Source organism: Massilia sp. 01N417, assembly GCF_056399645.1.
Genome location: NZ_JBFTRS010000024.1, coordinates 55,485 through 100,154 on the forward strand (window position 1 = coordinate 55,485; position 44,670 = coordinate 100,154).

Here is a 44,670-nt window from a genome sequence, read left to right on the forward strand (position 1 = left end):
TGTTGCCGCTCGCGGTGGCCTGGTGGCGCACCCGCGGCAGCTGGCGCTTCGGCCCGGCCGACCTGGCCCTGACCCTGCTGCTGGCACCGCAATTCCTGTCCTTCTGGCCGTCCCCGGTGGACTGGCGGCTGGCCGCACGCAGCTGGCCCTGGCTGGTGATCATCATGGTGACAGCGATCGCCATGTTCTGGTTCCGCCCGGGTCTGTTTCAATTTGTAAAAGCCTGACCTTCGCAGGGCGGCGCAGACTTAAGCTCGGCTGAATATGCGTGCAGGCCGACTCTACGTCGTCCTGGTATCCTGTAGAATTGGTCGCACCAGAGAATCCGCCCGGAGAAACGAACAATGAAGAAGCAGATGTTGATGGTTGCGTTGGCGTTGGCCTTTTCCGCCCACGTCGTCACGGCGCAGCCGGAAAAGGTGCAGGCCAGCGCGGCCCAGACCAATGCGGTCCAGACCAACGCGGGCCCGCTGAAGCCGACCGCTGCCCAGACCCAGGCGGCCCTGTGGGCATCGCGCGTCCTGGCGCGCTACCACTACAAGGCGATGCCGCTGGACGACGTGATGTCGGCCAAGATTTACGACAACTACTTCAAGACCCTCGATAGCGAGAAGCTGTATTTCACCCAGGCCGACCTCGACCAGTTCGCGCCGGCCCGCACCAAGTTCGACGACGCCATCAACAACGAAGACCTGACCCTGCCGTTCCAGATCTTCAACGTCTACCAGCAGCGCTTCAGCGACCGCATGGCCTATGCGCGCGAGCTGGTCCAGAAGGGCAATTTCGATTTCACCGCCAACGAGACCCTGCAGATCGACCGCGAGAAGGCCCCGTGGGCGAAGAACGAGGACGAAGCCCGCGACCTGTGGCGCAAGCGCGTGAAGAACGACTGGCTGCGCCTGAAGCTGGCCGGCAAGGACGACAAGGGCATCCGCGAGACCCTCGACAAGCGCTACGAGGGCTACCAGAACCGCCTCAAGAAGCTGAACAACGAGGACGTGTTCCAGATGTTCATGAACGCCTACGCCACCGCGATCGAGCCGCACACCAACTACCTGGGCCCGCGCTCGGCCGAGAATTTCGACATCATGATGCGCCTGTCGCTGGACGGCATCGGCGCCGTGCTGCAGTCGCGCGACGACTACACCGTGATCCGCGAGGTCGTGCCCGGCGGCCCGGCCGACAAGTCCGGCAAGCTGAAGGTCGGCGACCGCATCGTCGGCGTGGCCCAGGGCAACGGTCCGTTCACCGACGTGATGGGCTGGCGCATCGACGACGTGGTCCAGCTGGTGCGCGGCGAGCGCAACTCCACCGTGCGCCTGGACGTGCTGCCGGCCGACGCCGGCCAGGACGGCAAGCACGTCACGATCCCGCTGGTGCGCCAGAAGATCAGCATGGAAGAGCAGTCGGCCAAGAAGCAGATCATCGAAGTGAAGGATAACGGCGTCAAGCGCCGCATCGGTGTGATCTCGCTGCCGACCTTCTACCAGGACTTCGAAGCCCGCCGCAAGGGCGACAAGGACTTCAAGAGCGCGACCCGCGACGTCCAGCGCATCCTCGGCGAACTCAAGAAAGAGAAGGTCGACAACGTCCTGATCGACCTGCGCAACAACGGCGGCGGCTCGCTGATCGAGGCGGTCGAACTGACCGGCCTGTTCATCGACAAGGGGCCGGTGGTGCAGCAGCGCACCGCCGAGGGCCGCATCGACGTCGAGAGCGACACCCAGGCCGGCCTGGCCTGGGACGGCCCGATGGGCGTGCTGATCAACCGTGGTTCGGCCTCGGCGTCCGAGATCTTCGCCGCCGCGATCCAGGATTACGGCCGCGGCATCGTGATCGGCGAGCCCAGCTTCGGCAAGGGCACGGTCCAGACCCTGATCAACCTCGACCGCTTCTCGCAGAACGACAAGCTGAAGTACGGCGAGCTGAAGATGACCATCGCCCAGTTCTTCCGCATCAACGGCGGCACCACCCAGCTGCGCGGCGTGACGCCGGACATCAAGCTGCCGGTGACCTCGGATGCGGAGAACTTCGGCGAGTCGTCCTACGACAATGCATTGCCCTGGGTGCAGATCAAGCCGGCAACCTACTTGCCCCTGGGTGACCTGAAGGAGCTGATTTCTCCGCTGCAGAAGCGCCATGACGCCCGTGTCGCCAGGGACAAGGATTTCCGCGATATCGAACAGGACATCGCCGAAGCCCTGAAGCTGCGCAAGGATAACGTGATCTCCTTGAACGAAGCCGTGCGCCGCAAGGAGCGCGAAAACCAGGAAGCCAAGGCCCGCCTGCGTGAATCGCGCCTGGCGGATGCCCAGGACCCGGGCAAGGCCGACGAGCCGGTGGCCGGTCCGGGCAGCAAGGAGCAGCGCGCCAAGGCGCCGAACCCGACCGCGCCGAAGAAGAGCAATGTGGCGCTGAAGGGTGCGCCGCGTGCCGACGACGGCCTGCAGGGCGACGAGCGCAGCCTGGCGGCGGAAATCGCCGCCGAGAAGGCCGCCAAGAACGCCAAGGACGTCTACCTGCAGGAAGCCGCCCACATCCTGGCCGACGAAGCCGGCATGCTGAGGGCGGATACGCGGATGGCCTCGCGCACCATGCCTTACATGTCAGGATTGAAACAGAATGGTAACTGAGATGTTATTGATAAGGTAATATCTGATTTTGCTGTCGGACTACTCTGACAAGGCCAAAAAAACAGGCTGTTCCCTAGGGAGCAGCCTTTTTTATGCGCTCCAATTGAAATTTGCCCTTCTTGCATTCGTGTTATGGTTACTCAGCAATTGTAGTAATCATAATTTTAACATTTGGTAAGGAGCGCAAAATGACAATACGTTATCTGATTGGAGCGGCTTTGATGGCCGGTGCCTGCGTGGCCCATGCAGACGTCATCCCGGCAGCGGGTGGAGCCGGCATCGTCAACGGCAGCAATGTTGCTGGCGCAATAGGTGACTCGAGCGTGATCGCAGGGGTCAACCGCGGCGCCGGCAGCGATGCCCTGGTCCAGGCCCTGTACCAGAAAGTCAGCGCCAGCGTCGGCAGCGACATGAAGGTATCCCTGCGTCAGGGCATCGACGGTGTCTATGTGACCGGCCTGAGCACTGCAAAGGCAGCCGCCCTGGCGGGCGACGGCATGTCGGTGGTCGCCACCCCGGACGGCTACAAGATCGTCGACAACTCGGGCGGCAACTCCGGTGCCGGCCACTCCACCGTTGGCGGCGGCGCCCAGTCCGGTAACAATGGCGGCAACAACAGCGGCATCACCAGCCCGAACACCGGTGCGCCGACCGAAACCGGCGCCAGCACCGGCACCGACAAGCTGACCGGCAACGGCAACACGCCGACCGAAGGCGGCCTCGGCAACACCGGCGGCCTCGACACCAGCGTCGGCTCGGGCGGTAACGGCGGCATCGGCGGCAACACCGACATCAGCATCGGCATCGGCAACGGCAACGGCAATGGCAGCGGCAACCTGGCCGACGCCACCGACCTGCCGGAACCGTCGTCCGTGGCACTGATGCTGGCCGGCCTGCTGGGCGTCGCCGGTCTCGGCCGTCGCCGCGCACGCTGATCCAGGAGCGCAGGCAACACCACTCAGCGGGCTGCGGCCCGCTTTTTTTCGGGCGCTGTTCGCGCTAAGTGTTGAACCTGCCGAGCGCCGCTCTCAAAAACGCGTCGGGGCTGGCAATGCGCTGCCCATCCAGCGCCCAGCGCCAGCCGAAGTAATGGCCCAGGTAGCGGCTCGCGACGCCGCGGAATGGCAGCAGCCAGGCGCGCATCCGGCTGTGATACGCGTTCACGTTCTGGATGTGCAGCGCACCGCGCCTTCGTTCGCCGGCGCTCGCGTTGATGGCCTCATGTGAGATCCCGAGCTCCCGCGCGAATGCCGGATAGGCGGCGTGGCTGTCGGTCACCAGCAGCACGTCGCGCTCCAGCCTTGGCCCCAGGTGTTCCACTAGCTGCCGCTTGCTGACGCTGCCCTTGCCGGTCACGGCATCGATGGTCTGGCCGCTGCGATCGCGCGCGACCAGGATGCACACCTGCTCGTTCGAGATCCCACGCTTTGTCGCCTTGCCGCCGCGCTTTCGTGGCGGACGGTCGAGGCTTCTGGAACCTTTGTGCGATTCGAGCACATACATCTCGTCGGCCTCGGCGATACCGCTCAAGCGCTGCGGGCGGTCGTCCTTGCTCAAGGCAAGGAAGCGGTGACGCCATCGAAAGCTGGTCGCACTGGCCACGCCGATCTCGCGCGCCGCGCGGCGCACGCTGCGGGAGTCGAGCATGCCGCCGAGGTAGTCGAGCCAATGCCCTTTGTAGCGCAGCCGGGCCAGCGGCGTCCCGCTGAGCAGGTTGAAGGTGCGGCGGCAACTGCGGCAGCGGTAGCGCTGCAGTCCATGGGCGTGACCGTGGCGATAGGGTTTGCTGGCCTGGCAGTGCGGGCAACAGAGCAGTGCGGCGGGCTGCTCGACGATCTCGAGTACGCGGTCGAGGCCGGCTGCCGATTGCAGCAGTTCGAGCAGGCGGGCGCGTTGCCGCCGGGTCAGGTTGGACAGGCGTTGCAGGAACTGTTCGAACTGCCGTGCTTGCATAAGGCCTCCGTCAACGGTTCAGGTCGACATTGGACCGCAGGCTTACGAAATAGATTCCACACTTGGCGCGAACAGCGCCCTTTTTTTCGTCCAAACGGCTGGGTAAATTCGGGTACAATCTTTGGAACGATCGTGCTTTTTTGGCATGCCGCAAAGAACAACGAGGAGACCCGATGGACCTGAATTACACGAGCGAAGACCTGGCCTTCCGCGACCAGGTACGCGCCTTCCTGGAGGCGGAGCTGCCGTCCGACCTGCAGCACAAGGTGCTCAACCACCTGCGGCTCGGCAAGGACGACTACGTCCGCTGGCACAAGATCCTGGCGCGCCAGGGCTGGGTGGCGCCGGGCTGGCCGAAGCAGTACGGCGGTCCCGGCTGGACGCCGGCGCAGCGCCACATCTTCGAGGAAGAATGCGCGCGCGCCGGCACGCCGCAGATCATGCCATTCGGCGTCAACATGGTGGCGCCGGTGATCATGGCCTTCGGCAGCCAGGCCCAGAAGGACACCTACCTGCCGCGCATCCTGTCCTGCGAGGACTGGTGGTGCCAGGGCTATTCGGAGCCGGGCGCCGGCTCCGACCTGGCGTCGCTGAAGACCAGCGCCGTGCGCGAGGGCGACGAGTACATCGTCAACGGCCAGAAGACCTGGACCACGCTGGCCCAGCACGCCGACATGATCTTCTGCCTGGTGCGCACCGATCCGGGCGTGCGCAAGCAGGAGGGCATCTCCTTCCTCCTGATCGACATGCACAGCCCCGGCATCACCGTGCGGCCCATCATCATGCTGGACGAGGATCACGAGGTGAACGAGGTCTTCTTCGACAACGTGCGGGTGCCGGCGGCCAACCTGGTCGGCCAGGAGAACCGCGGCTGGACCTATGCCAAATACCTGCTGGGCCACGAGCGCACCGGCATCGCCGCCGTCGGCCGCTCCAAGCGCGAGCTGGCGCGCCTCAAGCGCCTGGCCGGCCGCGAGCGGAAGAACGGCCGTCCGCTGATCGAGGATCCGCTGTTCGGCGCGAAGGTGGCCGGGCTGGAGATCGAGCTGATGGCGCTGGAGACCACCGTGCTGCGCGTGCTGGCGCAGGCCGACAAGGCGCCCGGCCCGGAAGCCTCGGTGCTGAAGGTGCGCGGCACCGAGATCCAGCAAGGCCTCACGGAACTGATGGTCGAAGCCGCCGGACCGATGGCCTTGCCCTTCGACGAAGCCTACCTGGAAGGCGAGCGCGAACACAGCGCTTTCGACGACGATTTCGCCGCGCCGCTGCTGTCCCACTACTTCAACTATCGCAAGACCTCGATCTATGGCGGGTCGAACGAGATTCAACGCAACATCATCTCCCAGATGATCCTGGGTTTGTAAGGAACCAAGCATGGACTTCGCATTCAAGGAAGAGCAGCTGCAACTGGCCGACGCCCTCAAGCGCTGGATCGCGCGCGACTACGGCTTCGAGGCGCGCCGCGCGATCGTGCACTCGTCCGCCGGCACCTCGGACCAGGCCTGGGCCACGATGGCCGAGCTGGGGCTCACCGCGCTGCCGGTGCCGGAAGAGCAGGGCGGCTTTGCCGGCGACGCCGTCGACATGTTCGTCGTGATGCAGGAGCTGGGCCGCGGGCTGGTGGTCGAACCCTATTTCGCCACCGTGCTGGGCGCCGAATTCCTGCGCCTGGGCGGCGGCCACGGCGCGCTGCTGGAACGGGTCGCGGCGGGCGAACTGAAGCTGGCCTGCGCGCTGGGCGAGCGCCAGTCGCGCCACGACATGCGCGACATCGCCACCCGCGCCGAGCGCGATGGCGATGGCTGGCGCCTCGGCGGCGAGAAGAAGGTGGTGCTGCACGGCGCCCAGGCCGGGATGCTGGTCGTGTCCGCGCGCTGCGGCGGCGGGCAGCGCGGCGAGGACGGCATCGCCCTGTTCGCGGTGCCGGCCGATGCCGACGGCGTGCGGCTCACCGAATACCGCATGCTGGACGGCCAGCGCGCCGCCGACGTCCGCCTGGACGGCGTGCGGGTCGATGCCGCAGCCGCGATCGGCCAGCCCGGCGCCGGCTGGCCGCTGCTCGAAGCGGCCCTCGACTACGGTGCCGGCCTGCTGTGCGCGGAAGCCGTGGGCGCGATGGACGCCCTGTTCGCCGCCACTCTCGAGTACCTGAAGACGCGCCAGCAGTTCGGGGTCCCGATCGGCAAGTTCCAGGCCCTGCAGCACCGCATGGCCGACATGTACATCCACCTCGAGCAGGCCCGTTCGATGGCGCTGCTGGCGGCCGTGCGCCTGCGCGGCGGCGAGCCGGCCGCGCGCCGGCAGGCGGTGTCGGCCGCCAAGTACCGGGTCGGCCAGGCGGCGCGCTTCGTCGGCCAGCAGGCGGTCCAGCTGCACGGCGGCATGGGCGTCACCGACGAACTGCCGGCCGCCCACTACTTCAAGCGCCTGAGCACGATCGAGCTGACGCTGGGCGATTCCGACCACCACCTGGCGCGCTTCATGGCGCAGCCGGGTTTCACCGGCCTGGCCGCGGCAGCGGAGGCGGCATGAGCATCGACTGGTATTTCGAGGATTTCTTCCCGGGCCAGGATATCGACCTCGGCACCCGCAGCGTGACGGAAGAGGAGATCATCGCCTTCGCCTCGGCCTACGATCCCCAGCCCTTCCACGTCGACAAGGACGCCGCGGCGCATTCCATCTACGGCGGCGTGATCGCGAGCGGCTGGCATACCTGCAGCATGATGATGCGGATGGTGGTCGACGGCCTGCTGGCGAAGTCCACCAGCATGGGTTCGCCGGGCCTCGACAGCGTGCGCTGGCTGGCGCCGGTACGCGCCGGCGACTCCCTGAACGTGCACTACCAGACCACCCAGGTAAAGGCCTCGAATTCGAAGCCGGACCGCGGCGTGGTGTGGTCGAAGTGGGTCGCGCTCAACCAGCACGGCGAGACCGTCTGCACGGTCGAGGGCATGGGGATGTTCAAACGGCGCCCGGCCGCCTGAGGCCCGTCAGGCGGCGCTGGTCCGGTACTGGTTGCGGCCGCCGGCCTTGGCCTCGTACAGCAGGGCGTCCGCCACCTGGACCAGGCCGGCGGGCGTGCCGTGATCGCCCGGCACCATCGACGAGATGCCGATGCTGACCGTCAGGCGCGAACTGGTGGGCGAGGCCGCGTGCGGCAGGGCCAGCACCTCCAGCTCGTGCATCAGGCGCCGCGCGACGCCGGTCGCGCCCTGTTCGTCGAGCTGGGGCAGCAGGATCGCGAATTCCTCGCCGCCGTAGCGCGCCACCAGGTCCTGGGTGCGGCCGGCGGCGCGCCGCATCGCGCCGGCCACCTGCACCAGGGTGGCGTCGCCGGCCGGATGGCCGTAATGGTCGTTGTAGAGCTTGAAGTGGTCGATGTCGACCAGCAGCAGCGACACCGCCAGCCGGGCGCGGCCGCAGCGCCGCCATTCGGTCTCAAGGCGCTCGTCGAAGGCGCGGCGGTTCGCGACCCCGGTCAGGGCGTCGGTGAGGATCAGTTCGCGCAGCGCATCGCGCTGGCGCTTGACGGTCAGCTGGGTACGCACCCGCGCGCGCACCACGGCCGCGTTGACCGGCTTGCTGATGAAATCGGCGGCGCCGGCGCCCAGGGCGCGGGTCTCGTCCTCGGGCGACTTGAGGGCGGTGACGAAGATCACCGGGATGTCGCTGGTCTCGGGTGCGGCGAACAGTTCGCGGCACACGGTATACCCGTCCATGCCGGGCATGACGGCGTCCAGCAGGATCAGGTCGGGATGCTGGGTGCGGGCGATCTCGAGCGCGCGCGGGCCGTCCAGCGCGAACAGCACTTCGTGCTCGTCCTGCAGGGCGGCGTGCAGGATCTGGATGTTTTCCATCGCGTCGTCCACGACCAGGATGCGACCGTTGATGGCCATATCGGTCCAGCTCATGCATCCTCCTCCTTGTTCCTCAGTGTCCCGGCCAGTTGTTCCACCAGCGCGGCCGCGGTTTCGAAGCGCAGCGTGGCCACCGCCTCCGCCAAGCCCGGCAGCGCCTGCGGCGCCAGTTGCGCGAGGGCGGGGCGCAGCGAGTCGAACTGCGCCATCGCCTTCATGTTGTTATTCTGTAGCAAATCGCGTAAATGCGCCAACGCGTCCTGGACGGTCGACCGTTCCGTATCGGCTTCGGCCATGCCGGCCGGCGGCGCCGCCGCGGGCGCCTCGGCCGGCAGCTCGCGCGCCGCTTCCAGCACGGTCGCCATTGCGCCTTCCAGCCGCGCCAGGCGCAGCGCCAGCGCGGCCTCGTCCTCGAAGCGCAGCGCCTGTTCGAGTTCGAGCGCGTGGCCGGCCAGTTCGGTGGCGCCGAGGTTGGCCGCGACCCCGCGCAGGCGGTGGATCAGCTGGCCGGCGCCGACCCGGTCGCCGGCCGCCAGCAGGGCGCGCACCTCGCCGATCACGGCGCCCTGCGAGCTCTCGAAGCGCCGGAACACGGCGGCGAAGCCGGCGAAGCTGCCGCCGAAGCGCGGCAGGGCCGCCTTCAGGTCGATGCCGGTCAGCAGGCCCGGCAACTGCGCCGGCGCGGCGGCGCCCGGATCCGACTGGCCATCCTCGCCGCGGCCGGTCAGGCGCCGCAGCGCCTGCACCAGTTCGTCGACGTCGATCGGCTTGGCCAGGTAGCCGTCCATGCCGGCCTCCAGGGCGCGGCGCCGGTCTTCCTCCATGGCGTTGGCCGTCATCGCCAGGACCGGCAAGCTGCCGTAACCCATGGCGCGGATCGCGCGCGCGGCCTCGAAACCATCCATCACCGGCATCTGCAGGTCCATCAGCACGGCGTCGTAGTGGCGGCTGCCGTCGGCCAGCATGCTGATCGCCTGCTGGCCGTTGCCGGCGAAGTCGGCCTCGGCGCCGGCGTGCTGCAGCACGAAGCTGGCCACTTCCTGGTTCAGCAGGTTGTCCTCGGCCACCAGTACGCGCAGCCCGGTCAGGCGACCAACCAGCGGCGCCGCCGCCGGCCCCGCCGCGGCCGCCGCCCGGCCGTCGCGCAGTTCGGCGAGCGCTTCCTCGAGCGTGGCCGGGGTGAAGGGCTTGCCGAGCACGGCGTCGACTTTGAGGTCGGCGGTCAGCGCATCCAGGCGCTCGCGCTCCGGATCGGCCGCCAGCAGGGCGCAGCGCGGCATCGCGACCGCGCCCTCGGCGCGCGCAAAGGACAGCACCGAGGCGCCGTCGAGGTCGGGCATCGCGCTGTCGATGAAGGCCAGGTCGAAGCGGCGCGCCCCGCGCAGCAGGGCCAGGGCCTCGGCGCCGGTGGCCGCGCGCTCGACGTCCCAGCCGCGGCCTTCGAGGGCGCGCGCCAGCGCTTCACGGCTGCTGGCGTTGTCGTCGGCCACCAGCACGCTCCTGGCATCGCCGGGCGCCGCCAGGACCGGTGCCGCGCCGCCGTCCAGCCCGAACCAGGCGGCGAAGCGGAACCGGGTGCCCTTGCCGGGCACGCTGTCCACCCGCAGGTCGCCGCCCATCAGCTCCACCAGGCGGCGGCTGATCGCCAGCCCCAGGCCGGTGCCGCCGTACTTGCGGCTGGTCGAACTGTCGGCCTGCGAGAAGGCTTCGAACATGCGCTGCTGCTGTTCCGGCGCGATGCCGATGCCGGTGTCGCGCACCTCGAAGGCCAGTTCGGCCTGGCCGTCGCTGCTGTCCGCCAGCCCGATCGACAGCACGGCTTCGCCGCGTTCCGTGAACTTGATCGCATTGCCGACCAGGTTCAGCAGCACCTGCTGCAGGCGCATCGGATCGCCCACCAGGCGCGGCGGCACGTCCGGCGCCACCGCGAATACCGGCTCGATGCCCTTGTGCCAGGCGGCGGCGGTGCCCAGCACGGCGACGCTGGCCAGCACGTCGTCGAGGCGGAAGCCGGTGCGCTCCAGCACCAGCTGGCCGGCTTCGACCTTCGAATAATCGAGCACGTCGTTCAGCATCGACAGCAGCGACCGCGCCGCCATCTGCATCCGCGTCACGTAGGCGCGCTCGCGCCGTTCCAGCTTCGCCTCTTCGAGCAGGCGCGCCAGGCCGATGATGGCGTTCATCGGCGTGCGGATCTCGTGGCTCATATTGGCCAGGAACTGGCCCTTGGCGCTGCTGGCCGCTTCGGCGGCGTGCAGGGCGTCCTCGAGGCGCGACTGGGTGCGTTTCAGCTCGGTCACGTCCGAGTGCAGCATGTAGAAGCCGCGTACCTGGCCGGCATCGTCGAAGTCCGGGATATAGCTGCCCCAGGCCTGGATCGGCTCGCCGCCATCCCTGCGCTGGAGCTGGCGCTCGAAGAACTGCGGTTCGCCCGCCAGCACGCGGTCCAGGTAGGGCCGGACCTGGGTCATCTGGGCATCGTCGAGCAGCTCATCGGCCGTGTGGCCGATCACCTCGGCGGCCGGACGGCCCAGCCATTCGAGGTAGGGGCGGTTGGCGAACTGGCAGCGCAGCTGGGCGTCCCAGTAGCCGACCAGGGCCGGCAGGTGGTCGGTCACGGTGCGGATCATGCGTTCGTTCTGCTCGATGCGCTGGCTGGCGGCGCGCAGGGCGGCGTCGGTCTGGACCCGCGCCGTGATGTCGCGCACGGTGCCGTGCACGATGCCCTTGCCGCCGATCTCGACGCTGTTGAGCAGCACGTCGGCATGGAACAGGGTGCCGTCGCGGCGCATGTGGATCCACTCGAACTGGCAGAAGCCGGTGTCGATCGCGCGCCGCATGTATTCGTGGGCGAGCTGCTCGGAGCGGCGGCCGTCCGGCTGGAATTCGGGCGAGACGGCGGCCGGCGACAGCTGCAGCAGTTCGTCGAGGTCGGCGCAGCCGTACAGCTCCACCGCGGCCCGGTTGGCGCTCAGGTAGCCGGCGCCGAGTGCCACCAGCACGTGAGCGTCGGCGGCGCCCTCGAACAGGGCGCGGAACAGGGCTTCGTTGTCGCGGTTGCGCTCTTCCTGGCGTTTGCGCTCGGTGATGTCGAGCACCACCGCGTTGATGCCGACCATCTCGCCATCGGGATCGTAGACCGGGTAGTAGCTCGAGATCCAGTGCCGCATCACGCCCGGTTCGGCCGGCGGCTCGCCGCTGTCCTCGACGTCGATCAGCGGGCGCTTGCTGGCCAGGACCCGGCGGTAATGCGCTTCGATCGCCACCCCGCGCGCGCCGAACAGTTCGGGCAGGGTGCGGCCGATATGGGAGGCGATCGGGATCCCGTTCACCGCCGCCAGGTAGTCGTTGATCATGATGATGCGCAGGCCGCGGTCGAGGAAGGCCAGGCCCACCGGCGCGCTGGCGTAGACGTTGGCCAGCAGGGCGCTGGAGCGCTGCAGCTCGCTGGTGCGGGCCGCCACCAGGGCTTCCAGTCCTTGCCGGTATTGCAGCAGGTCGCCTTCGACCTTGCGCAGCGCGCGCGCCACGGCGGCCGCTTCCAGGGTGCGCAGGGGCGGAATCTGGAGCGCGCGGCCGCGTCCGAGATCGGCCGCCGGCTCGGTCAGGGCGCGGACGTCGCGCGCGATCGAACCGCCGATGCCCCAGGCCAGCAGCAGGCTGATGGCCAGCAGGAAGCCGATGCCGGCCAGGGTCGCGCCGGGCGAACGGCCCAGCAGTTCGCGGGCGGCGTCGCGCGGAAAGCCGATGGTGACGGTCCAGCCGTGCAGGGGCGTGCCGGCATAGGCGGCGTTGAAGACGCCCTGTCCCGGGCGCGACAGGGTCACGTTGCCGCTCGGGCTGCGCAGCAGGGCATCGCGCAGCTCGGGTGGCATCGGCGAACCGATCCCGCGCACCGCCTCGCCGCTGCGCGCCACCATCCGGCCGTGGTTGTCGTAGACGTAGGCATCCCAGCCCATGGGCAGCTGCTGGCCGGCCAGCAGGCCGACGATGCGGCGCGGGCGCTGCTCGACCGACAACGCATACGCCACCTTGCCGTCGCGCCAGACCGGCACCGCGATCGAGATCACCCAGGGCTGGGTGGCGTTACCGCGGTGCAGGCCGGAGGTGACGGCGTCGCCGGTCTCGAACACGCGCCGGACCTCGGCCTCGTTGCCGCTGGTGGCCAGCGGCGTGCCCCAGGGATGGCGGGTGTCGAGCAGGTCGCGGCCGTCGGCGCCGCTCAGCACGAAGGCGTAGACGGGGAATTCCGGCCGCAGCAGGCGGCGCGCGACGCCATGGAAGGTGGCCAGGTCGCCGGCCGCCAGGCTTGGCTGGTTGGCGAGGGCGCGCGCGGCGGTCTCGCCGTTGTCGAGGTCACGGTCCACCGCCGCCGCCAGGGCGCGCGCGATCATCTGCGCATCCTGGACCACGTGCTGGGCCTCGCGGCGGTCGGCGTCGCGCGCGAAGGTGAAGTAGCCGAGCAGGATCGGCAGCGCGCAGGCGAATACCAGGGTGATCAGCCGCGAGCGGATCGAAGGAAGAAAACGTCGTTGGAACAGCTGCACCGCGAACCCCGCCTGCTACGCGGAGCCCATGCGCCGCCATGAAGCGATGTTATCAGCTATATTTTGCCAGCTCCAGTTTGGCGACCGCGTTACGGTGGACTTCGTCCGGACCGTCGGCCAGGCGCAAGGTGCGGTTGCCGGCCCACTGGTAGGCCAGCGGGAAGTCGTCCGACACCCCGGCCGCGCCATGCGCCTGGATCGCCCAGTCCAGCACCTGCTGGGCCACGGTGGGCGCCAGCACCTTGATCATCGCGATCTCGGACTGGGCCTGCTTGTTGCCGACGGTGTCCATCAGCCACGCGGTCTTCAGGGTCAGGAGGCGCGCGGTATCGATGCGAATGCGGCTTTCGGCGATGCGTTCGCGCCAGGCGCCCTGTTCGGAGATCTTGCGGCCGAAGGCGACCCGGCTGTCGAGCCGCCTGCACATCAGCTCCAGCGCCCGCTCGGCCACGCCGATCGCGCGCATGCAATGGTGGATGCGGCCCGGTCCCAGGCGGCCCTGGGCAATCTCGAAACCGCGGCCTTCGCCCAGCAGGATGTTCGAGGCCGGCACGCGGACGTTCTCGAACAGGATCTCGCAGTGGCCGTGGGGAGCGTCGTCGTAGCCGAATACGGGCAGCGGGCGCTTGATGGTGATGCCGGGCGTATCGCTGGGCACCAGGATCATCGACTGCTGCTTGTGGCGGGCCGCCGCCGGATCGGTCTTGCCCATCACGATGAAGAGCTTGCAGCGCGGGTCGCCGGCGCCGGAGATCCACCATTTGTGGCCGTTGATGAGGTAGTCGCCGCCGTCTTTTTCGATGCGCGTTTCGACGTTGGTGGCGTCGGAAGAGGCGACGTCGGGTTCCGTCATCGCGAAGGCCGAGCGGATTTCGCCGTTCAGGAGGGGTTCGAGCCACCGGCGCTTGTGTTCCTCGGTGCCGTAGCGTTCGAGCGTCTCCATGTTGCCGGTGTCGGGCGCGGAGCAGTTGAAGACTTCGGGCGCCCACGCCACCCGGCCCATGATCTCGCACAGCGGCGCGTAGTCGAGGTTGGACAGGCCCTCGGGCGCGCGTTCGGAGCGCGGCAGGAAGAGGTTCCACAAGCCCTGCTGGCGGGCGATCGGCTTCAGGTTCTCGACCAGGGCGGTCGGGATCCAGCGGTTTCCCTGCTGTTGGCCGTTGCGGTCGACTTCTTCCTTGAAGGCTTTCTCGTTCGGGTAGATGTGCTCATCCATGAAGGCGAGCAGTCTGGTTTGCAGGTCCTTGCAGCGGGGGGAGTAGTCGAAGTCCATTAGTAGTCCCTATCGTGAGCACGTCGTTCCCGCGCAGGCGGGAATCCAAGTTCAGCGCGCAGGCCGGCAGCGGCGTCAACGGCTGCGCATCGCAAACTGCCAGGCCATCTCCGCCATCGGCCGCGCAGCCTTGCCATTCTCGAGCGCCTGGGCACTGGACGCGGTGCCGTCGACATAGCGCTTCATGATGCCCTGCATGATGCCGGCCAGGCGGAACAGGTTGTAGGCGAGATAGAAGTCGAAGTCCTCGCGGCGGATCGTGCGGCCGGTGCGGCGGCTGTAGGCGGCGATGTACTCGTCCTGATCCGGAATCCCCAGCGCCGGCAGGTCCAGCCCGGCGATCCCGCGGAATTTGCCGGGTGGGATACGCCAGCTGAGGCAGTGGTAGGAAAAATCGGCAGCCGGATGGCCGAGGGTCGACAGCTCCCAGTCCAGCACGGCGAGGATGCGCGGCTCGGTCGGGTGGAAGATCATGTTGTCGAGGCGGTAGTCGCCATGGACGATGGACGTATCGTCGCCGGGCGGGATGTGCTGCGGCAGCCAGGCGATCAACTTGTCCATCGCGTCGATCGTCTCGGTTTGCGAGGCCTGGTACTGCTTCGTCCAGCGCTCGATCTGGCGCGCGAAGTAGTTGCCGGGCTTGCCGTAGTCGGCCAGCTTGACGCCGGCGTAATCGATGGTGTGCAGCTGGGCGATCACGCGATTCAGTTCGTCGTAGATGGCGGCGCGCTCCTCGCGCGTCATCCCGGGCAGGGACTGGTCCCACAGCACGCGGCCTTCGACGAATTCCATCACGAAGAAGGCACGGCCGATGATCGATTCGTCGAGGCACAGCGCGTACTGGCGCGCGACCGGGAAGCCGGCCTTGTGCAGGGCGTCCATCACGCGGAATTCGCGGTCGATGGCGTGGGCGGAAGGAAGCAGTTTGGCCGCGGGTCCGGGCTTGGCGCGCAAGACATAATGACGGCCGCCGGCGGACAGCTTGAAGGTCGGATTCGACTGGCCGCCCTTGAACTGTTCCACCGCCGGCGCGCCGCCGGGGTAATCCTCCACATGCTGCTCGAGCCAGGCGCCGAGGGCTGCGCCGTCGAAGCGCTGGCGTTCGGATACCGGCTTGGTGCCTATCATTTCTTCGAACATGTTGTCTCCTGCTGCCGTCGTTCCCGCGGCTCTCCACGTCGTTCCCGCGGCTCTTCACGTCGCCCCCGCGGCTCTTCACGTCGCCCCCGCGCAGGCGGGGGCCCAAGTTGTTCTTTTCGCTAAATAATAGCTTAATCCCGAACGAACGTGCTTTTTTAGCGCGATTTGCGGTACTGCTCGAACAACAACTCCATCGTGGTCGCCCGCGCCGCAGGCTGCAGCGGATCCGGCGGACTGTGGTTCACGCAGCGCACCACCCAGTCGCGCTCATCATCGCCGACGTCGAGCGCATTGATGCACCCCGGCGCCTGCGCCAGTCCGCCCAGGAAGAGCCGCTGGCCGGTGAGCGCCAGCGACAGGATCGCGCAATTGACGCCGCCGTGCAGCACCAGCAGCACCGTGTCCCAGTCTGCATCGGCACGCAGGCGCTCGATGGCCGGGTGGACACGGTCCATCAGCTCGCCCACCGACTCGCCGCCGAGGAAGCGCTGTTCGGCCGCCACCAGTCCCTCGAAAGCCCCGGTAAACGCGCGCTTCAGCTCGGCGGTCGGAATCGTGGCCAGCCGGCCACCGCGAATCTCTTCCAGCTCCGGCCAGACCTCGGGAGCGATCGCCTGCCCGGTCACCGCCAGCACCCGCGCGGCGGTCTCGACGGTACGCGGCAACCCTGAAACGATCACCCGATCGAAGCGCACACCGGCAGCAGCAAAAGCAAGCCCGGCCGCATCAGCCTGCGCCCGTCCATCCTCGTTCAGCGGCACAGTCTCCGGAAGGCAGGGCTTACCAGCGGCATCGAAATACGTAACGCTCCCATGGCGCATCAAAAAAACCCGCCGGCGTACGGCACGACCCATGCGTCCTCCATGATCAAAAATTCGGGGTCAGAGCACTTTATTCGCCAAATTCGGGGTCAGAGCACATTTTCGGGCAATGTCCTTTAGCCACTTCTTTGCAAGTCGATGGCACCGTCGCTTCATCGGTCGCTCGGTAGGCAAGGAAACAATTGTGTCTTTGAAGCAATTTCCTCAAAAAGTGCTCTGACCCCGAATTTGGGTTGAAAAGTGCTCTGACCCCGGTTTGGTGTTGGTCATATTACATGGCGATTATGCTTGACGTGACGTATGGACGACAGAACGTAATTCCACCAGTCAATTTTTGCACTTTCTGTTTTACAATTGAAGGACTAGTCCTACAAAACGTTAAAGGGTGTCATGGCGAGGCCAGAAAAAGTCCGGCTCGGGGAAATCCTGGTGCAACAGAAGCTGTTGTCGGAAGAGCAGCTGAATGCCGCGCTGGCCGACCAGAAGCGCACCGGACGCAAGCTGGGCAGGGTGTTCGTCGAGAGCGGCTTCGTCACCGAGGAGCAGATCTCCGGCGCACTGGCGCGCCAGCTCGGCATCCCTTACATCAATCTCAAGTTCTACAACATCAACCAGGACGTGGTCCGGCTGCTGCCCGAGACCCAGGCGCGGCGCTTCCGTGCGCTGGTGCTGGAAGACCGCAGCGAGACCGTGCTGGTCGGCGTCTCCGATCCGACCGACCTGTTCGCCTACGACGAGATCGCGCGCCTGCTCAAGAAGACCGTCGAGCTGGCGGTGGTCAACGAGACCGAGGTGCTGCAGGCGATCGACCGCATCTACCGCCGCACCGGCGAGATCACCGGCCTGGCGCGCGAGCTGGAGCAGGACCTGGGCGACTCCACCTCGGTCGACTTCGGCGCCCTGGCGTCCAACTCCGGGCTCGAAGAAGCGCCGGTGGTCAAGCTGCTGCAGTCGGTGTTCGACGATGCCGCCCAGGTGCGTGCCTCCGACATCCACATCGAGCCGCAGGACGGCCGCCTGCAGATCCGCTTCCGCATCGACGGCGTGCTGCACCTGCAGACTGAGGCCGACATCAAGATCGCGACCCCGCTGGCGCTGCGTCTGAAGCTGATGGCCGACCTCGACATCTCCGAGAAGCGCCTGCCGCAGGATGGCCGCTTTGCCGTCAAGGTGCGCAACCAGCGCATCGATGTGCGTATCTCGACCATGCCGACCCAGTACGGCGAATCGGTCGTCATGCGTTTGCTGAACCAGGTGGGGATGAACCTGCGCCTGGACGCGATCGGCATGCATCCGCGCCTGGTCGAGCGCTTCCGCGCCATCGTCCAGCGCCCCAACGGCCTGGTGCTGGTGACCGGTCCCACGGGTTCCGGCAAGACCACCACGCTGTACAGCGCGCTGGCCGAACTCAACTCGGTCGAGAAGAAGCTGATCACGGTCGAGGACCCGGTCGAATACCGCCTCCCGGGCATCAACCAGGTGCAGGTGAACGACAAGATCGAACTGAATTTCGCCCGCGTGCTGCGCAGCGCACTGCGCCAGGACCCGGACATCGTGCTGGTCGGCGAGATGCGCGACCAGGAGACCGCCCAGATCGGCCTGCGCGCCGCCATGACCGGTCACCTGGTGCTGTCGACTCTGCACACCAACGATGCCGCCAGCACCCCGCTGCGCCTGATGGACATGGGGGTGCCGCGCTATATGGTGGGCGGCTCGCTGCAGGCCGTGCTGGCCCAGCGCCTGGTGCGCGTGATCTGCGAGAGCTGCGCCCAGCCCTGTGCGGCGCCGGCGCCGGAACGCGCCTGGCTGCGCGCGGAACTGGGCGACCGCGCCGATAGCGTGCCGCTGTTCCACGGCCGAGGATGCTCGCACTGCAACGGCACCGGCTACCGCGGCCGCACCGGCGTCTACGAGCTGCTCGAGATGACGCGCGCCGTGCACGACGCGATCAACCATCCGGACCCGGGCCACTTCCTGAAAGCGGCCCATGCCGAGATGCGTGGCGAGACCCTGCGCCGCAGCGCGGTGCGCCTGGCGGTGCAGGGCAAGACCACGGTGGCGGAAGCCATGCGCGTCAGTAACCAGCTCGAGGACTAAAGCGTGCCGTTCTTTGCCTACAAAGGCCGCAACGGAAGCGGCGAACTGGTGGCCGGCGTGCTGGAAGGCCTGGATGCCGGCGCGGTCGCCGACCAGCTGTTCGGCGGCGGCGTGACCCCGATCGAGATCAGCCCGACCACGCGCAAGTCGGCCTCCGTGTCCGGCGGCGAAGAGGAGGGCCTGTGGGCGCGCCTGACGCACAGGAAGGTAAGCTCGCTCGACGTCCAGCTGTTCAGCCGCCAGATCTATACCTTGCTGAAGTCGGGCGTGCCGATCATGCGCGGCCTGGCCGGTCTGCAGGAGTCGGCCGTCAACAAGAGCTTCGCGGTCGTGATCCGCGACCTGCGCGAATCGCTCGACTCCGGCCGCGAACTGTCGACCGCGATGCGCCGCCACCCCGAGTGCTTCACGCCGTTCTACCTGGCGATGGTGCGCGTCGGAGAAATGACCGGGCGCCTGGAGGAAGTCTTCCTGCGCCTGTTCGATCACCTGGAGTTCGACCGCGACATGCGCGAGCGCGTGAAGACGGCGCTGCGCTATCCGAGCTTCGTGATCGTCGCGATGGTGGTGGCGATGATCGTCGTGAACGTGTTCGTGATTCCGCAGTTCGAGAAGGTTTTCAACAGCTTCCACGCCGAGCTGCCGCTGATGACGCGGATCCTGATCGGCTTTTCGCGCTTCACGGTGTCGTGGTGGCCGGCACTCGCCGCCGCAGGCGCGGGCATGTTCTTCGGCTTTCGCGCCTGGACCCGCAGCGGCGCCGGCAGGCTGGCCTGGGACCGCTACAAACTCCGCCTGCCGATCGCCGGCAAGATCGTCCACAAGGCAACCATGGCGCGCTTCGCCCGCAGCTTCGCGCTGTCGATCCGCAGCGGCGTGCCGATCGTGCAGGCGCTGACGGTAGTGTCGCAGACCGCCGACAACGCCTACCTGGCGATGCGCATCGAGCAGATGCGCGACGGCGTCGAACGCGGAGAGAGCATCCTGCGTACCGCCACCAATGCGCAGGTGTTCACGCCGATCGTGCTGCAAATGATCGCCGTCGGCGAGGAATCGGGCTCGCTGGACGACCTGATGGACGAAATCGCGATGATGTACGAACGCGAAGTCGATTACGAACTGAAGACCCTGTCGAGCCAGATCGAGCCGATCCTGATTACCTTCCTCGGTGTGATGGTGCTGGTGCTGGCCCTGGGTATCTTCCTGCCGATCTGGGACCTGGGCAAAGCTGCCCTGCACAACAAATGAAGATGAGACTCCGACACAAAGGCCAGGGCGGCTTCACGCTGCTGGAGTTCGCCGCCGTGATGGTGGTATCGAGCATCGTCAGCGCGGTGGCGCTGGACCGCTTCGAGTTTTACCGCGAGCAGGCCGAGATCGCCGCGGCGCGCCAGGTCGTGGCCGCGCTGCGCACCTCGCTGCAGGTGCGCAGCACCCAGTTGAGGTCCAGTGGCCGCGACCAGGAGCTGCAAGGCCTGGCGGCCGAGAATCCGATCAAGCTGCTGGCCTGGAAGCCGGCCAACTACCTGGGCGAATACTATGCGCCCGACGCCAGGGAGATCGGCGCGGCGGGCTGGGTGTTCGACCCGCGCGACAAAACCCTTGTGTATTTACCCAAAAATACTGAAAGTTTTTCCTTCAGTACATCGAGATTGCTTAGATTCAAGGTAGAATTTCTGCGCACAAGCAATAACAGCCTGGCCCTGAATCAAGTCAGCGGTTAGGCGGTCTTAAACCACCATAAGCGGCGTCGAAACCGCAAAACCTCATTCATTCGGAGAGTTTGATGAACAAGAATATCAAGGTCCAGGCGCAGGGCGGTTTCACCCTGATCGAACTGATCGTCGTGATCGTTATCCTGGGCATTCTGGCGGCGACGGCACTGCCGAAATTTGCGAACCTCAGCGGCGACGCCCGTTTGGCAAGCCTGAACGCGGCCAAGGGCGCGATTTCGTCGGCAGCGGCGATCGTGCACGGCAAGGCCCTGATCAACCCGACCGTCGCCAGCAACAATTCGCTGGTAATCGAAGGCAGCACGATCAAACTCGCGAACGGTTATCCGGACGGTAGCAAAGACGGTGCCCCCCTGGCAGCCGGTATCGATACTGTCAAGGATTACGTCATGGTCACCACCTCGACGGGCACGGTCACCGTTCCGAACGGCGGTTTTCTCCTGGTTCCGTCGGGCGCAAGCAATCAGGATAAGTGCTACCTGAGCTACACGCCGGCCGCCAAGGATCTCGCCACTGGCGCCATCACGCCGCCGGTCATCGCCTTGGGCACCGACGCCACCGCGGCAAACTGCGAATAAGTCACTGCTTCGCTCCACAAGGCGCCGGCCGGAACTCTCCCGCCGGCGTTTTCTTTTTCCGAAAGCCTGGCGCTCAATAACAGTCTTCGTTCCCCGAAGCGTCCTTCTTCTCCAGCATGCACACCGTCGCCACCCGCTGCCGCTCGGTATAGTCAACCTGCGCGCTGCCGTTGTCGTCGGGACACGAGCCGGCACTGCCGTTGCAGGCCACCGCCACGATCTGGTAGAGATTCTTGGCCACCGCGCTGCCGTCGTTCGGATTCTGCCCCTCTTTATACTTCGTGAACTTGCAGTGCACGGTGACCAGGAAGCCGCTGTCCTTCTGGAAGTCGGTCAAGTCCTCCTTTGCCGCGCAGCCCTGCGCGCCATTCATTTTCAGCTGGTAAAACGCCCATTCGAGACCCGCCCGCGCCGCCTGGCTGGCCCGCGCCGTGAGCGCGGCGCCGGTGGCGGCATTCGCCTGGCTCACGTTCAGGCGCACGATGGCGGTCGCCATGCCGGCCATCAGCACCAGCAGGATGACGGCGGCGATGTAGGCGAAACCGCCCTGTGTGCGCAGCAGTGTCGGACGCTTCACGGCATGTTCTCCACTTGCGAGCCGACCGTGAGCGTGACGGTTTCGCCGTTGTCGGTGAGGGTCAGCTGCAGCTGCGCGAAGCCGCTCTGCGCGGTTGCGCCCTGGCTGGGGTCGTAGGCGAAGTTGCAGTTGCCGACCTTGGTGCTGACGATTGCGCTTTTGCCGCCAGGGTAGAACGCGTCGCTGCCGGTGGTGACCGGGCAGGTCTGGGTGCCGTTGAAGCCATAGCCGACGATGCGGGTCAGCGTCCGGCTGCCATCCTGTGCCGGTGCGCTGCACATATAGGTGACTGCCTGCAGGCCCTTCGGCACGATGTAGAAGCGACCACCCTCGTAACCATATGGGAACTGCTTCGACGCTTGCAGCGTGATGCGGGACGTCCCGAGTTTGGCCGGCGGCGTGGTGACCGAATCGACCAGGCCGCGGCTGACGCCCGTATAGACGTCGGCCGTATTCTGGTTGCCGATCACCACCCAGTCGCCTTGCACCGGCGTGGGCATCAATGGCGTGAAGGACGTGAGCACGTCGAAGGTCGTGGCAGGCTGGGTCAGGTCGAGCCACTTCGACGGGTTCCCTGGATTCGCCTGGTCCCACTCCGTATCGGCGGCCGTGCGGAAGCGGCCGCCGCCGCTGCTCGGCACCATCTCCAGGCAAGATGCGCCGTTCGCGCCCTGCGCGGGCAGCAGGCGCAGCGAGTTCGGCACCGCGGTATGGATTTCATTGACCATGCGCCGCAAGGCGGTGTCGGCCAGGTGGGTCAGGTTGGCGCGCCGGCCCACCGCCAGGTAGTTCTGCAGGGCGGGACCGAACTGCATTGCGAAGATGCCTGCGATGATGCCGGTCACCATGATCACGATGACCAGTTCGACGAGGGTGAAGCCGTGTTCCTTGTTCATGGGGGAGTACGCCAGCCGGTGAGGACGAAGGCGTCCTCGGGTTTGCTGTCCATCTTGTAGGTGACGGTGACCGTGATCTTCAGATTCGGTGTGTCCGCGCGCAGTTTCTGGCTGTCGTCGGCCATGGGCACGCTGACGAGCACGTTGTACGACTCCAGGCCGGCGATCGGATTGTTCTTGGCGTCGCGGATGCCGGACAGGCCTTTTCCATAGCCGTTGAAATCCCTCACATCGACGAAGGTGTCGCGCACGTTGGGGGTAAAAGAGGTGGTGTCCAGACCGTAGGGCCTGAGCAGGATTTCGCCCATCAGGCTTTCGGCGATCGCCACTTTCTGCTGCAGGATCAGGGGGTCGGCGCTGGCCCGATTGCCGGTGCTGAAGGCCGCCACCAGTCCGCCCAGGGCAGCGGCGATGATGACCATGGCGATGATCAGTTCGACCAGGGTGACGCCGGCGCTGCGCCTCGGCATCCGCAGCCGTGCGCGCCTATTCGACATAGCCGGTGCCTCCCGCGAGCGTGATGACGCGCTGGTCCTTGCCTTGCGCGGAAATCGTGATCTTCGCAGTGTCGATCAGGGTCTTGCCTTCGATGTCGGAGGTGATGTCGCCGTTCGGCTGGAAGTACAGGCTGCCGCTGAAGCCGCTGGCCGTCACGTCCGGGTCCGAGGTCGAGAAATCGCTGTCCGGCGCATTCGCCAGCAAGTTCGTGCAGGCCGGCGTCGATGTTGTCGGATTCGCCGCGGCGATGCGCAGGGTCAGCGCCTTGGGGCCCAGGCTGGCGCAGACGAGGCGGCGATGCGCACGCGCCGCCGTCGACGCCAGCCGCAGGCCGCTGACGAGCTGGTCGCCGAACACCTGGGCACCGCGTTCGCCGCTGTTGATCAGGCGCGGCACGGCAACCGCCGCCATGATCCCCAGCAGGACCATGATGACGATCAGCTCGACCATCGTGAAGCCGCGCTCCCTCAATTGAATACCTCGCGCGTGTGGATCAGGCGCCTGGTCTCGGGGGTGTAGACGCCGAAGGTGGCGCGCGCGGCCGGATCGGCGCTCGCCGCGGCCGTGCCGGCGCAGATGCCGTTCGGGCCGCGCAGCCAGGGAATCTTCGCGCCGGTGCCCGCGGGGCGGGGGGCGGGCAGGCAGGACGTATCCGTGGTGGTGGCGCCGAGGTTGATGGCGACGGTCGCCGTGCCCGTGCCGCCGGCGGGATGCAGGCTCAGGCTGCCCTGGCCCTTTGCCATGCTGATGACCTGGCGGCCCTGGTCGATGCCCGCCGCGCTCAGGGTTGGCGGCAGCAGCGGCGCGGCCGCCTGGATCGCGATCGCCGAGGTGGGAATCGGATGCAGGGTATCGCTGTCGTCGAGGTTCTGGATCCAGCTGCCGCCGGTCCAGTACTGCAGGGTGACAGGCAGGGCCAGGTCGCCCTTGGCGCTGCCGAAGCGGCTGGCGATCGTGACGCGGCCACTGCGGGCTTCGTAGATGTCTTCGCCGCCGGCGGGGGCATCTTTCGAGCTGACGCCGCCCGCTGCCGTTTCCGCCGCGCGCAGGCGGACCTTCAATGGCAGGCTCGGCGAGTTCGCGAAGTTGAACGTCAGCGGCGCGACCGAACTCGTGGACAGGCTGGCGACCCCCTTGACGAAGGCGCTTGCCGGCAGCGGCGCTGCGCTGGAGCTGCCGAGCCCGGACAGCGTGCCTGGATTGGGGAAGGGCGCGGCGGTGGTGGACGTGGCGGGAATGGGCGTGGTGCCGCTGGCGTCGTAGGCGGTCAGGACCACCGGTTTGCTGTAGCCGAAGCCGGTGTCGTAAAGCGTCGTGACATTGCCGAGTGCGCTCATGGCGGTCACGGTGACGTCGACCGGCTCGCCGGAATAGTAGAAGTTCGGCTTGTTGGCGCCGACCCTGCTTTCCTGGACCTTGAAGTAGGCCGGCACCGAGACGATCGCCCCGCAGCCGCTTGCTGCGCCCAGGCTGGTCTGTACCGCAGCCGGACGGGGCTTGCCGCCGCCGAGGTAGTTGGTGCTGGCTTGCTCGGCCCGGATGTTGAAGGCGCCGGCTTCCGTATAAGTGAACTGGCCCCAGAAGCCGGCCGCGGTGATCTTGCCGCCTACGAGGCTCAGCTGGCCCAGAGCGGTCGGTGTCAGCTTGCAGCCGGTGGTGTCGAGTGCGCCCATGCTGAAGTTCACTCTCTCGGGTGTGGATTCCCGGCCAAAATTGGGGGTTGCGACGCCTTCATTGTTGAGGGGGACGACAGTCACGTCGAAGGGTTTGCCCGCGATCGTCGGCGAGGTGGTTTTCAGGCTGAACGCAATGGGCGCGACGATGACATTGCCGCTGGTGCCCTGAGCGCTGTTATCCAGGGTCGAGGCGGCGATGGCAAGCTTGCCGACGTCGGCATAGTACATCGAGAAAGTAGCGCTGCCGTTGTTATCGAAGGTGATCGGGTAAGTGCGGGCGCTGCCGGTGCAAAGGTTCTGGAATGAGGGATCGTTGCCGAGGGCGACGTTGGCGACGCTGCTCACCTTGAACGGCAGACTGCCGCTTGCCGGGTCGGCGTAGCTGCAGCTCAGCTGTATCGTTTTCTGTTGGCCGGCAAGGGCCGGCATGCAGGATTTCGTTTTGGGGTCGGAGACGGTCGCCGTCAGGGTGAAGCGCGTGACGGTCGCCGAATAGTGGTCGTTCAAGGACAGCCCGAGCCCGATGCTGCCATCGAAATTCATGTTGCAGGAAGCGCTGCCGTTCGCGGTGTTGCTGCACTGGAGTGGGTTGGCGACGGCGACGCTGGGGCCACTGAGCGCCAGCGTTGCCGTACCCGGCGTCGACTGGCTGACGGTCGCATTCGCGCTCACCCCGCTCGATCCGATCGCCACACTTCCGCCCCCCGGCTGCAAGTTCACGGTGACGCCGCCCGTGTAATAGCTGGTGCAGCCCGCGTTGGCGCAGGCCTTCACCGTCACCGGCTCCGGCGTGCAGGCGCTGGCACTGCCGTCATGCACAATCAGGAAGTGGTCGATGGGCGTCGCGGCAGGCGCAACCGCGCAGTGCGGTCCCTGGTCGGTGTTGACCGGGAAGCCGCTGTTGTTGGTGACGCAGTCGCACTGGCCGTTGGTGGTGCCGCCCGTGCAATAAATCATCTTGGTGACGCGGCCGGCCCAGTTCAGGGTCGCCCGATCGACCGTGGCGTTGCCGTTGATGATTGCGTTGGAACTGTCAAGTGTGAGGTTGCCGGTGCTGACGTCGCCGGTCACATTGACTTTGTCGCCGAGCCGGAGCGAGCTGCTGGCGGTGATCTTGCCGTTGACCGTGCTTTGCGACGCCAGCAAGGACACGGTGGGCGCGACGATGTTGCCCGTCACCGAGCTGCCGGACGCCAGGGTAAAGCTGGTCCTGGCAGTCACGTTGCCCTTGATGACCGACGGCGAGTCGGTGTCGATGACGTTGCCGCTCACCGCGCCGTTGATGGTGGCGTGGGAACCGATCGAGATGTTGCCGCTCGCAGTAACGTTGCCGGTAATGCTCAAGGTCGAGCCGGAACCCAGGTTCATGGTGACGGCGCTGATGTTGGCCGTGATCGACTGCGCCTGGGCGCCGATGGTGAAGGAGCCCCCGCTGATGAGGTTGCCGCCCGTGATGGCCAGATTGCTCGGCTTGATATTGCCGATATTCAGGTTGCCGCTCACGTTCAGGGTTGCCGAGCCGCTCATCGCCAGGCTCTGGTTGTAGTCGAAGTTGACGCCGCTGCTGTTGACGATCACCGTGTAGCCATCGGCGATCGTCATCCTGTCCGTGTTGGTGGTCAGCGGGAAGCCATTACAGGTATAGCTTGTGCCGGAGAGAGAGCAATTTCCCGCGGCGCCGCCGTTGAAGACGAGATCGGCTGCGAAGGCGCCCGGGCTCGCAAGGCAGCCGCTTACCAGGGCGCACCAGGCGCACAAATGCGCCAGGGCCGCGAGCGCGGCCGTCCGCCCACGCCCGAACATCGACCAGAACCTGTCAGCGAATTTCTTCAAATGATTTAATTAATAGCCAGAAACAATACACCCGCGAGTGTGCATGAGTTGGCCGCTATTCGCAAAATCATTTTTGCTGCCGCCTCACCCCTTGAAAACACCCGTTCGCCATGAGGTGTACTTACAACAGGAAATAGCCGGTTCTGTAAAGAATGATCGGAATATTTTTCCTTGGTGGAAAAATAGTATCGGCTTTTAACGACAGTTGAATATAATCAAGGCCTAGCGAAACCACTCAAAAGTCACCCATACCACTGCTCCGCATGCGTTTTTTTAGGAAAAAAAAGAAACAAGGCGCCTGGCTGGCAATGGTGTTGCAACGCGACGGCATCGTCGCGGCCAGCGTGCGCCGCGGTGACGGCAAGCCGGCGGTGACCGTGGCCAGCCACTATCCGGGCCAGGCGAATGCCGACGCGCTCGAAAAGGCGGGCAAGGATTTGCATGCGCAGGATTACCGCTGCACCACGGTGCTGGGCGGCGGCGACTACCAGATCATGGCGGTCGAGGCGCCCAATGTGCCGCCGGAGGAGCGCAAGGCCGCGATGCGTTTCCGCCTGAAGGACAACCTCGATTTCCCGGTCGCCGAAGCGACCTTCGACCTGGTCGAGATTCCCCTCGATCCGAATGCCGCCGTGCGTCCCCAGCAAAGCGTGTTCGCGGTGGCTTCGCGCAACGCCACGATCAAGGCGCGCCAGGACCTGTTCCATCGAGCCAAGGTCGAACTCGGCACCATCGACATCCCCGAAATGGCCCAGCGTAACCTGTCGAGCATGCTCGAGACCGACGGCCGCGGCATCGCCATGCTGTCTTTCGGCGAGGATGGCGGCTTGCTGACCGTGTCCTGCCGCGGAGAACTGTATCTGTCGCGCCGCATCGACGTGACCCTGGCCCAGCTGCTCGACGCCGACCACGACCGCAAGCACCAGGCCTTCGACAAGATCACGCTGGAACTGCAGCGTTCGCTCGACCACTTCGAACGCCAGTTCTCCTTCATCGGCGTGGCCAAGCTGGTGCTGGCGCCGAGCGGCGCGCAGGGCCTGGAAGAATACCTGTCGGGTAATCTCTACACCCGCGTCGAAACCCTCGACCTGGGCATGCTGCTCGACCTCGCACACGTTCCCGAGCTGCTCGGCGCGGCAGCCCAGCAGCGCTTCTTCGTCGCGATCGGCGCCGCGCTGCGCGAGGAAGGAGTGGCATGAGCCAGCAGATCAACCTGTTCAACCCGGCCTTCCAAAGGCAGACCACGCTGTTCTCTGCGCGCGCGATGGGTATCGCCGCCGGTGCGCTGGTGATGGGCCTGGCCGCGATGGGGGCCTGGTCCGAGCTGCGCCTGGCCCAGCTGCAGGGCGAAGCGAATACCGTCGCGCGTCGGCTGGAGGTCGCACAGAAGCGGCTGGCCAGCGTGTCGGCGGAATTCACGCCGCGCCGCAGCGATCCGGCGCTGGCGACCCAGATGGCCGAGGCCGAGCAGCAGCGCGCGGCGCTGCAGCATGTGGCTCAGGTGATCGAGCGCGGGGAACTGGGGAATACCCAGGGCTACGCCGAATACTTCCGCGCGATGGCGCGCCAGAGCCGCGAGGGCCTGTGGCTGACCGCCGTCAGCGTCGGCGGCGCCGGCCGCGAGATCGGCGTGCAGGGCAGGGCGCTCGATCCCGCCATGGTGCCGGGCTTCCTGGGCCGCCTGCGCAACGAGCCTGTCCTGCAAGGCAAGGCCGTCGGCAGCATGCAGATCGGCGAGGCGCCGCCGCTCAGGCAGGCCGGCGCGGACGGCAAGGAAAGCAGCGTCCCCGCACCCTATGTCGAGTTCAGCCTCCAATCCGCAGCGGCCGGCGACAAGGACGGCATCGGCGACAAGCGAGACCGGCCGTGAAGCAGCGCTGGAACCAGCTCGCCGCGCGCATCGACGCGCTCAGCCAGCGTGAACGCCTGCTGGTGTTCGCCGCCGTGCTGGCGGTGCTGGCCTTCCTCGGCCAGGCGGTGCTGCTCGCCCCTTTGCAGCGCAAGCAGGACCTGTTGAAGAACCAGATTTCACTGCAGCGCGCCAGCCTGGCCGAGACCGAGAGCGCGATCGAGCGCAAGGTCGCCGACGCCGAGGCCGACCCGGACCAGGCGCTGCGCACCCGCCTGTCGGCGACGCGCGCCGACACCGCGCGCATGAGCGAGCAGATGCGCGCCATGCAGAACGGCCTGGTGCCGCCCGAGCGCATCGCGCCGCTGCTGGAATCGATCCTGCGCGCCAACGGCCGCCTGAAGCTGGTGTCGATGCAGACCCTGCCGGCCGGCTCGCTGAACGAACTGGGCGCGGACCCGGCCGACAAGGCCGCCGCACCCGCCGCGCCGAAGCAGCCGGACCTGCTGTTCCGTCATGGCGTCGAACTGACGGTGCGCGGCAGCTATCTCGACATGGTCGATTACATGACGGCGCTCGAAGCGCTGCCCACCCAGCTGTTCTGGGGCAAGGCCCAGCTCCAGGTCGAGCAGTATCCGACCGTGCGCCTGACCCTGACCCTGTACACCCTGAGCCTGGACCCGAAATGGATGAAGCTGTGAGGACAAGCATGAAGCGAGCCACCCCCCTGTCGACGACCGCGGCCCTGGCCGCGCTGCTGGCGCTGGCCGGCGCTACCGGCGTTGCCAATGGCGCCGCCGTCGCCGCCGTCGCGATTGCGGAAACGGCCCAGCGTCTGCCTGACCCGACCCGTCCCCCGGCCGCGGCGCTGCAGGCGCCTCCCGGTACCGGCGCAGCTGCTGCCGATGTCCTGCCGCAGCTGCAGTCGGTGATGCTCGGCGCCGCCGGCAGCCAGCGCATTGCCGTGATCGATGGCCAGAGCGTGCGCGTGGGCGAGCGCTTCCGCGGCGCGCGCGTGGTGCGCATCGCCGACAGCGAGGTCGAGCTGCAGCGCGGCCATGAACGCCAGGTGCTGCATTTGTACGTGCAGGACAGCGCGGGCGGCATCACCCGTGTGCCGGCCGGCGCCGCGCACCGCAGCGGAGGCCGACAATGAAGCCGATGAACAAACCATTCGCAGCCTTGCTGGCGGCAATGCTGGCGCTGGCCGGCTGCCAGACCCCGCCCGCCGACACGACCTACGACGCCATCAGGAATGAAGTGGCGCGCGATGCCGCCAAACGCCCGGCGGCGCCGGCCGTCGACGATGCGGTCGCGAATGCGCTGCTGCCGCCGGCATCCAGCCTGGCGACCCAGCTGCCGAAGGCGCGCCCGGCGCTGGAGGAGCGCTTCAACGTCTCCTTCAATAACGTTCCGGCCCAGCAGTTCTTCCGCTCGATCGTCGCCGGCACCCGCTACAACATCCTGGTGCATCCGGACGTCAGCGGCTCCATCACCGTCAACCTGAAGGACGTGACCCTGCAGGAGACCCTGGACGCGGTGCGCGAAGTCTACGGCTACGACTACAAGATCGACGGCACCCGCATCTCGGTCAAGCCGCTGACCATGCAAACGAAGATGTTCCGCGTGAACTACCTGGTCGGCAGCCGCCGCGGCGTGTCGAACCTGCGCGTGTCCTCGACCTCGGTGGCGAATGCCGTCAACAACCAGAACGGCAATGGCAACGGCAACCAGAACAACGGCAACAACCAGAACAACAACCAGAACCAGAACAACCCGAACAATCCCAACGGCCAGAACCAGAACCAGATCGAGAGCACCGACGTCAGCACCACCTCGAACAATGACTTCTGGACCGACCTGAAAGCGGCCATCGAAGCCATCGTCGGCTCGAAGGCGGATGGGCGCAGCATCGTCGTCAGCCCGCAGTCGGGCGTGGTGGTGATCCGCGCCATGCCGGACGAACTGCGCAACGTCGACGCCTACCTGAAGGCGACCCAGCTGGCGGTCGACCGCCAGGTGATTCTGGAAGCGAAGATCCTCGAGGTCGAGCTGAACGACAGCTTCCAGAGCGGCGTGAACTGGGCGTCCTTCGCCTCGATCAGGAGCGGTCATGACAATCGCGTCTCGGGCGGCCTGGTAGCGCCGGGTTCGAGCCTGACGCCGCTGCCCTTCAACGGCGGCCAGCCGGGCGTCATCAGCGATCCGAGCACCGGGCTGTCGGCCAGCACCGGCTTCTCGCTGTCGAATGCGGCCGGCGCCGCCGGCTCGATGTTCGGCCTGGCGGTCCAGACCAGCAATTTCGCCGCCCTGATCTCCTTCCTCGAGACCCAGGGCACGGTGCACGTGCTGTCGAGCCCACGGGTGGCTGCGGTCAACAACCAGAAGGCGGTGCTGAAGATCGGCACCGACGAGTTCTACGTGACCGGCGTGAGCACCACCACCAACGCCAACGCGACCGGCAATACCACGACCCCGAACGTGACCCTGCAGGCCTTCTTCTCGGGCGTGGTGCTGGACGTGACGCCGCAGATCGACGACCGCGGCAACATCCTGCTCCACGTGCACCCGTCGGTGAGCCAGGTCTCCACCGTGAACAAGGCCGTGAGCCTGGGCACGGCCGGCAACCTGAACCTGCCGCTGGCGGCGTCGGCCACCTCGGAGCTGGACAGCATCGTGCGCGGTTCGAACGGCCAGGTGGTGGCAATCGGCGGCCTGATGCGCCAGTCCTCGACCTCCGACAATTCGCAGGTGCCGGTGGCCGGCAACGTACCGGTATTGGGCAACCTGTTCGGCGCCAAGAAGCGCGTCAACCAGAAGCGCGAGCTGGTGGTGCTGATCAAGCCGACCATCGTCGAAGGCATCAACAACTGGAACGACGACCTGCTCGATGCCGGCCGCCGCATCGAGCAGCTCGACCCGCGCACCCGAGGGATGCGGTAATGTACAGCGCCCACTTCGGCCTGCGCGAGCCGCCCTTCGGGATCACGCCCGACACCAGCTTCTTCTTCGGCAGCCCGGGTTCGCAGGAAGCGCTGAACACCCTGCTGGTGGCGGCGCGCAACGGCGAAGGCTTCATCAAGATCACCGGCGAAGTCGGCACCGGCAAGACCCTCCTGTGCCGCAAGTTCATGGCGACCCTGGGCGACAGCTTCGTCACCGCCTACATTCCGAATCCCTACCTGGAGCCGCGCACCCTGATGCTGGCCCTGGCCGACGAGCTCGAGATCGCCCTCGACAAGGACGTCGACCAGCACCGCCTGCTGAAGTCCATCATGGATCGCCTGCTCCTTCTTGCCGGTCAGGGCAAGCGCGTGCTGCTCTGCCTCGACGAGGCCCAGGCGATCCCGGTCGAGAGCCTGGAAGCGCTGCGCCTGCTGACCAACCTCGAAACGGAAAAGCGCAAGCTGCTGCAGATCGTGCTGTTCGGCCAGCCGGAGCTGAACCGCAAGCTGGAGCTGGAATCGATCCGCCAGCTGGCCCAGCGCATCACCTTCCACTACCACCTCGGGCCGTTGAGCCGCGACGACCTCGATTTCTACGTCGCCCACCGCCTGCGCGTGGCCGGCTTTGCCGGCGCCCGCCTGTTTTCCAGCGGCGCGGTCGCCAGCCTGTACAAGGCCAGCGGCGGCGTGCCGCGCCTGGTCAACGTGCTGGCGCATAAATCGCTGATGCTCTGCTACGGCGAGGGCAGCCACAGCATCACGCGCGCCCACGTGAACGCGGCGGCGAAGGATACGCTGGCGACCAGCGCCAAGGGCAAGGGCGGGCGCCGCTTCCTGCCCTGGGCTGCCATCGGCGCCGTGCTGGCCGGCGCGGCCGCCAGCGTCGGCTGGGCGATCACACGATGACGAGCCTGCGATGAGCCTGATTAACAAGATGCTCCAGGATCTCGACTCGCGCGCCACGCCGGGCGCCGAGTCCTTGCCGTCCCAGATCCGGCCGGTGGCGCGCGAGCGTGAGCGCTTGGGCGGGCGCGTCGATGGCCGCACCCTCGGGCTGGTCGCAGCCGCTACCGGCGCGGCCGTGCTCATCGCCCTGGGGTCCTGGTATGGCTGGGGGCAAGTCCAGGCGAATCGTGGGGGCGCGAAGCCGGACGTGGTGGCTGCCGCACCGCTGCAGGTGAAGCCGGCGTCCGCCGCGACCCTGCCGGCGCCGGCGCCGGTGACGCTTGTGTCTCCAGCCCCGGTCGTGGCGCCGGTCGCCGACCTGCCCGCAGCCGTGTCAGCCGCCCCTGCGCCCGCCGCAGCCGTCCGCCACGACCACAGGTTCGACGCGCCGCCGGCCGCCGGCGTGCATCCGAAAAGCGTCGACGGCTACGCGCCGGACAGCGACGAAGCCCGCGCCGCGCGCCAGGCCATCATGGCGGAGCTGCAGGCGCGCATGGCGTCGAGCACCCCCAGTCCACTGGCTCGCGCCCGTGCCGCCACGCACGAAGCGAAGCCGAAGGACAAAGCCACGGCCAGGACGGTGGCTCGCCAGGAAGGCAAGGCAGCAGCGCCGTCGCGGGTGGCCGACAGCGCCGCCGACACCGTCAGGGACAAGCGCAGCGCCGGGCAGGGCCGCCAGGAATCGGGCGCCCAGCGCGCCGAGGGCGAATACCGCCACGCGCTGAACGCACTGCAGGATGGCCGGATGACGGAAGCGGTCGCCGCGCTGGAGCAGGCGCTGAAGCTGGATCCGAACCACGATGCGGCGCGCCAGACCCTGGTCGGGCTGCTGATCGAAGCGAAGCGCACCGACGAGGCGATCCGCCACCTGCAGGCCGGCCTGATCCTCGACCCGCGCCAGCCGGCGCTGGCCATGCTGCTGGCGCGCCTGCAGATCGAACGCGGCGCCTCCGGCATCGATACCCTCACGCGCACCTTGCCCTACGCCGGCAACAACGCCGACTACCACGCCTTCCTGGCCGGCGCCCTGCAGCGCCAGCAGCGCTACGGCGAGGCGGCCGAGCAGTACCAGGCCGCGCTGCGGACCGCGCCCGCCAATGGCGTGTGGTGGATGGGACTGGGGATGTCGCTGCAGGCCGACAAGCGCAATGCGGAAGCGCTGGAAGCCTTCCAGCGCGCGCGCGCGAGCGGGAGCTTGTCGGCGGAGTTGCAGGCGTTCGTGGAGCGTCGGGTGCAGCAGCTGGGACGCTGAGCGAAGCCCGCAACACTGGCACGTCGTCCCCGCGAAGGCTGGGACCCAGGTTCTGCTCGAGTTAAGCTGGCGGGCCGTCGCTCCCGACCGCTCTTATACCTTCGCCAAGCGCTCCAGCGCCACCGCCAACGTCTCATCCTGCTTCGCAAAGCAGAACCGCACGATCCCCGACTCCTTCCCCTGGCTGTAGAAAGCCGACACCGGAATCGCCGCCACCTTGATCTCGCGCGTCAGCCACTGCGCGAACGCCGATTCGCTCAGGTCGGAAATGCCGTCGTACTTCACGCACTGGAAATAGGTGCCGTCCGCCGGCAGAAGGGTGAAGCGGGTATTCGCCAGGCCTGCGCGGAACAGGTCGCGCTTCTTCTGGTAGAAGGCGGGCAGCTCCAGGTAGGGCCCGGGGTCGCGCATATAGCCGGCCAGGCCGTGCTGCATCGGCGTGTTGACGGTGAAGACGTTGTACTGGTGGACCTTGCGGAACTCGGCCATGAGGCTCGCCGGCGCCGCCACGTAGCCGACCTTCCAGCCGGTCACGTGATAGGTCTTGCCGAAGCTCGAGACGACGAAGGCGCGCCCCGCCAGCCTCGGATCGCGGCTGACCGATTCGTGCCGCTGGCCGTCGAAGACCATGTGTTCGTAGACTTCGTCGGACAGGATCAGGATGTCGGTGCCGTCGACGATGGCGGCGAGGGCGTCGAGGTCGCTCTTGCGCAGGATGGAGCCGGTCGGGTTGTGCGGGCTGTTGATGACGATCATCCGGGTGCGCGGCGTCACCGCGGTGGCGATCTCGTCCCAGGGCACACTGTAGCCATTCTCTCCGACCCGCATCGACACGGTCACCGGCACGCCGCCGGCCAGCTGCACGGCAGGCAGGTAGCTGTCGTAGGCCGGTTCGATGATGATGACTTCCTCGCCCGGATGCACGGCGCACAGGATGGCGGTGGTCAGGGCCTGGGTGGCGCCGGCCGTGACGGTGATCTCGGTGGCGGCATCGTAGGCGTGGCCGTACAGGGCCTGGAGCTTGGCGGCGATGGTTTCGCGCAGCAGCGGCACGCCGGACATCGGCGGGTACTGGTTCAGGCCGGCGCGCATGGCCTCGTCGACCAGGTCGAGCAGGCGCGGGTCGCAGCCGAAGTCGGGGAAGCCCTGGCCGAGGTTGACCGCGCCATGCTCGCTGGCGAGCGCAGACATGAGGGTGAACACGGTGGTGCCGACGGCCGGCAGGCGCGATCGAAGGACGGGAGTGGGCATGGCGGTTCTTAGAGGTTGGGGTCGAGTTTAAGCCAGGCGTCCGGCGTCATGATCCGGTACAGGCCTTCGCGCACGGTCTTCTTGGCCAGCTTGAGCAAGGCCTTGTCCTTGGTGATCAGGATGGCGGCATCGGCGTCGCGCGCGATTTCGAGGAATTTCTGGTCGTCGCGGTCGGTGCAGACGGGCAGGCGGATCGCGCGGCTGTCGGGCGCCACCACACGGATCAGGGCGTCGAAGCGGGCGGCCGCGTCCGGGCGCGTGCTGTCGTCGAGCGGCAGGTGAGGGTAGTGCAGGACGTACAGGTATTCGTCGCGGCAATCGGCGCGGGTCACTGCCTGGACCGCGCCGCTCTCGAGCGCGGCCAGCAGGCCGGCCCAGCGCGGGTCGCGGAAAACGAAGAGGTCGAGGCAGACATTGGTATCGATGACGATGGGTTTGGCTGAAGCGGGTATCATGTCGGCAATTTTACTTGTTGTACGCATTTCTCACCCATGCTGATCGTTCTTTCGCCCGCCAAATCGCTCGACCTCGACACGCCGCCCACCACCGACCGCAGGACGACCCCGCAATTCATCGACCGCGCCGCGGAGCTGATCCGCGTGCTGAAGGACTATTCGCCGGCCCAGGTCGGCGCCCTGATGAGTATCTCCGACCCGCTGGCGGTGCTGAACGTGACCCGCTACGCCAGCTGGCACCCCGACCACAGCGAAGCGCGCCAGGCCGTGATGTCCTTCGACGGCGACGTCTACACCGGCCTCGACGCGCGCAGCCTCGACGCCAGGGCGCTGGACTACGTGCAGGACCACGTGCGCATCCTGTCCGGCCTGTACGGCGTGCTGCGCCCGCTCGACCAGATGCATCCCTACCGCCTGGAGATGGGCACCAGGCTGGCCAACCCACGCGGCAAGGACCTGTACGCCTTCTGGGGCGAGCTCGTCACCGGCGCGCTGAACGAGGCGCTGGCCGCGAACGGCGCTACCGCGCTGGTGAACCTGGCGTCGGAAGAGTACTTCAAGTCGGTCAAGCCCAAGCTGCTGAGCGTGCCGCTGGTCGTTCCCGTGTTCGAGGACTGGAAGAACGGCAAGTACAAGATCATCTCCTTCTTCGCCAAGCGGGCGCGGGGGATGATGGCGCGTTACGCGGCGGAACGGGGAATTCGCGATCCGCAGGACTTGAAGGGCTTCGATGTCGATGGATATGCGTTTGACGGAAGCGTGTCGACGGAGAAGGAGTGGGTGTTCAGGCGGCGGGTCGAGGCGTGAAGCGCGCGCATTATCGGCGCCTTTGAAACCTCGTCCCGCCTTCGCGGAAACGACGATCTAGCGGTACGAAAATAAGAACGCCCGCATCGAGCGGGCGTTTGTCATTTACTGCACGGCATCCTTCGGCGCCGGCTGCGGCCCCGACTTGGCCCAGAACTTCCACCACGGCGCATCGCCGCTGCCCTTGCCACCCAGGAAGTGGCTGTTCGGGTAGTTGGCCTGGAACACACGCTGGGTGTCGTCGCGCAGGTCGAACATGCCCAGCTTGTCGTAGCTGCGGATCATGATGAACAGCGCTTCCTCGCGCGCCGGCGAGGTCGGGAAGTTGGTGACGGCTTCCTGGGCGCGGTTCAGCGAGGCCAGGTAGGCGCCGCGGCGGTAGTAGTAGTTCGCCACGTGGACTTCGTAGGAAGCCATCGCGTTGATCAGGTAGTTCATGCGCTGGATCGAGTCCGGCGCGTATTTGCTGTTCGGGAACTTGTCGACCAGTTCCTTGAAAGCGGCGAAGGCTTCGCGGGTCGCTTTCGGGTCGCGTTCGGTCGGATCCTGCGAATAGATGAAGCTCATGAAGCCGATCTGGTCGTTGAAGTTGATCAGACCGCGCAGGTAATACATATAGTCGACCTGCGGATGATTCGGGTGCAGCTTGATGAAGCGTTCCACCGCGGCCAGCGCCTCGGCCTGGTCCTGGGCTTTATAGTGCGCGTAGGCGATTTCCATCTGCGCCTGGGTCGCATAGGTACCGAAGGGATAGTTGGTTTCCAGCTTTTCGAAGAGCTTGATGGCGGCTTCGTAGTGGGCGCCATCCATTTCTTCACGCGCCTCAGCGTATAATTTCGATGCTGACACGTTCTTGCTTTCGTCGGACTTTCCCGGCAACAAGCCGCAAGCTGACAAACTGAGCAGAGCACCCGTCACAACCAATACAGACAATTTTTTTTGCATAGCTTTTTGCAAGAAAGTTTTTACCGAGATACAACGAACGGCTGATTATAGCCGATGGGAACAACGTGATATTAAATGCTGCGCCGAATTCGGCGGAAATGCCTCTCGACCCCGATTTGGACGACGACCTGGACGCCGAGTTCGCACCACAACCCGGCCTGGCGCCGAGTGGTGTCGACTTCTCGCCGATTACCCTGACCCTGGACCCGTCGCACTGCGGCCAGCGCCTCGACAAAGTCGTGGCCGGCCTGGTGCCGCAGTTCTCGCGCAGCCGCCTGCAGCAATGGTTCGACGAAGGCCACGTCACCGTCGACGGCAAGCCGGCCAAGGGCAAGGGCACCGCCTACGGCGACGAGACCGTGCTGGTCCTGCCCCAGCCGGCGCCGGAAGATACGGCCTATACGCCGGAAGCAATGGAACTGAACATCGTCTACGAAGACGAGTCCATCCTCGTGATCAACAAGCCGGCCGGCCTGGTGGTCCACCCGGGTTCGGGCAACTGGTCGGGCACGCTCCTGAACGGCCTGCTGCATTACTGCCCGCAACTGGTCTCGGTGCCGCGCGCCGGCATCGTGCACCGCCTCGACAAGGATACCAGCGGCCTGATGGTGGTCGGCAAGACCCTCGAAGCCCAGACCGACCTGGTGCGCCAGCTGGCGGCCCGTACCGTCAAGCGCGAATACTTCGCCCTCGTATGGGGCACGCCGCGCCTATCCGGCACCGTCGATTCGCCGATCAGCCGCCACCCGACCGAGCGCACCAAGATGGCGGTGTCGAATGCGCCGATGGCCAAGCCGGCCATCACGCATTACGAGCTGCTGGCGAAGGGCGAACTGGACCGCCGTCCGGTGAGCCTGGTGCAGTGCCGCCTCGAAACCGGCCGCACCCACCAGATCCGCGTGCACATGCAGTCGCTGGGCTACAGCCTCGTCGGTGACACCGTGTACGGCAAATCCCACCTGCTGTCCTTCTTCCACCGCCAGGCGCTGCAGGCGCGCCGCCTGGGCCTGACCCATCCGGCCACCGGCGAACACATGGAATGGGTGGTGCCGCTCGCCGACGACTTCGCGGAACTGCTGGAACGCGCCGGCATCGACGAGCCGGAAGCGGCCTGATGCCGGGGCTCCATCCCGGGCACCTGGTGCGGCCGGACTGGCCGGACCTGCCCGCCAACATCGATGCGCTGGCGACCACCCGCCTGGGCGGCGTCAGCGTTGCGCCTTTCGATGACGGCAACGGCGGCGGCGGCCTCAACCTGGGCCTGCACGTGAAGGACGACCCCGACGCCGTCGCCGAAAACCGTGCGCGCCTGCAGACCCTGCTGCCGGGACGTCCGGCCTGGATCGCGCAGGTCCACGGCGCCGACGTGGTCGATGCCGCCACGGTCCAGCCCGGCGGACCGGTGCGCACCGGGGACGCCAGCATCGCGGCGCAAGCGGGCGTGGTGTGCGCGATCCTGACCGCCGATTGTCTGCCGGTGCTGTTCGCCGACCTCGAAGGCAAGGTGGTGGGCGCGGCCCATGCCGGCTGGCGCGGGCTGGCTGGTGGCGTGCTGGGCGCCACCATCGCCGCGATGCGCGCGCAAGGCGCGGGCGAGATCACGGCCTGGCTTGGTCCGGCCATCGGACCGGAGGCTTTCGAGGTCGGCACCGACGTGCTGGATGCCTTTCGCGCCGCGCTGCCGGACGGTGGAGCAGAGGAGGGCTTCCGGCCTTATCCCGGGCGCGAAGGCAAGTATCTGGCGAACATGCCGCTGCTGGCGCGCCGGTTGCTGGCGGGCGACGGTGTGACCCGCGTGCACGGCGGCGACCGCTGCACTTTCACGGAACGCGATCGTTTCTATTCGTACCGGCGCGACGGCGCGGGCAGCGGGCGTCAAGCGAGTTTGATCTACATTAAGTTGTAGGGGTGTCCGGGCGCTTGGAGTGCTTGGCGTCCCGCTTGCGCGCGCGGCCACGCCGCCACGCTCCCGTCAGGTAGAAAACGAGAGATAATGGCAACACGCCGTAAAACAGGAAGGTCATGATGCCGGCAACCACGGAAGGCTCGGTGGCCGCCATCAGGGTCACGACATACATCCATCCGATGGCGACGATCCACATAAGACTTTCCTTTGTTGCACGCTCGAATACCCGATTCTAAACAATGGACGCCGATATGAATACGCCCGAAGCTTTCGCGCAGCCTGGCGCTGCATGGATGTCGCAGTTTTCCGATCCCTCCGTTTGGCAGTCCTGGATGAAGTTTGCCGACCCCTCGGCGTTTGGCGGCGGCATGGCCCAGCAGGCGGCGCCGGTGATGCGCATGCTGGGCGATTTCGGCGCCGGCCTGCCCCAGGCCAAGCTCGAAGCGATGCGCAACGACTACCTGCAGAAGGCGATGCGCCTGTGGCAGGACGTCATGAGCGGCAAGACGCCCGAGTTCAAGGACAGGCGCTTCTCGGCGCCCGAATGGACGGCGAACCCGGTGTCATCCTTCAGCGCCGCGTCCTACCTCCTGAATGCCGAATTCCTGATGGCGATGGCCGAGGCGGTCGAAGCGCCGCCGCGCGACAAGCAGAAGATCCGTTTCGCGGTGCAGCAGATCGTCGACGCCTTGTCGCCGGCCAATTTCCTGGCGACGAATCCGGAAGCCCAGCAGAAACTGCTCGAGACCAAGGGCGAGAGTCTGACCAAGGGTCTGCAGAACATGCTGGCCGATATGCAGAAGGGCCGGATCTCGCAATCCGACGAGTCGGCCTTCGAGGTCGGCCGCAACGTCGGCGTCACGCCCGGCACCGTCGTGTTCGAGAACGATATGTTCCAGCTGATCCAGTACACGCCGGCGACCCCGACCGTGCACGAGGTGCCGCTGCTGATGGTGCCGCCCTGCATCAACAAGTTCTACATCCTCGACCTGCAGCCGGAAAATTCGCTGGTGCGCTATCTGGTGGAGCAGGGCAATACCGTATTCATGATGTCCTGGCGTAATCCGGACCAGACGATGGGCAACAAGACCTGGGACGACTTCGTCGACCAGGGCGCGGTCAAGGCCATCGACGTCGCCCGCGAGATCTCCGGCAAGGAAAAGGTGAACGTGTTCGGCTTCTGCGTCGGCGGCACCATCGCCGCCAGCGCGCTGGCAGTCGAGGCGGCGCGCGGACGCCAGCCGGCGGCCAGCCTGTCGCTGTTCACGACCCTGCTCGACTTTGCCGACAATGGCGTGCTGGACGTCTTCGTCGACGAGACCCAGGTCGCGCTGCGCGAACAGCAACTGGCGAAGGGCGGCCTGATGCCGGGACGCGACCTGGCGACGACCTTCTCCTCGCTGCGTCCGAACGACCTGGTATGGAACTATGTCCAGCAGAACTATCTGAAGGGTAAGACCCCGCCTGCCTTCGACCTGCTGTACTGGAACGCCGACAGTACCAACCTGCCGGGCCCGATGTTCTGCTGGTACCTGCGCAATACCTATCTGGAGAACAAGCTGAAGGTGCCGGGCGCGCTGACCGTGGCCGGCGTCCAGGTCGACCTCGGCAAGATCGATTGCCCGGTCTTCGTCTATGGCTCGAAGGAAGACCATATCGTGCCCTGGGAAGCGGCGTTCGCCTCGATGAACCTGCTGAACCCGAAAAAGCCGAAGGCGAATCGCTTCGTGCTGGGTGCCTCCGGCCACATCGCCGGCGTGATCAATCCGGCCTCGAAAGGCAAGCGCAGCCACTGGGTGAACCAGGCGAATGGCCGCAATCGCCCCAAGAGCGCGGCCGACTGGTTCGCCGGCGCCACGGAAGTGAAGGGCAGCTGGTGGGCGGAATGGGCGAAATTCCTGGCCGAGAACGGCGGCAAGGACGTCCCGCCGCCGGCCCAGCCGGGCAATGCGCATTACCAGCCGATCGAAGCGGCACCCGGCCGCTACGTGAAGGCACGTGCCGACTGAGTTCTTAATAGACAGGCAACTTGCTTTAAAAATACGTGAGTTGCCTGTTGAATAATTGCTGCGCCTGCGATCACAACGTGGTATTTTAGAGAATATCCTCTTGGAATCGGAGACGCCCGCGGCTCGGCTAGCCGGTCCGCGGACCGCATAACAGAGCGCCGCGGCGCAATATTTGGAACCTGAGATGAGCAGTGGAAAAAAGAGTAGCGAACGCCTGATCAAGAAGTACCCGAACCGACGTCTGTACGACACCCAGACCAGCTCCTACATCACCCTGTCCGACGTCAAGCAGCTCGTGCTGGACGCCGACGAATTCACCGTGGTCGACGCCAAGACCAACGAAGACCTGACCCGCAGCATCCTCCTGCAGATCATCCTGGAAGAAGAAGCACACGGCGCGCCGATGTTCTCGAGCGCCGTGCTGTCGCAGATCATCCGTTACTACGGCCATGCGATGCAGGGCATGATGGGCTCCTACCTGGAAAAGAACGTCCAGGCCTTCACTGACATCCAGAACAAGTTCGTCGGCTCGGCCGCCGGCGCCCTCGAAGGCAAACCCTTCTCGACCGAGATGTGGACCCAGTTCATGAACATCCAGGGCCCGATGATGCAGGGCATGATGAACAACTACATCGACCAGAGCAAGAACCTGTTCCTGCAGATGCAGGAGCAGATGCAGAGCCAGAGCAAGGCGATGTTCGGGACTTTCCCGTTTGGGGTGCCGACGGATACCAAGAAGTAAATCGCCATCGCACCACCGTCGTTCCCGCGAAAGCGGGAACCCATGCTGAGGCGCCAACGTCGATCAGGCAGCGGTCTCGCAAATAGTTCGAATTCGGCAGCTCAGTATGGATCCCCGCCTTCGCGGGGATGACGGTGTGGCGCAGCGATCCCATTCCGCCACTCAGCAGTCCCCAAAATCACCCCTTGGTTTTCCTGATCCCCCGCTTCCTGTACAATCGCGGATTGCCCAGAATTTTCCGTCGCAATCCACATGCCTGAACTCCGCCGCAATCCGCTTCCCGCCTCCCAAGATTCCGCAGCCGCCGTCGCCGAGGCTCCGGCTTCGAACCCGGTCGTGATCCCGCCGGCCGCGCCCGGCGTTGCCGCGCCCAAGGTCGGCTTCGTCTCGCTCGGCTGCCCGAAGGCCCTGGTCGACTCCGAACAGATTCTGACCCAGCTGCGCGCGGAAGGCTACGAGACCGCGAATTCCTACAACGGCGCCGACCTCGTGATCGTCAACACCTGCGGCTTCATCGACGCCGCCGTGCAGGAATCGCTGGACGCCATCGGCGAAGCCCTGGCCGAGAACGGCAAAGTGATCGTCACCGGCTGCCTCGGCGCCAAGAAGGATGCGGCGGGCGACGACATCATCACCAAGGTGCACCCGAAGGTGCTGGCCGTGACCGGTCCGCACGCCGTCACCGAAGTGATGGAATCGGTCCACCTGCACCTGCCGAAGCCGCACGATCCCTTCATCGACCTGGTGCCGGACCACGGCGTCAAGCTGACCCCGAAGCACTACGCCTACCTGAAGATCTCGGAAGGCTGCAATCACCGCTGCAGCTTCTGCATCATCCCGTCGATGCGCGGCGACCTGGTCTCGCGTCCGATCCACGAAGTGCTGCAGGAAGCGCAAAACCTCTTCAAGGCCGGCGTCAAGGAACTGCTGGTGATCTCGCAGGACACCAGCGCCTACGGCGTCGACGTGAAATTCCGCACCGGCTTCTGGAACGGCCGTCCGATCAAGACCCACATGACCCAGCTGGCCGAGGCCCTGGGCGAGATGGCCAGGCAGTACGGCGCCTGGGTGCGCATGCACTACGTCTACCCCTACCCGCACGTCGACCAGGTGATCCCGCTGATGGGCGAGAACCTCGTGCCTTACCTGGACATCCCGCTGCAGCACGCGCATCCAGACGTCCTGAAGCGCATGAAGCGTCCGGCCAGCGGCGAGAAGAACCTGGACCGCATCCTGGCCTGGCGCAAGATGAACCCGGACCTGGTGATCCGTTCGACCTTCATCGCCGGTTTCCCGGGCGAAACGGAAGAGGAATTCGAATACCTGCTGGACTTCCTGCGCGAGGCGCAGATCGACCGCCTGGGCTGCTTCGCCTACTCGCCGGTCGAAGGCGCGACCGCCAACGAACTGGCGAATCCTGTGCCGGAAGCCGTACGCGAGGAACGCCGCGCGCGGGTGATGCTGCTGCAGGAAGAGATCTCGCTGAAGCGCATGCAGGCCAAGGTCGGCAAGAAGATCCGCGTGCTGGTCGACGAAGTCGGACCGCGCGAAGCGATCGGCCGCTCGGCTGCCGACGCGCCGGAAATCGACGGCGTGGTCCACATCAAGCGCGCGCTCCAGCCGGGCAAGGCCAAGCCGGCCGTCGGCGAGTTCATCGAGGTCGTGGTGACCAAGGCGGATGCGCATGATCTTTGGGCGACTGTGGCCTGAACGAGAAACCGCAACTCAACCGCCGTTCCCGCGAAAGCCGGAACCCATACTGAGCCGCAGAATTCGTGTTGTCCGGGCTTTTGCAAGTTCGCCGACTTTGGTAGCTCAGCATGGATCCCCGCTTTCGCGGGGATGACGGGTCAATATGGAGCAAGAACAATGAGCAAAAAATCCCTCCAAACCACCCTGATCCACAGCGACTACCGCGCCCCCGAAGGCTTCGATGCCTTCCCCAGCGCCATCCACCATGCTTCCACGGTCCTGTTCAAGGACGTCGCCAGCATGCGCAGCGGCGACTGGAAGAACAAGAACGCCTACACCTACGGCCTGCACGGGACCCCGACCACCTTCACGCTCGAAGCCCGCCTGGCCGAGATCGAAGGCGGCTCGCACTGCCTGCTGGCGCCGTCCGGCCTGGCCGCGATCTCGATGGTCGACCTGGCTCTGCTGAAATCCGGCGACGACGTCCTGCTGCCGGAAAACGTCTACAACCCGAACCGCGAACTGGGGCGCTGGCTGAGCGCCGACTTCGGCATCACGGCGCGCTACTACGACCCGCTGGTCGGCGCCGGCATCGCGGACCTGATCCAGCCGAACACGAAGCTGATCTGGACCGAGGCGCCGGGTTCGGTGTCGATGGAAGTGCCGGACCTGCCGGCGATGTGCAAGGCGGCGAAAGCGAAGGGCGTGCTGGTCGCGCTCGACAACACCTGGTCGGCCGGCCTCGGCCTGCGCGCCTTCGACCTCGGCGTCGACATCGTCATGCAGGCGCTGACCAAGTACCAGTCCGGCGGATCGGATGTGCTGATGGGCGCCGTGATCACCCGCGAGAAGGCGCTGATCGACCGCATCGCCCTCGCTCACATGCGGCTGGGGATGGGCGTCAGCGCCGACGATGCCTACCTGGTGATGCGCGGCCTGCCGAGCATGAAGCTGCGCTTCGAAGCCCACGACGCGGCGGCGCGCAAGGTGGCGGCGTGGCTCAAGCAGCGTCCGGAAATCGCGAAGGTGCTGCACCCGGCCTTCGAGGATTGCCCCGGCCACGAATTCTTCGAGCGCGATTTCAGCGGCGCCGGCGGCCTGTTCTCGGTGCTGTTCGATGCGCGCTATACGGAAGAGCAGACCGACCGCTTCGTCGATGCGCTGGAGTTGTTCGGCATCGGCTACAGCTGGGGCGGGGCGAACAGCCTGGTGATGCCTTACCGGATTCAGGGGATGCGCCGGAATTGGACGGATGCTGGGGTGCTGGTGCGCTTCAATATCGGGTTGGAAGATACTGATGACCTGATTGCCGATATCGAGCGGGCCTTAGGTAAGCTTTGATCCGTCATTCCCGCTTTCGCGGGAAGTCGTTTCCGGCAATGCCGGGAACGACGGCTTTAAAGCTTAGCCCAGTTCCTTGACCAGCGCCGGCACGACCTCGAACAGGTCGCCGACGATGCCGTAGTCCGCCACCGAGAAGATCGGCGCTTCCGGATCCTTGTTGATGGCGACGATGGTCTTCGAGTCCTTCATGCCGGCCAGGTGCTGGATGGCGCCCGAGATGCCAACCGCGATGTACAGCTGCGGTGCGACGATCTTGCCGGTCTGGCCGACCTGCCAGTCGTTCGGCACGTAGCCGGCGTCCACGGCCGCGCGCGAGGCGCCCATGGCGGCGCCCAGCTTGTCGGCCAGCGGTTCCAGGATCTTGAAGTTCTCGCCCGAACCCATGCCGCGGCCGCCCGAGACGACGATCTTGGCGC

At 66.3% G+C, this 44,670-nt stretch carries 40 protein-coding genes (1 of these 40 cut by a window edge); 24 read left to right on the forward strand and 16 right to left on the reverse strand.

Annotation, left to right across the window (positions count from 1 at the left end):
- From AC1DOQ_RS22255 to AC1DOQ_RS22265, 3 genes are all read left to right on the forward strand, one after another.
- On the forward strand, nucleotides 1-227 hold the end of the coding sequence (locus AC1DOQ_RS22255; protein ID WP_477369205.1) for a hypothetical protein. Its footprint begins 283 nt before the window's first position; 227 of the gene's 510 nt are visible here — the last part of the coding sequence; the start codon falls outside the window, past its left edge; its stop codon occupies nucleotides 225-227.
- 117 nt (nucleotides 228-344) lie between these two features.
- Nucleotides 345-2,633 carry a carboxy terminal-processing peptidase gene (locus AC1DOQ_RS22260; protein ID WP_477369207.1) on the forward strand — a complete coding sequence of 763 codons (2,289 nt, stop codon included), beginning with the start codon at nucleotides 345-347 and terminating at the stop codon, nucleotides 2,631-2,633.
- A gap of 188 nt (nucleotides 2,634-2,821) precedes the next feature.
- Nucleotides 2,822-3,568, forward strand: coding sequence for a PEP-CTERM sorting domain-containing protein (locus AC1DOQ_RS22265; RefSeq protein WP_477369209.1), 747 nt, complete (start codon nucleotides 2,822-2,824; stop codon nucleotides 3,566-3,568).
- A 64-nt stretch (nucleotides 3,569-3,632) separates the two neighbouring features.
- Here the strand turns inward: AC1DOQ_RS22265 and AC1DOQ_RS22270 are convergent, their stop codons facing one another.
- Nucleotides 3,633-4,586, reverse strand: a complete 954-nt coding sequence (locus tag AC1DOQ_RS22270) for an IS1595 family transposase (RefSeq protein ID WP_477369211.1) — start codon at nucleotides 4,584-4,586, stop codon at nucleotides 3,633-3,635.
- A gap of 173 nt (nucleotides 4,587-4,759) precedes the next feature.
- Between AC1DOQ_RS22270 and AC1DOQ_RS22275 the strand changes: the two genes are divergently transcribed.
- From AC1DOQ_RS22275 to AC1DOQ_RS22285, 3 genes are read left to right on the forward strand one after another with little or no spacing between them, the layout of a single operon-like run.
- A complete protein-coding gene (locus AC1DOQ_RS22275) occupies nucleotides 4,760-5,950 on the forward strand; it encodes an acyl-CoA dehydrogenase family protein (RefSeq protein ID WP_477369213.1) in 1,191 nt (396 codons plus the stop codon).
- Between the two features lie 10 nt (nucleotides 5,951-5,960).
- Nucleotides 5,961-7,118: an acyl-CoA dehydrogenase family protein gene (locus tag AC1DOQ_RS22280; RefSeq protein ID WP_477369215.1), complete on the forward strand. Its 1,158-nt coding sequence runs from the start codon at nucleotides 5,961-5,963 to the stop codon at nucleotides 7,116-7,118.
- Complete coding sequence (locus AC1DOQ_RS22285) at nucleotides 7,115-7,570, forward strand: MaoC family dehydratase (RefSeq protein ID WP_477369217.1); 456 nt, start codon at nucleotides 7,115-7,117, stop codon at nucleotides 7,568-7,570. The genes AC1DOQ_RS22280 and AC1DOQ_RS22285 overlap by 4 nt, the downstream gene beginning before the upstream one ends.
- Before the next feature lie 6 nt (nucleotides 7,571-7,576).
- Here the strand turns inward: AC1DOQ_RS22285 and AC1DOQ_RS22290 are convergent, their stop codons facing one another.
- The 5 genes from AC1DOQ_RS22290 to AC1DOQ_RS22310 all read right to left on the reverse strand — a co-directional run bounded on the left by AC1DOQ_RS22290 (nucleotide 7,577) and on the right by AC1DOQ_RS22310 (nucleotide 16,257).
- Nucleotides 7,577-8,497 (reverse strand): diguanylate cyclase, encoded by a 921-nt coding sequence (locus AC1DOQ_RS22290; RefSeq protein ID WP_477369219.1) that lies wholly within the window; start codon nucleotides 8,495-8,497, stop codon nucleotides 7,577-7,579.
- On the reverse strand, nucleotides 8,494-12,990 hold the full coding sequence (locus AC1DOQ_RS22295) for a PAS domain-containing protein (protein WP_477369221.1): 4,497 nt from the start codon (nucleotides 12,988-12,990) through the stop codon (nucleotides 8,494-8,496). Before AC1DOQ_RS22295 ends, AC1DOQ_RS22290 begins: the two co-directional genes overlap by 4 nt.
- 52 nt (nucleotides 12,991-13,042) lie before the next feature.
- Nucleotides 13,043-14,263, reverse strand: coding sequence for an acyl-CoA dehydrogenase family protein (locus AC1DOQ_RS22300; RefSeq protein WP_477369223.1), 1,221 nt, complete (start codon nucleotides 14,261-14,263; stop codon nucleotides 13,043-13,045).
- A gap of 75 nt (nucleotides 14,264-14,338) precedes the next feature.
- Nucleotides 14,339-15,403 carry a phosphotransferase family protein gene (locus tag AC1DOQ_RS22305; protein ID WP_477369225.1) on the reverse strand — a complete coding sequence of 355 codons (1,065 nt, stop codon included), beginning with the start codon at nucleotides 15,401-15,403 and terminating at the stop codon, nucleotides 14,339-14,341.
- A 155-nt stretch (nucleotides 15,404-15,558) separates the two neighbouring features.
- Nucleotides 15,559-16,257 (reverse strand): histidine phosphatase family protein, encoded by a 699-nt coding sequence (locus AC1DOQ_RS22310; RefSeq protein ID WP_477369227.1) that lies wholly within the window; start codon nucleotides 16,255-16,257, stop codon nucleotides 15,559-15,561.
- A gap of 357 nt (nucleotides 16,258-16,614) precedes the next feature.
- Between AC1DOQ_RS22310 and AC1DOQ_RS22315 the strand changes: the two genes are divergently transcribed.
- The 4 genes from AC1DOQ_RS22315 (at nucleotide 16,615) to AC1DOQ_RS22330 (ending at nucleotide 20,632) form a co-directional block, all read left to right on the forward strand.
- Nucleotides 16,615-18,321: a GspE/PulE family protein gene (locus AC1DOQ_RS22315; protein WP_477369229.1), complete on the forward strand. Its 1,707-nt coding sequence runs from the start codon at nucleotides 16,615-16,617 to the stop codon at nucleotides 18,319-18,321.
- Between the two features lie 3 nt (nucleotides 18,322-18,324).
- Complete coding sequence (locus tag AC1DOQ_RS22320; RefSeq protein WP_477369231.1) at nucleotides 18,325-19,569, forward strand: type II secretion system F family protein; 1,245 nt, start codon at nucleotides 18,325-18,327, stop codon at nucleotides 19,567-19,569.
- Between the two features lie 2 nt (nucleotides 19,570-19,571).
- Complete coding sequence (locus AC1DOQ_RS22325; RefSeq protein ID WP_477369233.1) at nucleotides 19,572-20,045, forward strand: type II secretion system protein; 474 nt, start codon at nucleotides 19,572-19,574, stop codon at nucleotides 20,043-20,045.
- A gap of 62 nt (nucleotides 20,046-20,107) precedes the next feature.
- Complete coding sequence (locus AC1DOQ_RS22330) at nucleotides 20,108-20,632, forward strand: type II secretion system protein (RefSeq protein WP_477369235.1); 525 nt, start codon at nucleotides 20,108-20,110, stop codon at nucleotides 20,630-20,632.
- 73 nt (nucleotides 20,633-20,705) lie between these two features.
- Here AC1DOQ_RS22330 and AC1DOQ_RS22335 read toward each other — a convergent pair whose 3' ends face one another.
- The 5 genes from AC1DOQ_RS22335 to AC1DOQ_RS22355 are packed head-to-tail and all read right to left on the reverse strand — an operon-like array spanning nucleotide 20,706 to nucleotide 26,112.
- Complete coding sequence (locus AC1DOQ_RS22335; RefSeq protein ID WP_477369237.1) at nucleotides 20,706-21,209, reverse strand: MSHA biogenesis protein MshP; 504 nt, start codon at nucleotides 21,207-21,209, stop codon at nucleotides 20,706-20,708.
- Nucleotides 21,206-22,105 carry a type II secretion system protein gene (locus AC1DOQ_RS22340; protein ID WP_477369239.1) on the reverse strand — a complete coding sequence of 300 codons (900 nt, stop codon included), beginning with the start codon at nucleotides 22,103-22,105 and terminating at the stop codon, nucleotides 21,206-21,208. Before AC1DOQ_RS22340 ends, AC1DOQ_RS22335 begins: the two co-directional genes overlap by 4 nt.
- A complete protein-coding gene (locus tag AC1DOQ_RS22345) occupies nucleotides 22,102-22,602 on the reverse strand; it encodes a prepilin-type N-terminal cleavage/methylation domain-containing protein (protein ID WP_477369241.1) in 501 nt (166 codons plus the stop codon). Before AC1DOQ_RS22345 ends, AC1DOQ_RS22340 begins: the two co-directional genes overlap by 4 nt.
- The gene (locus tag AC1DOQ_RS22350; protein ID WP_477369243.1) at nucleotides 22,592-23,074 is read right to left on the reverse strand and encodes a pilus assembly FimT family protein; all 483 of its coding nucleotides are present in this window, start codon (nucleotides 23,072-23,074) and stop codon (nucleotides 22,592-22,594) included. The genes AC1DOQ_RS22345 and AC1DOQ_RS22350 overlap by 11 nt, the downstream gene beginning before the upstream one ends.
- Complete coding sequence (locus AC1DOQ_RS22355) at nucleotides 23,071-26,112, reverse strand: DUF6701 domain-containing protein (RefSeq protein ID WP_477369245.1); 3,042 nt, start codon at nucleotides 26,110-26,112, stop codon at nucleotides 23,071-23,073. The genes AC1DOQ_RS22350 and AC1DOQ_RS22355 overlap by 4 nt, the downstream gene beginning before the upstream one ends.
- 308 nt (nucleotides 26,113-26,420) lie before the next feature.
- Here AC1DOQ_RS22355 and pilM point away from each other — a divergent pair, with 308 nt between their 5' ends.
- From pilM to AC1DOQ_RS22390, 7 genes are read left to right on the forward strand one after another with little or no spacing between them, the layout of a single operon-like run.
- Nucleotides 26,421-27,311 (forward strand): type IV pilus biogenesis protein PilM, encoded by an 891-nt coding sequence (gene pilM, locus AC1DOQ_RS22360; protein WP_477369247.1) that lies wholly within the window; start codon nucleotides 26,421-26,423, stop codon nucleotides 27,309-27,311.
- Complete coding sequence (locus tag AC1DOQ_RS22365; RefSeq protein ID WP_477369249.1) at nucleotides 27,308-27,982, forward strand: PilN domain-containing protein; 675 nt, start codon at nucleotides 27,308-27,310, stop codon at nucleotides 27,980-27,982. The genes pilM and AC1DOQ_RS22365 overlap by 4 nt, the downstream gene beginning before the upstream one ends.
- On the forward strand, nucleotides 27,979-28,662 hold the full coding sequence (locus tag AC1DOQ_RS22370; protein WP_477369251.1) for a hypothetical protein: 684 nt from the start codon (nucleotides 27,979-27,981) through the stop codon (nucleotides 28,660-28,662). Before AC1DOQ_RS22365 ends, AC1DOQ_RS22370 begins: the two co-directional genes overlap by 4 nt.
- 8 nt (nucleotides 28,663-28,670) lie before the next feature.
- Nucleotides 28,671-29,117, forward strand: a complete 447-nt coding sequence (locus AC1DOQ_RS22375; protein WP_477369253.1) for a hypothetical protein — start codon at nucleotides 28,671-28,673, stop codon at nucleotides 29,115-29,117.
- A gap of 5 nt (nucleotides 29,118-29,122) precedes the next feature.
- Nucleotides 29,123-30,904 (forward strand): pilus (MSHA type) biogenesis protein MshL, encoded by a 1,782-nt coding sequence (mshL, locus tag AC1DOQ_RS22380; RefSeq protein ID WP_477369255.1) that lies wholly within the window; start codon nucleotides 29,123-29,125, stop codon nucleotides 30,902-30,904.
- Nucleotides 30,904-31,812 (forward strand): ExeA family protein, encoded by a 909-nt coding sequence (locus AC1DOQ_RS22385; RefSeq protein WP_477369257.1) that lies wholly within the window; start codon nucleotides 30,904-30,906, stop codon nucleotides 31,810-31,812. Before mshL ends, AC1DOQ_RS22385 begins: the two co-directional genes overlap by 1 nt.
- Nucleotides 31,813-31,822: 10 nt before the next feature.
- Nucleotides 31,823-33,103 (forward strand): tetratricopeptide repeat protein, encoded by a 1,281-nt coding sequence (locus AC1DOQ_RS22390; RefSeq protein WP_477369259.1) that lies wholly within the window; start codon nucleotides 31,823-31,825, stop codon nucleotides 33,101-33,103.
- A 93-nt stretch (nucleotides 33,104-33,196) separates the two neighbouring features.
- Here AC1DOQ_RS22390 and AC1DOQ_RS22395 read toward each other — a convergent pair whose 3' ends face one another.
- Together AC1DOQ_RS22395 and AC1DOQ_RS22400 are read right to left on the reverse strand one after the other, a co-directional pair.
- Nucleotides 33,197-34,354 carry a pyridoxal phosphate-dependent aminotransferase gene (locus AC1DOQ_RS22395; RefSeq protein WP_477369261.1) on the reverse strand — a complete coding sequence of 386 codons (1,158 nt, stop codon included), beginning with the start codon at nucleotides 34,352-34,354 and terminating at the stop codon, nucleotides 33,197-33,199.
- An 8-nt stretch (nucleotides 34,355-34,362) separates the two neighbouring features.
- Nucleotides 34,363-34,809 (reverse strand): putative toxin-antitoxin system toxin component, PIN family, encoded by a 447-nt coding sequence (locus AC1DOQ_RS22400; RefSeq protein ID WP_477369263.1) that lies wholly within the window; start codon nucleotides 34,807-34,809, stop codon nucleotides 34,363-34,365.
- 36 nt (nucleotides 34,810-34,845) lie between these two features.
- Here AC1DOQ_RS22400 and yaaA point away from each other — a divergent pair, with 36 nt between their 5' ends.
- Nucleotides 34,846-35,616, forward strand: a complete 771-nt coding sequence (gene yaaA / locus AC1DOQ_RS22405) for a peroxide stress protein YaaA (protein WP_477369265.1) — start codon at nucleotides 34,846-34,848, stop codon at nucleotides 35,614-35,616.
- 105 nt (nucleotides 35,617-35,721) lie between these two features.
- On the opposite strand, the gene AC1DOQ_RS22410 is transcribed toward yaaA, so the two are convergent.
- The gene (locus AC1DOQ_RS22410) at nucleotides 35,722-36,561 is read right to left on the reverse strand and encodes an outer membrane protein assembly factor BamD (RefSeq protein WP_477369267.1); all 840 of its coding nucleotides are present in this window, start codon (nucleotides 36,559-36,561) and stop codon (nucleotides 35,722-35,724) included.
- A gap of 98 nt (nucleotides 36,562-36,659) precedes the next feature.
- Here AC1DOQ_RS22410 and AC1DOQ_RS22415 point away from each other — a divergent pair, with 98 nt between their 5' ends.
- Both AC1DOQ_RS22415 and pgeF read left to right on the forward strand, forming a co-directional pair.
- The gene (locus AC1DOQ_RS22415) at nucleotides 36,660-37,676 is read left to right on the forward strand and encodes an RluA family pseudouridine synthase (protein WP_477369269.1); all 1,017 of its coding nucleotides are present in this window, start codon (nucleotides 36,660-36,662) and stop codon (nucleotides 37,674-37,676) included.
- Complete coding sequence (gene pgeF, locus AC1DOQ_RS22420) at nucleotides 37,676-38,467, forward strand: peptidoglycan editing factor PgeF (protein WP_477369271.1); 792 nt, start codon at nucleotides 37,676-37,678, stop codon at nucleotides 38,465-38,467. The genes AC1DOQ_RS22415 and pgeF overlap by 1 nt, the downstream gene beginning before the upstream one ends.
- On the opposite strand, the gene AC1DOQ_RS22425 is transcribed toward pgeF, so the two are convergent.
- The gene (locus tag AC1DOQ_RS22425) at nucleotides 38,457-38,663 is read right to left on the reverse strand and encodes a hypothetical protein (protein WP_477369273.1); all 207 of its coding nucleotides are present in this window, start codon (nucleotides 38,661-38,663) and stop codon (nucleotides 38,457-38,459) included. The genes pgeF and AC1DOQ_RS22425 overlap by 11 nt on opposite strands.
- A gap of 55 nt (nucleotides 38,664-38,718) precedes the next feature.
- Between AC1DOQ_RS22425 and phaC the strand changes: the two genes are divergently transcribed.
- The 4 genes from phaC to AC1DOQ_RS22445 all read left to right on the forward strand — a co-directional run bounded on the left by phaC (nucleotide 38,719) and on the right by AC1DOQ_RS22445 (nucleotide 44,251).
- Nucleotides 38,719-40,476, forward strand: coding sequence for a class I poly(R)-hydroxyalkanoic acid synthase (phaC, locus tag AC1DOQ_RS22430; RefSeq protein ID WP_477369275.1), 1,758 nt, complete (start codon nucleotides 38,719-38,721; stop codon nucleotides 40,474-40,476).
- A 184-nt stretch (nucleotides 40,477-40,660) separates the two neighbouring features.
- Nucleotides 40,661-41,218 (forward strand): polyhydroxyalkanoate synthesis repressor PhaR, encoded by a 558-nt coding sequence (gene phaR / locus AC1DOQ_RS22435; RefSeq protein WP_477369277.1) that lies wholly within the window; start codon nucleotides 40,661-40,663, stop codon nucleotides 41,216-41,218.
- Between the two features lie 252 nt (nucleotides 41,219-41,470).
- The gene (gene rimO, locus AC1DOQ_RS22440) at nucleotides 41,471-42,928 is read left to right on the forward strand and encodes a 30S ribosomal protein S12 methylthiotransferase RimO (RefSeq protein WP_477369279.1); all 1,458 of its coding nucleotides are present in this window, start codon (nucleotides 41,471-41,473) and stop codon (nucleotides 42,926-42,928) included.
- 159 nt (nucleotides 42,929-43,087) lie between these two features.
- Nucleotides 43,088-44,251, forward strand: a complete 1,164-nt coding sequence (locus AC1DOQ_RS22445) for a cystathionine beta-lyase (protein ID WP_477369281.1) — start codon at nucleotides 43,088-43,090, stop codon at nucleotides 44,249-44,251.
- 63 nt (nucleotides 44,252-44,314) lie between these two features.
- On the opposite strand, the gene AC1DOQ_RS22450 is transcribed toward AC1DOQ_RS22445, so the two are convergent.
- Nucleotides 44,315-44,670: electron transfer flavoprotein subunit alpha/FixB family protein (locus tag AC1DOQ_RS22450; RefSeq protein ID WP_477369283.1), on the reverse strand; the 356-nt coding region annotated here is incomplete at its 5' end.

Coding starts and splice junctions, on each gene's coding strand:
- AC1DOQ_RS22260 (WP_477369207.1), top strand. CDS start 345: ATGAAGAAGCAGATGTTGATGGTTGCGTTGGCGTTGGCCTTTTCCGCC.
- AC1DOQ_RS22265 (WP_477369209.1), top strand. CDS start 2,822: ATGACAATACGTTATCTGATTGGAGCGGCTTTGATGGCCGGTGCCTGC.
- AC1DOQ_RS22270 (WP_477369211.1), bottom strand. CDS start 4,586: ATGCAAGCACGGCAGTTCGAACAGTTCCTGCAACGCCTGTCCAACCTG.
- AC1DOQ_RS22275 (WP_477369213.1), top strand. CDS start 4,760: ATGGACCTGAATTACACGAGCGAAGACCTGGCCTTCCGCGACCAGGTA.
- AC1DOQ_RS22280 (WP_477369215.1), top strand. CDS start 5,961: ATGGACTTCGCATTCAAGGAAGAGCAGCTGCAACTGGCCGACGCCCTC.
- AC1DOQ_RS22285 (WP_477369217.1), top strand. CDS start 7,115: ATGAGCATCGACTGGTATTTCGAGGATTTCTTCCCGGGCCAGGATATC.
- AC1DOQ_RS22290 (WP_477369219.1), bottom strand. CDS start 8,497: ATGAGCTGGACCGATATGGCCATCAACGGTCGCATCCTGGTCGTGGAC.
- AC1DOQ_RS22300 (WP_477369223.1), bottom strand. CDS start 14,263: ATGGACTTCGACTACTCCCCCCGCTGCAAGGACCTGCAAACCAGACTG.
- AC1DOQ_RS22305 (WP_477369225.1), bottom strand. CDS start 15,403: ATGTTCGAAGAAATGATAGGCACCAAGCCGGTATCCGAACGCCAGCGC.
- AC1DOQ_RS22310 (WP_477369227.1), bottom strand. CDS start 16,257: ATGGGTCGTGCCGTACGCCGGCGGGTTTTTTTGATGCGCCATGGGAGC.
- AC1DOQ_RS22315 (WP_477369229.1), top strand. CDS start 16,615: ATGGCGAGGCCAGAAAAAGTCCGGCTCGGGGAAATCCTGGTGCAACAG.
- AC1DOQ_RS22325 (WP_477369233.1), top strand. CDS start 19,572: ATGAGACTCCGACACAAAGGCCAGGGCGGCTTCACGCTGCTGGAGTTC.
- AC1DOQ_RS22330 (WP_477369235.1), top strand. CDS start 20,108: ATGAACAAGAATATCAAGGTCCAGGCGCAGGGCGGTTTCACCCTGATC.
- AC1DOQ_RS22340 (WP_477369239.1), bottom strand. CDS start 22,105: ATGAACAAGGAACACGGCTTCACCCTCGTCGAACTGGTCATCGTGATC.
- AC1DOQ_RS22345 (WP_477369241.1), bottom strand. CDS start 22,602: ATGTCGAATAGGCGCGCACGGCTGCGGATGCCGAGGCGCAGCGCCGGC.
- pilM (WP_477369247.1), top strand. CDS start 26,421: ATGGTGTTGCAACGCGACGGCATCGTCGCGGCCAGCGTGCGCCGCGGT.
- AC1DOQ_RS22365 (WP_477369249.1), top strand. CDS start 27,308: ATGAGCCAGCAGATCAACCTGTTCAACCCGGCCTTCCAAAGGCAGACC.
- AC1DOQ_RS22375 (WP_477369253.1), top strand. CDS start 28,671: ATGAAGCGAGCCACCCCCCTGTCGACGACCGCGGCCCTGGCCGCGCTG.
- mshL (WP_477369255.1), top strand. CDS start 29,123: ATGAACAAACCATTCGCAGCCTTGCTGGCGGCAATGCTGGCGCTGGCC.
- AC1DOQ_RS22385 (WP_477369257.1), top strand. CDS start 30,904: ATGTACAGCGCCCACTTCGGCCTGCGCGAGCCGCCCTTCGGGATCACG.
- AC1DOQ_RS22390 (WP_477369259.1), top strand. CDS start 31,823: ATGAGCCTGATTAACAAGATGCTCCAGGATCTCGACTCGCGCGCCACG.
- AC1DOQ_RS22395 (WP_477369261.1), bottom strand. CDS start 34,354: ATGCCCACTCCCGTCCTTCGATCGCGCCTGCCGGCCGTCGGCACCACC.
- AC1DOQ_RS22400 (WP_477369263.1), bottom strand. CDS start 34,809: ATGATACCCGCTTCAGCCAAACCCATCGTCATCGATACCAATGTCTGC.
- yaaA (WP_477369265.1), top strand. CDS start 34,846: ATGCTGATCGTTCTTTCGCCCGCCAAATCGCTCGACCTCGACACGCCG.
- AC1DOQ_RS22410 (WP_477369267.1), bottom strand. CDS start 36,561: ATGCAAAAAAAATTGTCTGTATTGGTTGTGACGGGTGCTCTGCTCAGT.
- AC1DOQ_RS22415 (WP_477369269.1), top strand. CDS start 36,660: ATGCCTCTCGACCCCGATTTGGACGACGACCTGGACGCCGAGTTCGCA.
- pgeF (WP_477369271.1), top strand. CDS start 37,676: ATGCCGGGGCTCCATCCCGGGCACCTGGTGCGGCCGGACTGGCCGGAC.
- AC1DOQ_RS22425 (WP_477369273.1), bottom strand. CDS start 38,663: ATGTGGATCGTCGCCATCGGATGGATGTATGTCGTGACCCTGATGGCG.
- phaC (WP_477369275.1), top strand. CDS start 38,719: ATGAATACGCCCGAAGCTTTCGCGCAGCCTGGCGCTGCATGGATGTCG.
- phaR (WP_477369277.1), top strand. CDS start 40,661: ATGAGCAGTGGAAAAAAGAGTAGCGAACGCCTGATCAAGAAGTACCCG.
- rimO (WP_477369279.1), top strand. CDS start 41,471: ATGCCTGAACTCCGCCGCAATCCGCTTCCCGCCTCCCAAGATTCCGCA.
- AC1DOQ_RS22445 (WP_477369281.1), top strand. CDS start 43,088: ATGAGCAAAAAATCCCTCCAAACCACCCTGATCCACAGCGACTACCGC.